At 60.8% G+C, this 57,671-nt stretch carries 46 protein-coding genes (2 of these 46 only partly in view); 18 read left to right on the forward strand and 28 right to left on the reverse strand.

Annotation, left to right across the window (positions count from 1 at the left end; all coding sequences use genetic code 11):
* Positions 1–211, reverse strand: the start of a protein-coding gene (locus JDW18_RS22085) for a KdsC family phosphatase (protein WP_218241717.1). The gene continues 350 nt to the left of window position 1, outside the view; 211 of the gene's 561 nt are visible here — the first part of the coding sequence; its start codon is at positions 209–211; its stop codon lies off the left edge, out of view.
* Entirely contained in the window at positions 211–1,212 is a 1,002-nt protein-coding gene (locus JDW18_RS22090) for a KpsF/GutQ family sugar-phosphate isomerase (RefSeq protein WP_218241718.1), read from the reverse strand. The genes JDW18_RS22085 and JDW18_RS22090 overlap by 1 nt, the downstream gene beginning before the upstream one ends.
* A 99-nt stretch (positions 1,213–1,311) precedes the next feature.
* On the opposite strand from JDW18_RS22090, the gene JDW18_RS22095 reads away from it, so the two are divergent.
* Positions 1,312–1,869, forward strand: coding sequence for an adenine phosphoribosyltransferase (locus tag JDW18_RS22095; RefSeq protein ID WP_218241719.1), 558 nt, complete (start codon positions 1,312–1,314; stop codon positions 1,867–1,869).
* Between the two features lie 38 nt (positions 1,870–1,907).
* On the opposite strand, the gene JDW18_RS22100 is transcribed toward JDW18_RS22095, so the two are convergent.
* The 8 genes from JDW18_RS22100 to def form a co-directional block, all read right to left on the reverse strand.
* The gene (locus JDW18_RS22100) at positions 1,908–2,591 is read right to left on the reverse strand and encodes a hypothetical protein (protein WP_218241720.1); all 684 of its coding nucleotides are present in this window, start codon (positions 2,589–2,591) and stop codon (positions 1,908–1,910) included.
* Positions 2,592–2,746: 155 nt separating this feature from the next.
* Positions 2,747–3,226 carry a Crp/Fnr family transcriptional regulator gene (locus JDW18_RS22105; protein ID WP_218241721.1) on the reverse strand — a complete coding sequence of 160 codons (480 nt, stop codon included), beginning with the start codon at positions 3,224–3,226 and terminating at the stop codon, positions 2,747–2,749.
* A gap of 228 nt (positions 3,227–3,454) precedes the next feature.
* Positions 3,455–4,648, reverse strand: coding sequence for a phosphoglycerate kinase (locus JDW18_RS22110; RefSeq protein ID WP_218241722.1), 1,194 nt, complete (start codon positions 4,646–4,648; stop codon positions 3,455–3,457).
* 220 nt (positions 4,649–4,868) lie between these two features.
* A complete protein-coding gene (locus JDW18_RS22115; protein WP_218241723.1) occupies positions 4,869–5,201 on the reverse strand; it encodes an AzlD domain-containing protein in 333 nt (110 codons plus the stop codon).
* Positions 5,198–5,968, reverse strand: a complete 771-nt coding sequence (locus tag JDW18_RS22120; RefSeq protein WP_218241724.1) for an AzlC family ABC transporter permease — start codon at positions 5,966–5,968, stop codon at positions 5,198–5,200. Before JDW18_RS22120 ends, JDW18_RS22115 begins: the two co-directional genes overlap by 4 nt.
* Entirely contained in the window at positions 5,965–6,930 is a 966-nt protein-coding gene (fmt, locus tag JDW18_RS22125; RefSeq protein WP_218241725.1) for a methionyl-tRNA formyltransferase, read from the reverse strand. Before fmt ends, JDW18_RS22120 begins: the two co-directional genes overlap by 4 nt.
* Positions 6,931–7,065: 135 nt before the next feature.
* Positions 7,066–7,560, reverse strand: a complete 495-nt coding sequence (locus JDW18_RS22130) for a hypothetical protein (RefSeq protein ID WP_218241726.1) — start codon at positions 7,558–7,560, stop codon at positions 7,066–7,068.
* 22 nt (positions 7,561–7,582) lie between these two features.
* Positions 7,583–8,095: a peptide deformylase gene (gene def, locus JDW18_RS22135; RefSeq protein WP_218241727.1), complete on the reverse strand. Its 513-nt coding sequence runs from the start codon at positions 8,093–8,095 to the stop codon at positions 7,583–7,585.
* A 203-nt stretch (positions 8,096–8,298) separates the two neighbouring features.
* Between def and JDW18_RS22140 the strand changes: the two genes are divergently transcribed.
* Together JDW18_RS22140 and dprA are read left to right on the forward strand one after the other, a co-directional pair.
* Positions 8,299–9,489 (forward strand): LysM peptidoglycan-binding domain-containing protein, encoded by a 1,191-nt coding sequence (locus tag JDW18_RS22140; protein ID WP_218241728.1) that lies wholly within the window; start codon positions 8,299–8,301, stop codon positions 9,487–9,489.
* Between the two features lie 21 nt (positions 9,490–9,510).
* The gene (gene dprA, locus JDW18_RS22145; protein ID WP_218241729.1) at positions 9,511–10,689 is read left to right on the forward strand and encodes a DNA-processing protein DprA; all 1,179 of its coding nucleotides are present in this window, start codon (positions 9,511–9,513) and stop codon (positions 10,687–10,689) included.
* A 122-nt stretch (positions 10,690–10,811) separates the two neighbouring features.
* Here the strand turns inward: dprA and JDW18_RS22150 are convergent, their stop codons facing one another.
* The 5 genes from JDW18_RS22150 to JDW18_RS22170 all read right to left on the reverse strand — a co-directional run bounded on the left by JDW18_RS22150 (position 10,812) and on the right by JDW18_RS22170 (position 20,494).
* On the reverse strand, positions 10,812–13,187 hold the full coding sequence (locus tag JDW18_RS22150) for a DUF1631 domain-containing protein (protein WP_218241730.1): 2,376 nt from the start codon (positions 13,185–13,187) through the stop codon (positions 10,812–10,814).
* Between the two features lie 56 nt (positions 13,188–13,243).
* Positions 13,244–14,200 (reverse strand): protein translocase subunit SecF, encoded by a 957-nt coding sequence (gene secF, locus JDW18_RS22155; RefSeq protein WP_218241731.1) that lies wholly within the window; start codon positions 14,198–14,200, stop codon positions 13,244–13,246.
* 11 nt (positions 14,201–14,211) lie between these two features.
* The gene (gene secD / locus JDW18_RS22160) at positions 14,212–16,113 is read right to left on the reverse strand and encodes a protein translocase subunit SecD (RefSeq protein WP_218241732.1); all 1,902 of its coding nucleotides are present in this window, start codon (positions 16,111–16,113) and stop codon (positions 14,212–14,214) included.
* 87 nt (positions 16,114–16,200) lie between these two features.
* Entirely contained in the window at positions 16,201–16,533 is a 333-nt protein-coding gene (yajC, locus tag JDW18_RS22165) for a preprotein translocase subunit YajC (RefSeq protein ID WP_218241733.1), read from the reverse strand.
* Between the two features lie 382 nt (positions 16,534–16,915).
* Entirely contained in the window at positions 16,916–20,494 is a 3,579-nt protein-coding gene (locus JDW18_RS22170) for an indolepyruvate ferredoxin oxidoreductase family protein (protein ID WP_218241734.1), read from the reverse strand.
* 196 nt (positions 20,495–20,690) lie between these two features.
* Here JDW18_RS22170 and JDW18_RS22175 point away from each other — a divergent pair, with 196 nt between their 5' ends.
* From JDW18_RS22175 to JDW18_RS22185, 3 genes are all read left to right on the forward strand, one after another.
* Positions 20,691–21,185, forward strand: a complete 495-nt coding sequence (locus JDW18_RS22175; protein WP_218241735.1) for an Lrp/AsnC family transcriptional regulator — start codon at positions 20,691–20,693, stop codon at positions 21,183–21,185.
* Between the two features lie 36 nt (positions 21,186–21,221).
* A complete protein-coding gene (locus JDW18_RS22180) occupies positions 21,222–21,710 on the forward strand; it encodes a DUF4124 domain-containing protein (RefSeq protein WP_218241736.1) in 489 nt (162 codons plus the stop codon).
* 221 nt (positions 21,711–21,931) lie between these two features.
* Complete coding sequence (locus tag JDW18_RS22185) at positions 21,932–23,638, forward strand: MFS transporter (protein WP_218241737.1); 1,707 nt, start codon at positions 21,932–21,934, stop codon at positions 23,636–23,638.
* A 113-nt stretch (positions 23,639–23,751) separates the two neighbouring features.
* On the opposite strand, the gene mltA is transcribed toward JDW18_RS22185, so the two are convergent.
* On the reverse strand, positions 23,752–24,927 hold the full coding sequence (mltA, locus tag JDW18_RS22190; protein WP_218241738.1) for a murein transglycosylase A: 1,176 nt from the start codon (positions 24,925–24,927) through the stop codon (positions 23,752–23,754).
* A 353-nt stretch (positions 24,928–25,280) separates the two neighbouring features.
* Between mltA and JDW18_RS22195 the strand changes: the two genes are divergently transcribed.
* The gene (locus tag JDW18_RS22195) at positions 25,281–25,949 is read left to right on the forward strand and encodes a YiaD family glycine zipper/OmpA-like lipoprotein (protein ID WP_218241739.1); all 669 of its coding nucleotides are present in this window, start codon (positions 25,281–25,283) and stop codon (positions 25,947–25,949) included.
* A 182-nt stretch (positions 25,950–26,131) separates the two neighbouring features.
* Here JDW18_RS22195 and JDW18_RS22200 read toward each other — a convergent pair whose 3' ends face one another.
* The 4 genes from JDW18_RS22200 to JDW18_RS22215 form a co-directional block, all read right to left on the reverse strand.
* Positions 26,132–26,761, reverse strand: a complete 630-nt coding sequence (locus JDW18_RS22200; protein WP_218241740.1) for a response regulator transcription factor — start codon at positions 26,759–26,761, stop codon at positions 26,132–26,134.
* Positions 26,762–26,767: 6 nt separating this feature from the next.
* Positions 26,768–28,717, reverse strand: a complete 1,950-nt coding sequence (locus JDW18_RS22205) for a two-component system sensor histidine kinase NtrB (protein WP_246610587.1) — start codon at positions 28,715–28,717, stop codon at positions 26,768–26,770.
* Positions 28,718–28,848: 131 nt separating this feature from the next.
* Complete coding sequence (locus JDW18_RS22210; protein WP_218241741.1) at positions 28,849–29,664, reverse strand: carbon-nitrogen hydrolase family protein; 816 nt, start codon at positions 29,662–29,664, stop codon at positions 28,849–28,851.
* Complete coding sequence (locus tag JDW18_RS22215) at positions 29,661–33,806, reverse strand: YhdP family protein (protein ID WP_218241742.1); 4,146 nt, start codon at positions 33,804–33,806, stop codon at positions 29,661–29,663. The genes JDW18_RS22210 and JDW18_RS22215 overlap by 4 nt, the downstream gene beginning before the upstream one ends.
* Positions 33,807–33,938: 132 nt before the next feature.
* On the opposite strand from JDW18_RS22215, the gene glnE reads away from it, so the two are divergent.
* On the forward strand, positions 33,939–36,716 hold the full coding sequence (gene glnE, locus JDW18_RS22220) for a bifunctional [glutamate--ammonia ligase]-adenylyl-L-tyrosine phosphorylase/[glutamate--ammonia-ligase] adenylyltransferase (protein ID WP_218241743.1): 2,778 nt from the start codon (positions 33,939–33,941) through the stop codon (positions 36,714–36,716).
* Positions 36,717–37,052: 336 nt separating this feature from the next.
* Here the strand turns inward: glnE and JDW18_RS22225 are convergent, their stop codons facing one another.
* Entirely contained in the window at positions 37,053–37,670 is a 618-nt protein-coding gene (locus JDW18_RS22225) for a glutathione S-transferase family protein (RefSeq protein ID WP_218241744.1), read from the reverse strand.
* Positions 37,671–37,840: 170 nt separating this feature from the next.
* Between JDW18_RS22225 and purB the strand changes: the two genes are divergently transcribed.
* The 3 genes from purB to JDW18_RS22240 all read left to right on the forward strand — a co-directional run bounded on the left by purB (position 37,841) and on the right by JDW18_RS22240 (position 43,386).
* On the forward strand, positions 37,841–39,220 hold the full coding sequence (gene purB / locus JDW18_RS22230) for an adenylosuccinate lyase (RefSeq protein ID WP_218241745.1): 1,380 nt from the start codon (positions 37,841–37,843) through the stop codon (positions 39,218–39,220).
* A 130-nt stretch (positions 39,221–39,350) separates the two neighbouring features.
* Positions 39,351–39,911 (forward strand): YaeQ family protein, encoded by a 561-nt coding sequence (locus tag JDW18_RS22235; protein ID WP_218241746.1) that lies wholly within the window; start codon positions 39,351–39,353, stop codon positions 39,909–39,911.
* 133 nt (positions 39,912–40,044) lie between these two features.
* On the forward strand, positions 40,045–43,386 hold the full coding sequence (locus JDW18_RS22240) for a hypothetical protein (RefSeq protein ID WP_218241747.1): 3,342 nt from the start codon (positions 40,045–40,047) through the stop codon (positions 43,384–43,386).
* A 105-nt stretch (positions 43,387–43,491) separates the two neighbouring features.
* On the opposite strand, the gene JDW18_RS22245 is transcribed toward JDW18_RS22240, so the two are convergent.
* The gene (locus tag JDW18_RS22245; protein WP_246610180.1) at positions 43,492–43,917 is read right to left on the reverse strand and encodes a DUF3717 domain-containing protein; all 426 of its coding nucleotides are present in this window, start codon (positions 43,915–43,917) and stop codon (positions 43,492–43,494) included.
* Here JDW18_RS22245 and JDW18_RS22250 point away from each other — a divergent pair.
* From JDW18_RS22250 to JDW18_RS22265, 4 genes are all read left to right on the forward strand, one after another.
* Positions 43,904–44,227, forward strand: coding sequence for a hypothetical protein (locus JDW18_RS22250; RefSeq protein WP_218244033.1), 324 nt, complete (start codon positions 43,904–43,906; stop codon positions 44,225–44,227). The two genes, JDW18_RS22245 and JDW18_RS22250, sit on opposite strands and share 14 nt — an antisense overlap.
* 159 nt (positions 44,228–44,386) lie before the next feature.
* A complete protein-coding gene (locus tag JDW18_RS22255; protein WP_218241749.1) occupies positions 44,387–45,142 on the forward strand; it encodes a TerC family protein in 756 nt (251 codons plus the stop codon).
* A gap of 148 nt (positions 45,143–45,290) precedes the next feature.
* Positions 45,291–45,740, forward strand: coding sequence for a hypothetical protein (locus JDW18_RS22260; protein WP_218241750.1), 450 nt, complete (start codon positions 45,291–45,293; stop codon positions 45,738–45,740).
* 117 nt (positions 45,741–45,857) lie between these two features.
* The gene (locus JDW18_RS22265) at positions 45,858–46,208 is read left to right on the forward strand and encodes a phage holin family protein (protein ID WP_218241751.1); all 351 of its coding nucleotides are present in this window, start codon (positions 45,858–45,860) and stop codon (positions 46,206–46,208) included.
* Here the strand turns inward: JDW18_RS22265 and JDW18_RS22270 are convergent.
* Positions 46,167–47,798, reverse strand: a complete 1,632-nt coding sequence (locus JDW18_RS22270; RefSeq protein ID WP_218241752.1) for a M48 family metalloprotease — start codon at positions 47,796–47,798, stop codon at positions 46,167–46,169. The genes JDW18_RS22265 and JDW18_RS22270 overlap by 42 nt on opposite strands.
* Before the next feature lie 212 nt (positions 47,799–48,010).
* Between JDW18_RS22270 and moaC the strand changes: the two genes are divergently transcribed.
* Complete coding sequence (gene moaC, locus JDW18_RS22275) at positions 48,011–48,481, forward strand: cyclic pyranopterin monophosphate synthase MoaC (RefSeq protein ID WP_218241753.1); 471 nt, start codon at positions 48,011–48,013, stop codon at positions 48,479–48,481.
* Here the strand turns inward: moaC and JDW18_RS22280 are convergent.
* The 5 genes from JDW18_RS22280 to JDW18_RS22300 form a co-directional block, all read right to left on the reverse strand.
* Positions 48,388–49,926: an O-antigen ligase family protein gene (locus JDW18_RS22280; RefSeq protein ID WP_218241754.1), complete on the reverse strand. Its 1,539-nt coding sequence runs from the start codon at positions 49,924–49,926 to the stop codon at positions 48,388–48,390. The two genes, moaC and JDW18_RS22280, sit on opposite strands and share 94 nt — an antisense overlap.
* 134 nt (positions 49,927–50,060) lie before the next feature.
* Positions 50,061–50,507 (reverse strand): pilin, encoded by a 447-nt coding sequence (locus JDW18_RS22765; protein ID WP_218241755.1) that lies wholly within the window; start codon positions 50,505–50,507, stop codon positions 50,061–50,063.
* Positions 50,508–50,701: 194 nt separating this feature from the next.
* Positions 50,702–51,415: an FHA domain-containing protein gene (locus JDW18_RS22290; protein WP_218241756.1), complete on the reverse strand. Its 714-nt coding sequence runs from the start codon at positions 51,413–51,415 to the stop codon at positions 50,702–50,704.
* 296 nt (positions 51,416–51,711) lie between these two features.
* On the reverse strand, positions 51,712–52,260 hold the full coding sequence (ssb, locus tag JDW18_RS22295) for a single-stranded DNA-binding protein (RefSeq protein ID WP_218241757.1): 549 nt from the start codon (positions 52,258–52,260) through the stop codon (positions 51,712–51,714).
* Positions 52,261–52,376: 116 nt separating this feature from the next.
* Positions 52,377–53,552 carry an MFS transporter gene (locus JDW18_RS22300; protein WP_218244031.1) on the reverse strand — a complete coding sequence of 392 codons (1,176 nt, stop codon included), beginning with the start codon at positions 53,550–53,552 and terminating at the stop codon, positions 52,377–52,379.
* Between the two features lie 226 nt (positions 53,553–53,778).
* Here JDW18_RS22300 and uvrA point away from each other — a divergent pair, with 226 nt between their 5' ends.
* Together uvrA and JDW18_RS22310 are read left to right on the forward strand one after the other, a co-directional pair.
* Positions 53,779–56,868 (forward strand): excinuclease ABC subunit UvrA, encoded by a 3,090-nt coding sequence (uvrA, locus tag JDW18_RS22305; RefSeq protein ID WP_218241758.1) that lies wholly within the window; start codon positions 53,779–53,781, stop codon positions 56,866–56,868.
* Positions 56,869–56,924: 56 nt separating this feature from the next.
* On the forward strand, positions 56,925–57,671 hold the 5' portion of the coding sequence (locus tag JDW18_RS22310; RefSeq protein ID WP_218241759.1) for an NAD(P)/FAD-dependent oxidoreductase. 426 nt of this gene lie beyond the right edge of the window; only the first 747 of its 1,173 coding nucleotides appear in the window; its start codon is at positions 56,925–56,927; its stop codon lies beyond the right edge, outside the window.

Consider the following 57,671-nt stretch of genomic DNA (forward strand, 5'->3'; position numbering starts at 1 on the left):
CTGCCGGGGTAATGCCCGCTTTTTGCAGCATCTTGAGCCCGTGACCATCCAGCGTGTGAAAGCGCTTGAGCGATTCACCTTCGGCCGAGAAGTACAGGCCGCCATCCGTGAGCACGCCATCCACATCCAGAAACACCACGCGCACGCCCTGCGCCTGAAGCAGCAGTTGCGCATCCCATTGCTGGCAAGGGGTCAAAGCAGGTCTTGGCATCAGATCACCTTGGCGCGCATCAGATCGCGGATATGCACCACGCCCTGCAGGCGCTGCTGTTCGTCGGTCACCAGAATGGCTGTCACGCCGCGCTCTTCCATCATGTGCGCAGCGGCAACGGCCAGCATATCGGCCTTGATGGTCAGAGGGTTGGCATGCATGACATCCTTGGCGTGGGCCTGGCGCAGGTCCATTCCGGCCTCCACGCAGCGGCGCAAGTCACCATCGGTGAAGATGCCCAGCAATTGCTGGTTCCCGTCAACGATGGCCGAGCAGCCCAGCCCCTTGGCGCTCATCTCGCGCATCAGGTCCACACAGCTCACGCCCTGCTCTACATGAGGCACATCGGCACCGCTGCGCATCACATCACGCACATGGGTCAGCAGGCGCCGACCCAGAGAGCCGCCGGGGTGAGAGCGCGCAAAGTCTTCCGCGCCAAAGCCTCGCGCATCCAGCAACGCTACGGCCAGCGCATCACCCATGGCCAGTTGCGCGGTGGTGCTGGCAGTAGGCGCCAGATTGAGCGGGCAGGCTTCCTTGGCCACATGGGTGTCCAGCACCCAGTCTGCATGCCTTGCCAGTGTGGACTGCAAGCCCCCTGTGACCGCCACCAGCGGCACGCCCATGCGCTTGATGGGAGACAAGACACCGGTCAGCTCATCGGTCTCGCCGCTATTGGACAAGGCCAGCACCAGATCGTCTGGCGTCAGCATGCCCAGATCACCATGGCTGGCTTCTGCAGGGTGTACAAAGAATGCCGGCGTGCCGGTGGAAGCCAGCGTGGCCGCCACTTTGCGCCCTACATGCCCGCTTTTGCCCATGCCCATGACGACCACGCGCCCCGGCAATTGCAGGATGCGCTGCACGACAGCGGTAAAGTCGCCATTGAGGCGCTCCGACATGGCGTAGAGGGCCTGCGCCTCAATATCCAGGGCTTCACGGGCCAGGTGCAAGGCGCGTGGCGCGTCGATCGAGGGCGAAGAGGCTGCATCAGAATTCATGCATTGATTTTAGCCAGCCATGGCCTGAACATCCCTTCCCGGCACATATGACAAGCGGGCTAATACACTGACAGCCCCATTCGAGACTCAGGCACCGCAATGCATACCTCCACCAGCGTCAACGACTATCTGCGCGACCATATCCGTACCGTGCCGGACTGGCCGGCTCCCGGCGTGCAGTTTCGCGACATCACCCCGCTGCTGCAGGATCCCAAGGTCTTTCGCGTGATGACCGATGCCTTTGTGCACCGCTATATGGACCGCAACCTGCGCCCTGATGTCGTTGCCGGGCTGGATGCACGCGGTTTCATTCTGGGTGCGGTGATCGCTCATGAACTCAACGTTGGCTTTGTACCCATCCGCAAAAAAGGCAAGCTGCCTTTCACCACAGTGGAAGAAACCTATGAGCTGGAGTACGGCAGCGCAACAGTGGAGCTGCACACCGATGCCGTAAAACCCGGCGACCGCGTGCTGCTGATTGACGACCTGATTGCCACAGGTGGCACCATGATGGCGGGCAAGAAGCTGCTGGAAAAGCTGGGCGCCACGGTGGTGGAAGGCGCAGCCATTGTGGATCTGCCAGAGCTGGGCGGCTCCAAACACCTCAGAGACAGCGGCCTGCCCTTGTTCACACTGGTGGACTTTGCCGGGCACTGACCCCAAAGTCAGCGTCACAAAACGGGGAAGAAAAGGGCTTAACGCAGCTCGCCGTACTGGGTCACACCCAGCGAACCCAGACCAGAGACGGCAAATTCCCCGCCCTCTTCGGAACCCGAGCCCGGGCCCAGCAGTGGCCCACGGGCTGCACGCAGCGGCGCAGGCCTGCTGGCCGGGCCAGAGGCGGCCACAGCCTGCTTGAAAGCATCCATTTCCAGCGCATCAATGGGATCGAACCCGCTGCCAGCAGGGGCTGCAGCAACCGGGCGTGATACATGCTGCGCCGCAGCCCACTCGGCAGGCGCACTGTGCTGCGGTGCCTGCGCTGGGGCAGCATGAATCTGGCCATTCACCCGCCAGTAAACCGCGTGAACGACAACACCCAGTCGCAAACGAGCCAGCTCGGCAATCAGGTTTTCAATATTTCTTTGCTGGGCGGCATCCGCTGCGTAAGCGGGCGCCAGATCGACCATGACGACAAAGCGCTGGCCACCGCTGTCCAGAGACAGTACCTTGAACTTGTAACCCGCAGAGAGGATGCCGACGCGCACCATGGCTTCGCGCACCATGCCATAGAGCTGCTCACGACGCACCGATCTTTCACTGCGGGGAGGGCGGCTGGCACCTGCCTCTAGCTCATGGCGCGCTCCACGCGGGGCGACCGGCACATCCGGGGCGCTGTCTTGGCGTGGTGAGCGAGAGAACCATCGAAACAGGGACATCAGAGAACTCTATTCATCAATATTACAAGATGACACATTCTGCACCCTGCACCTTGTCTTATCGCCGTTTTTGTCTCAAAACGAGCGTTTGTCCGACATACATCAAGCTCAAGCAAACACAATGGAGCTAGAAAAAACCATTCTGCAATACAAAATCAGGTGCTGGCCACGCGCCTGCGGCTATCGCTGGCACGGCGTGCCAGCACTTGGCCTGCCATGGTGACCAGCGCTAGTGCCAGCGCAGGCTGCCGATTGGCCAGTTCAGAGTAGCGCAGCGCCGTCAGGCACCAGAGCCGACTGGGCGCCGCCGCCTGCACCGTGGCGCGGCGCGGGCGGTGCGCAAAGAAAGCGCCTTCGCCAACCAGCGAGCCCGGCCCGACCAGTGCAAGGCGGATGCGCTCCTTGGAGTCCTGGTAGTGCACGCTGAGGGAACCCGCCTCCACCATGTAGAGGTTTCGGTCCAGCGTGCCTTCGGCAAACAGAATCTCGCTGCTGCTCAGATTGACTGGCACCAGATATGGCGCCAGCAACTCCCACTGGCTGGCAGTGAGCAAGTTTTGCGCGTTATCAGAGGCAACAGACGAGGTCATGGCCTGGATCAGCGCCGACAGATCCTGAGGTGTTGAGGCAGACATAAGCAGCAAAGAAGGCGGGCTCATGCCCGACATGAATAAACAAGAATCACCGTCCAGGCAAAAAATTGAGCCTGGCAACGCGCATGCTAAGCGACTCTGGCCCTCTCGCCAATGACCTGGGCCATACGCAACACACACCTCATCATGAAAAAAGGATCGCCCAGCGATCCTTTTTTCATAGCTTGAAGCGCTTTATCCATGAAGGGAAAGCACCAAATTTACTGCCAATCAGCCGTTGGCGCGCTTTTCCAGAATCTCGAACGCGGGCAGCTTCTTGCCTTCCAGCACTTCCAGGAACGCGCCGCCGCCGGTGGAGATGTAGCCCACGTCTTTTTCGATGCCGTACTTGGCAATGGCGGCCAGGGTGTCGCCACCGCCGGCAATGCTGAAAGCGGGGGATTCGGCAATCGCCTGGGCCACCACCTTGGTGCCGTTGGCAAACTGGTCGAACTCGAACACGCCCACGGGGCCGTTCCAGACGATGGTGCCGGCCTTCTTCAGCATCTCGGCCAGCTTGGCAGCAGTTTCTGGGCCAATGTCCAGAATCATGTCGTCATCTTCGACTTCAGTGGCCTTCTTGACGGTGGCCACGGCGTCGGCGGCAAAAGTCTTGGCGCAGACCACATCGGTGGGCACGGGCACGGCAGCGCCACGCGCGGCCATGGCGTCGATCACGGCCTTGGCTTCGGCCACCAGATCGGGCTCGGCCAGAGACTTACCGATCTTCAGGCCAGCAGCCAGCATGAAGGTGTTGGCAATGCCGCCGCCCACGATCAACTGGTCCACCTTGTCGGCCAGCGACTTGAGGATGGTCAGCTTGGTGGACACCTTGGAGCCGGCCACGATGGCGGCCAGCGGGCGTGCGGGGGCGGCCAACGCCTTGTTCAGTGCGTCAATTTCGGCCGACAGCAGCGGACCGGCGCAGGCAATGGGGGCGTATTCGGCAATGCCGTAGGTTGTGCCTTCGGCGCGGTGTGCGGTGCCAAACGCGTCGTTCACAAAGATGTCGCACAGCTTGGCCATCTTCTGGGCCAGCTCGGGCTTGTTCTTCTTCTCGCCCACGTTCACGCGGCAGTTTTCCAGCAGCACGACCTGGCCGGGAGCGACTTGCACGCCGTCCACCCAGTTGGCGACCAGGGGCACATCACGGCCCAGCAGCTCGGACAGGCGCTTGGCCACAGCGGCCAGCGAGTCTTCGGGCTTGAATTCACCTTCCGTGGGGCGGCCCAGGTGGCTGGTGACCATCACGGCGGCGCCGGCCTTCAGGGCCATTTCGATGGCGGGCACCGAGGCGCGCACGCGGGTGTCTTCGGTGATTTCACCGGCGTCGTTCAGGGGAACGTTCAGGTCGGCGCGGATGAAAACACGTTGGCCCTGGGCCTTGCCCTGAGCGCACAGATCGGAGAAGCGGATGATGTTCATGCAGCAAAAAGCGACTCCGAAAGTCGCCCATACAAAGGTTGGAAAACAAAAAATCTGCCTGCATTTTAGGGCGACAGCCCTTGCCAGGGGGGAGCTTTATGCGCTTACTCGACTCAAAAACAGGAGCATCACCCGCGCTCTGTAACTGGGTTTCAAGGTTGTTTCAGGCCACCCATATGAAAACAGGAGCACGCAGCTCCTGTTGCCTCTAGCGCTGGGGCTACCAGCCCAGACCGATGTGCAGCGGCAGATAAATCGCCATGCCCAAAGCAATGGTGCCAAGAATGCTGCGCTTGTAAAAAAAATACACCACAGCAGCGACCACGGCAGGCAGGCGGGCATCGGCCAAAGTGCTGATGAGCTGGCCATTGCTCATCACAATCTCGGGGGCGATCACCGCCGCCAAGGCGGCCAGCGGGGCGTATTTGAGCCCGCGCTTGAGCCAGCTGGGCAAAGGCAGCTCACGTTCGGGAATCAGGAAAAATGCGCGCGTCAGCAGTGTGATGACGGCCAGACCGAGGCAGACCACAATGACCCAGAAGCTGTTCATCATGATTGCTCATCCTTGCCGCCGATGCGGGGCAGCTGCTGGGCCTGCTTTTGCAGTTGTTCTGCCGTCAGGCCCACCGCCACAGCGGCCGCAATCGCCACCAGAATATTGAGCTTGAGCGGCAGCGCAAACGCAGCCACCGCCGCCGTGCAGGCCACGATGGATGCCGTCCAGGTGGCGCAATCCCTGAGCATGGACAGCAGCACGCCCACCAGCGCCAGCACGCCCGCAAAGCCCAGACCCCAGGACAGCGGAATCTGGTCGGCCAGAAAAATGCCCAGCGTGGACGGAATCTGCCAGGCCAGCCAGTTCGTCAGCGCCGCGCCCCAGAAGTAGGGCAGTTGCTCGGCCTGCGGCCTGGCGTCCGGGTAGCGGCGCATGAAATTGACAAAGATCACGTCACCACTGAAGTAAGCCACGCCCAGACGGTGGCGCAGGCTCAGCCGCTCGAAATAGCTGCGCCACATGCTGGACAGAATCACAAAGCGCAGATTCACGCAGATGGCGGTGAACCAGATCACCCACAGCGGTGCGCCCACCGTCATCAGGGGCAGCACCGCCAGTTGTGCGCTGCCGGCATAGACCGTGAAGCCCATGAACAGCGCCAGAGGCACGGACAGGCCACTTTTGACCATGGCCACGCCTGTTACCAGCCCCCAGGCGGCAATGCCTAAAGCCGTGCCGCCCATCTCTTTGGAACCAACCCAGAAAAACGGATCCCAGACTATCGATTTCGCACGCTGCCCCAGCGTGAGCACCATATCCGTCATACCTCGCCGGCACCCTCTCCCAGCAAGGCCCCCGAGGGTATTTCAAAACCACGCAGAAAGTCGCCAGCCGCCAGGCGCTTGCCACCTGCACGCTGCAGCAGCGTCAGGTTAAGCACGCCACTGCCGCAAGCCACGCGCACGCCCTGCGCATCGGCTGACAGCACCGTACCGGGTACGCCGGAACCAGCCTCAGCACTGGCCTCCCAGATCTTGATGGCTTCGCTGCCCAGGTGGGTTGCACCACCGGGAAAGGGGTTGAAGGCGCGCAGGCGGCGGGCAATGACCTCGGCGCTTTCGCGCCAGTCAATGGTGCTTTCGGCCTTCTCAATTTTGTGAGCATAGGTCACACCATCGGCGGGCTGTGGCGTGCGATTGAGGCCACCGCAGGCCGCCATTTCCAGCGCTTCCACAATCATGCGACCGCCCAGCACAGCCAGCTTGTCGTGCAGGCTGGCCGTGGTGTCATCGGCGGCAATCGGCAGACGCTCGATCACGCACATATCGCCAGTGTCCAGACCCGCATCCATCTGCATGATGGTGACGCCGGTTTCGGCATCACCCGCCTCAATGGCGCGATGAATAGGCGCCGCACCGCGCCAACGTGGCAGCAGCGAGGCGTGGATGTTCAGGCAGCCCAGACGCGGCGTATCCAGCACCCACTGCGGCAGGATCAGGCCGTAGGCAGCCACCACCATCACGTCTGCCTGCGCCGCATCAATGGCGGCCTTGGCGGCAGCAGCTTCCTCGGGGTACTTGCCGTCCAGGCGCAGACTCATGGGCTGGGCCACGGCAATGCCATGCTCCAGCGCACATTGCTTGACGGGAGAGGCCTGCAGCTTCATGCCACGGCCCGCAGGGCGGTCCGGCTGGGTCAGCACCAGCGGAACTTCAAAGCCCGCAGCCAGCAAGCGCTCCAAAGCCACACGCGCAAATTCGGGCGTGCCCGCAAAAATAACTTTCATGCTTTCTATCTCAATGATTTCGCGCAAGACAGGAAACCGGCGCGATTCAAGTCAGTGACGCCGAGCAAGAGCCGCCTCGCGGCGAGGGCGTCGTCCCCCTTCTAGGGGGAGGCCGCGCAGCGGCTCAGGGGGTATTCACCGCCTCGGCTCGCGCAAATACATGCTCTCGTCGGTGAACATCACCTTCTGCACAATGCCTTGCGGGTCGATGTGCACATGGGCACGCCGGGCAAAAGTATTGTCCATGAACCGGTAGGTCCAGATGTCGCCTTTGAAGCTGTAAACCCCCTCGACTTTCGCAGGCGGGCCAAACAGGCGGTAAACATCGTCGCGGGTGTCTATGCCATTGCGCAGCGCAAAGAAGTGGGCACTATCCAGCACCTGTTCCACACGGGTCAGCTTGTGCTGGGCATCAAAGTCCATGTGATAGACCTGCTGGCCTGCGGGCTGCTGGCTGTAGACGAGACGTGTTCCGCCATCCGGCAATGGCACCACCACCGTGGGCTTGCCCATGCCTTTTTCCACCTCGGCCTGAGGCATGCCCGGCTTTTGCCACTGGGGCACCATGCATCCTGTCAGGGCAAGAGCCAGCACACTGGCGGCAATGCTTGTGGACAGGAGTCTAGGCATGGTGAGTTCCTTGGGAGGCTTGTCAGCCCTTGGCCGCAGCCTTCTGAGCCTTGACCATCTTGGTCTTGATGCGGTTGCGCTTGAGTGGCGAGAGGTATTCAACGAAGACCTTGCCCATCAGGTGGTCCATCTCATGCTGCATGCAGATGGCCAGCAGGCCCTCGCCTTCGATCTCACGGCTGTTGCCGTTCTCGTCCAGCGCCTTGACCTTGACCGAGGTGGAGCGTTCCACGCCGTCATAGATACCGGGCACGGACAGGCAGCCTTCGTCGCCAATCTGCTTTTCTTCGCTGGCCCAGGTGATCTCGGGGTTGATGAGAACCAGAGGCTCGTTACGCTCTTCCGATACGTCGATCACGATCACACGCTCATGCGCATCCACCTGTGTGGCGGCCAGGCCAATGCCTTGCGCGTCATACATGGTTTCGAACATGTTTTTCACCAGCGTCTGGATGCGCTCATCCACCTTCGCCACGGGCTGGGCGACTTTGTGAAGACGGGGATCGGGATAGCAGAGAATGGGAAGAATGGCCATGGCTTATCGGTAAATCTGTCGCTATTGTCCCCACTTTTGTCCGAAATCGCTTTGTACAAGACCAATAAGCGTTGATCTATCAAGGCCTTGCATCGAGAATTTGCGCAATTTGTAAGACTTGTGCGGCCGCTTATGCCAAGATCAGGTGCAGAGCAGCGACTAGAGGGACGCTGCAGCAAACGAATCCCGCCAGAAGGAATTTCATGACCGCATTTGCCACAGCACGTGCCTGGAGTCTCGGGGCCACGCTGGTCGCCGCTCTGACCTCTGTCTACGCCCAGAATTACCCCGTCACGTCCACCCAGCGCTCCACCGCTCAGCAGGTGGCGCAGCAGGGCATTCCGGAGGACCAGCTCTCGCCCAATGCGCCGGCTCAGTACACCGTCAAGCGCGGCGACACGCTGTGGGGCATCTCTGGCATGTACCTGCGCCAGCCCTGGCGCTGGCCAGAACTGTGGGGCATGAACCTCTCCAGCATCGCCAACCCCCACCTGATCTACCCCGGTCAAGTGCTGTATCTGGTGCGCAGCAATGGCTATGCCCGCCTGTCCACCACAGCGCCGGGCGGCGAGCCAGGTGTGGTGCGTCTGTCGCCGCACACCCGCGAGTCGTCGCTGTCTGATCTGGCGCTGCCCACACTGCCGCCGCACCTGATCGAGCCCTTCCTGGCCGAGCCGCTGGTGGTCGATGCCCAGACCCTGAACCTGGCCCCCCGCATCATTGCCACCACGGACAAGCGCGTTCTCATGGCCAGTGGCGACCGCGCCTATGTGCGCAGCTCTGGCGGCCCGTTGCTGACCACCGGCCCCGGCAAGCCCTTGAGCTATCGCCTCTTCCGCGACGCCATCCCGCTCAAGGACCCTGTCACCGGTGAAATCCTGGGCTACGAAGCCAAATATCTGGGCAGCGCCAATGTTGCCCAGGGCGAAACGCAGGTGCTCAATGCCGAAGGTCAGGTCGTGCAGGCCTCGCCTGCCACCATTGACATCGTCAAGTCCAAGAACGAGATTCGTGCAGGCGACCACCTGCTGCCCTCGCCTGCACCGCAGTATCTGAATTACGCCCCTCATGCACCAGGCAAGCCTGTGGATGGCGCCGTGGTCTCCATCTATGGCGACGCGGCTGTGAGCTATGCCGCCGTCAATCAGGTCATCGCCATCAACAAGGGCGCGCAGGACGGCATGGAAATCGGCACCGTGCTGGAGCTGATCAGCAAAGGCGCCACCATTGTGGACAAAACCAGCGCCAAGCGTGACACAGTGAAACTGCCCGACGAGTTCAACGGCTACGCCATGGTCTTCAAGACCTTTGATCGCGTCTCCTACGTGCTCATCACCGCTGCCGCCCGCGGCGTTCAGGTGGGTGACCGCCTGCAGGCCCCTCAGCCGCGCTAGCCTTCCTCAAGGACTCGCATCATGGTGACCTCTTCAGCGCTGAACGCTCACCATGATGCAGAGGGCGCCGCCTGGCTCCGGCTGCTGATGACTCCCGGCCTCAGTCGCAGCGCAGCAAGGCGCTTGCTGGCAAAGGCCGGCAGCGCCCAGCAAGTCTGGCTGCTGTCAGACACCGATCTCCGCGAATGCGTCACGCAGGTGCAGGCTCAGGCATTTGCCGCCCTGCCGCCGAAATGGCCAGAGCCTGTGGAACGCCTGCAGCAATGGCTGAGCACGCCTGCGGCCGACTGCTTTCACGCCATGGTGCCGCTGGGGCACGCGCAATACCCCGAAGCCCTACTGCAGACCGAAGACCCACCGCTGCTGCTGTTTGTGCAGGGGCCGCTGTCGCTGCAGCAGTCTGGCCAGCCCTGGTTCCCCTACCCGCAATCGCTGGCCATGGTGGGCAGCCGCAACCCCTCCGCGCAGGGCATCGTCAACGCCCGTGAAATGGCACAGGCACTGGCCCAGCAAGGGCTGTGCATCGTCTCCGGCCTCGCACTGGGCATTGATGCTGCCGCCCATGAAGGGGCGCTGAAAGCCTCGTACAGCGGCACAGCACCGCTGACCATTGCCGTGGTGGGCACAGGGCTGGACCAGGTCTACCCACGCGCCCATCAGGCGCTGGCCGGGCAGATTGCACGAAATGGCCTGGTCATCAGCGAATACCCACTGGGCAGCGAGCCCCGGCCCCACCATTTTCCGCAGCGCAACCGCATCATCTCGGGCCTGTCGCAAGGCACGCTGGTGGTGGAGGCAACTTTGAAATCCGGCTCGCTCATCACTGCCCGCCTGGCCAGCGAACAGGGCCGCGAAGTCTTTGCCATCCCCGGCTCCATACACGCGCCGCAGGCCAAGGGCTGCCACGCACTGCTGCGCCAGGGAGCCAAACTGGTAGAAACAGCAGCCGACATTCTGGAAGAGCTTCAAGGCATAAAACAGCCTGTAGCACCGACCCACAAAGCGCAAGCAGCTATAAATACAGAAGCTAAAAATCCATTAATCCAAGCCCTGGGCCACGACCCCATGACCCTGGAAACCTTGAGCGAACGCACCGGATGGGACGCTGCGCAATTGCAAGCACAGCTAATGGAGCTAGAGCTGGATGGCCTAGTCGCCCGCCTGCCCGGCGGCTTCTACCAGCACATCACCCGCAGCTAAAAACTGGCGCACCCCAAAACCAGAGACGCCAAGCAAGAGCCGCCTCGCGGCGATGGCGTCGTCCCCCTTCCATAGCGCGCAGCGCGTAGAGAAAGGGGGAAGCGGCGCAGCCGCTCAGGGGGTTAGGCGAGCCTTTCCGGGTTCGCTTGAATCTTCTGCAGCGCATCGCGCGTAGCACGCACCGTCAGCGCTTCCTCGTCATGCACAGCCAGCAGGCCCGACTGCAGATAGACAGCCATGCGCTGCAACTGCAGCAGGTGGCAGTGGCCATCCAGCGAGGCAAACAGATGCAGCTGTTTGCGGCGACTGCGCCAAACATATTGCACCTGCGTGCGCTGGCCGTTGTGGTCCAGCGTGAACCAACGCCCGGTCTCCAGCGCCTGCGCCCATTCCAGCATGGCGGGTTCGGCCACGGCTTCGGTATTGGGAATCACATGCAGGCCTTCGGTATCCACACCCAGCATCATTTCAATGCTTTCGGTGGACAAAGGCATATCGTCCAGCGAACCATCGTCGCTGATGTAATTTTCCAGCTCCGACAGGCGTTTGGCCATGCCTTCGATGCGGGCAGGCGCAATGGCCGCCGTCTTGGAGACAAAGGCCTCGGCCAGCGTATCCGTCAGCTTCTTGATCTGGGCCGATTGCTCATCGCCCGTTACGCTGATCAGTTCCAGCCCCTGACGCAGCGTCTGCAGCAGCGCAGGCAGCCCCTGAATGACGCGGGCGCGCTCCTGGCGGGAAGGCTTGGCACTGGCAGACCAGACCAACTCGCTGGCGGCCTGCTTGAAACGCATGGCCTGCGCATCCTTGGCGCCATAGCGCACCGTCGCCATGGCCAGCACATCGGCCCAGGACTTGAACAAAAAGTCCCGCACCTCTTCGCGCACCGGCATGTCTGCCAGCATATTGCGCAGCTCGATGGTGTACTGAATCGCCAGCGTTTCCTTTTGCTCCACCTGCTGAGCCACGCTGGTGATCTTGGCCGTGGACTGGCTCTGCGCCAGGTTCTTGGTGAGGAAGTCCTCGAACTCTTTCAGCACCAGCGCAAAGACCTTCTGGCCCGTCTCTGGGTACTGCTCAATCACCTGCACCACACGGCGGATTTCCACCTCCAGCGCGTTGCCGCTGATGCTGCTGGCATCAAAACCCATGACGCAGGAACCCATGCGGTCGATCAGCTTGCGTGCCGGATGGTTGAGATCGCTGAAAAACTGCGGCTCTGCCAGCGCCACGCGCAGCACAGGAACCTGCAGGCGCGCAAACCAGACACGAATCGATGGCGGCAGTCTGTCCTCCGACAGAATGCTCTGGAACATCAGGGCGACCACCTCGATCGTGGCTTTTTCGCCCTTGGTTTCGGCCTTTTGCTTCCACTCGGCCGAGCGTTCACTGAGCAAATTGGCCAGTTGCCCCAGCGCTGCAGGGCTGTAATCCATCACAGGCATGCCCATGACAGTGCCTGCAGCCATTGTGTACTGCGTCTGCAGCTGCGTGACTGACAGCTGCTGCTCCTGCAGGGCCTGAGCCAGTGCAGCAGAAGCCGGAGGCATGGGAACTGCCGCAGCACCGGGCATCAGCCCCTGCAGGCCAATGGAGGGCTGGCTCAGCAACTGACGCAGCTGATTCATGGCATCCATCGCACGATGGCGCGCACGCGCCAGCATGCTCACGCCCATCTGCGCAACCGCCTGAGAAGGCACACCCATGCCTGCACCATGCACCATGGGCAGTTGCGCCCCTGTGACCATGCCCTGCGGGTGGTAGCCGGTAAAGCCCGTAAAGCCGCTGAGCCCGCCCTGGTCCAGATTCATCGAGGCCGATGGCGCCGCGCTTTCTGTGCGGCGCACGCGCAGCGGTGCATCCTCGGCCTTGCTCACGCCCTTGGCATCGAGCAGCTTGTGCAGAATGTCAAACTCCGCAAGCATCAGCGGTGACAGGGCGTTCTGTAGCGGCTCCAGAGCACGCAGCAAGTGGCTGCGCTGCAAGCCGCAGCTCAGCCACTGTTCAACCAGATGCAGGCAGATGGTTTCGGCGCGAAACATGTCCCTGGAGGGCAGCTCTTGCCCCTCCAGTTGCTGAATGCGCCGGCGCATGGATTCAAAGCTGGGCTGCAGCGTCTCGCCCATGGCCAGCGCCATGCGAGAGGACAGAATCTTGTTCTCCACCACCTCATCGTCCACCAGCTCGAAAGTCAGTGGCGCCGCCGCAGAGCTGCGCCCTTCAGCCAGCGGAGGTTTGCGCGCCGCCTGCTGCAAGACCTGCACGCAGGCCTTCACCCAGGCTTCGCGGTGTTGCTGAAAGCTGGCCCAGGCCTCGCGGCATTCCTGCATATCACCCTGGGCTGTCACGGATGTGGTCTGACTGGTGAAAAACTGGTCAAGCTGCTCAGCCACGGCAGGCAGACCCTGGCAAATGCCATGGGTCCAACGCAAACGCGCCTGCCAACCCAGTTGTTGCTGGGTGACAGGCGCGTTGGAGGAAGACTGCGGAGGAGTCATTCCGCTAGTGTAAAGCGGCAATGGGCTTCACAGACATTGCCGCACCACGATATGGATCAGACGACCGCTCCGGCGTTGGGATCGTTGGGGTCTTGCGACGAAGACTTGGAAGGTCCCTTGACCAGATCTTCACGCTTGACGCCCAGCCACATGGCAATGGCTGCCGCCACGAACACGGACGAGTAGATACCGAACAAGATACCAATCGTCAGGGCCAGCGCAAAGTAGTGCAGGCTGGGGCCGCCAAAGAAGAACATGGACAGCACCATGGCTTCGGTCGAAGCGTGGGTGATGATGGTACGGCTCATGGTCGAGGTGATGGCGTGGTCGATCACCTCATGCGTGTTGAGCTTGCGGAACTTGCGGAAAGCTTCGCGGATCCGGTCAAAAATCACCACCGACTCGTTGACCGAGTAACCCAGCACGGCCAGCACGCCCGCCAGCACGGAGAGCGAGAACTCCCACTGGAAGAAGGCGAAGAAGCCCAGAATGATGATCACGTCGTGCAAGTTGGCAATGATGGCCGCCACACCGAACTTCCACTCGAAGCGGAAGGCCAGATAGATGATGATGCCCAGCACCACCATGCCCAGGGCCATCAGGCCGTTGTGCATCAGCTCGTCACCCACCTGCGGGCCGACAAACTCGGTACGGCGCAGCGTCACCTCGGCGTCCTGCGTCTTCAATGCAGAAAGTACTTGCTCACTTTGCTGCGCAGAAGTCACGCCTTTTTGCACGGGCAAGCGAATCATCACATCCTTGGATGTGCCGAAGTTCTGCACGATCACATCCTGGTAGCCCAGTTTGGAGACCGTATCCCGCACCTTGCCGATATCAGCTGGCTGGGTGTAGGCCACTTCCATGACCGTACCGCCCGTGAACTCCACAGACAGATGCAGGCCGCGAGAGAACAGGAAGAAGACGGCCAGAGCAAAGGTGATGAAGGAGATCGCGTTGAAAACCAACGCGTACTTCATGAACGGGATGTCTTTTTTGATGCGGAAGAATTCCATGATCTTCCCCCTTAGTTGTTGCTGCCGCGGTTAGCCACGGAGCGGTGACCATCACCTTCGGCAGGCTTCCAGACCTGACCGATGGAAAGCGACTTGAGCTTCTTCTTGCCGCCGTACCAGAGGTTGACCAGACCGCGCGAGAAGAACACGGCCGAGAACATGCTGGTCAGAATACCGATGCAGTGCACCACGGCAAAACCGCGCACCACGCCCGAGCCAAAGGCCAGCAGGGCCAGACCGGCGATCAGCGTGGTCACGTTCGAGTCCAGAATCGTGTGCCAGGCGTTTTCGTAACCCGCATGGATAGCCGCCTGAGGCGAAGCACCTGCACGCAGCTCTTCACGAATACGCTCATTGATCAGCACGTTCGAGTCAATGGCCACACCCAGCGCCAGCGCCATGGCGGCAATACCGGGCAGAGTCAGCGTGGCCTGCAGCATGGACAAGATGGCCAGCAGCAGCAGCACGTTCACCGACAGCGCAATCGTGGAGAACACGCCAAACAGCATGTAGTACACGCACATGAAAGCTGCAATCGCCACCATGCCCCAGACCACGGAATGAATACCGCGGCTGATATTGTCTGCACCCAGGCTTGGGCCAATGGTGTATTCCTCAATGATTTCCATGGGTGCCGCCAGCGAACCGGCACGCAGCAGCAGCGAGGTGTCGTTGGCTTCCTGGGTCGTCATACGGCCCGAGATCTGCACACGGCCACCGCCGATTTCGCCACGAATCACAGGCGCCGTCACCACCTCACCCTTGCCCTTTTCGAACAGGATGATGGCCATGCGCTTGCCCACGTTCTCGCGGGTCACTTCCTTGAAGATGCGTGCGCCCTTGGCGTCCAACGTCAGATTGACGGTGGGCTCCTGGGTCTGACCATCAAAGCCAGGCTGGGCGTCCGTCAGGTTTTCACCGGTCAGCGTCACCTGCTTTTGCACAATCACGGGCTGGCTGTTGCGGTCCAGATACTTTTCAGAGCCAAAAGGCACAGGGCCTGTGCCCAGTTCGGCAGAGCGCGCTTCAGCAGACTCGTCCACCATGCGCACTTCCAGCGTGGCGGTACGGCCCAGAATGTCCTTGGCCTTAGCCGTGTCCTGCACGCCGGGCAGTTGCACCACGATGCGGTCCAGACCCTGCTGCTGAATCACCGGCTCGGCCACGCCCAGCTCGTTGATACGGTTGTGCAGCGTCACGATGTTCTGCTTGAGGGCCTGCTCCTGCACCTTGCGCAGCGCTTCGGGCTTGATGGCAGCCACCAGCTTGAAGCCCGTGCCATCCGGCTGGGAAGTGCTGGTCAGATCAGGGAACTGGTCTGTAATCAGGTTACGCGCAGCAGTCTGCGTGGCTTCATCACGCACGCGAATGGTGATGTTGTTGCCATCGCGGCTGATGCCGCCGTGGCGAATATTCTTGTCGCGCATGGTAGTGCGCAGGTCGCTGGCGTAGCTTTCAGCCTTCTTGGTCAGGGCCGCAGCCATGTCCACCTGCAGCATGAAGTGCACACCGCCGCGCAGGTCCAGACCCAGATACATGGGCTTGGCGCCGATGGAGGTCAGCCAGTCAGGCGAGCGCGACACCAGATTCAGCGCCACGATGTAAGCAGGGTCAGAGGGGTCTGTCACCAGCGCCTTCTGAATCACGTCCTTGGCTTTGAGCTGCTCGTCAGGCGTGTTGAAGCGGGCGCGCACCGAGGTGCCTTCCAGCGACAGAGAGTCCGGCTTGAGGCTTGCCGCGCTCAAGGCGGATTCCACCTTTTGCAGCACAGCGTTATCCACCTTGATAGTGGACTTGCCCGAAGACACCTGCACAGCAGGCGCTTCACCGAAGAAATTGGGCAGGGTGTAGAGCACCCCCACCAACAGCGCGATCACCAGGATCGCGTACTTCCAGACCGGGTAACGGTTCATGATCGCGCTCTTTGTATTACAGCAACGCACAACAGGGCACGAGCGCCGTCATCCAGCGCGCGTGCCCTTCGCAAAACATCAGTCCAATTACTTGGCTGTGCCCTTGGGCAGCACTTGCACCACGGCAGAGCGCTGGATCTGGACTTCAACACCAGAAGCGATTTCGATGAACAGGAACTGCTCAGCCATGCGAGTCACGGTGCCGATGATGCCGCCAGCAGTTGCCACCTCGTCGCCCTTGGCCAGCGCGTCGATCATGGAGCGGTGTTCCTTCTGGCGCTTCATCTGGGGACGAATCATCACGAAGTACAGCACCACGAACATCAGCACCAAAGGCAGCATGCCGGTGAGCTGCCCCATGAAGCCGCCTTCAGCAGCGGCGGCAGGAGCGGTCTGGGCGAAAGCAGAAGAAATAAACACGAAAAAGACTCCGAAAGAGTGAATTTGTCAGAACCGGGCTGGGTCGGCATGCAAGGCTTGCGGGCCGTCCAGGTCAGCGGGACATTGTATTCGGCTGAGTCGTTCCCAACCCTGGCAGGGGAAGTCACAGCGCACAGGCATTCCCTGATGTCTGCCCAATTCAGGATATGAATACCTGCAGAGCGCTGCCACGAATCCACAAATTCATAGCTGCCATCGCTTGATACGTCTTGATTTTTCGATGTTTTATTTATGAATATCAGCGATGGATTGCGCAAGCCGCTATCAAAACCAGAACGCCCCGATAGCCCTACACCCACAGCGCCATGCCCAATACAAAGGCCGGGTTACCCCGGCCTTTGTCTGATGCAGCTGCCTGTAATTAGTTCACTGCCGCAGGCTGTGCGGCTGCGGGCGCTGCCACTTGCGGAGCATTCCAGCGCTGCATCAGGCCCTGCCACTTGGTGCGGGCCGCTGCCAGATTGCGCTCCTTCACATGGCCATAGCCGCGAATATCTTCAGGGATGGAGGCGATTTCCACCGCCAGCGCCAGCTTGTCGGCACTCAAGTCCTTGAGCAGTATCTCGATGCACTGACGGTATTCGCCAATCAGCGCACGTTCTGTCTTACGCTCTTCAGTACGACCAAACGGGTCCAGTGCCGTGCCGCGCAGGCCCTTCATGCTCGCCAGCACGCCCATGGCCTTGCGCATCCAGGGGCCGTAGGACTTCTTGGTCAGATGGCCCTTGTCGTCCTTCTTGGCCGTGGCGGGTGGCGCCAGATGGTGAACGATCTTGAAGTCACCCTCAAACATCTCGCTGATCTTGCTGGTGAACGCCGCATCGGTGTGCAGACGGGCCACTTCGTACTCGTCCTTATAGGCCATCAGCTTGAACAGATAGCGCGCCACAGCCTGCGACAGACGGGTGCCCTGGCCCAGAGGCTCCTCCACCGCACGCACCTTGGCCACAAAGTCCTGGTACTGCTGGGCGTAGGCGGCGTTCTGGTAGCCGGTCAAAAACTCCACGCGCTTGGCCAGCATCTCTTGCAGCGATGGCTTTTTGACGATCTGAATGACTTGCGAGGCCTGGTACAGCGCCCGCACTGCTGCCAGGTCATGGGCGCAGCGGCGGCCCCATTCAAACGCGGCCTTGTTGTTGTCAATCTGCACGCCATTGAGCTCCATGGCCCGCATCAGCGCGGCATAGCTCAGCGGCACGCGGCCTTTTTGCCAGGCGTAGCCCAGCATCATGGGGTTGGCGTAAATGCTGTCGCCCAGCAGCGCGGTTGCGGCTTTTTCGGCATCAAAGCTGCCAATGCCGTCCACGCCCACGGCATCGGCCAGAGACTGCACGCAGCGTGCATCAGGCGATTGCCAGTCGGGGTTGCCCACAAAAGCTGCCGTGGGCGATGCGTGGGTATTGAGCGCGATAAAGGTGCGCCCGGGCTGCATCACCGCCATGGTGGTGGGCGTGGCCGCCACGATGGGGTCGCAGCCAATGACCAGATCAGCCTTGGCCATGTCCACCTTGGTGGTGTAGATGGCATCGGCACGGTTGGCAATCTGAATATGGCTCCAGGTGGAGCCGCCCTTTTGCGCCAGCCCGGCGGCATCCTGCGTAATCACGCCCTTGCCTTCCAGGTGCGCTGCCATACCCAGCAGCGAACCGATGGTGATGACGCCCGTGCCGCCCACGCCCGCCACCACAATGCCCCAGGCCTGCTCAGCCACGGGCAGCACGGGGTCGGGAATGCTGGGCAGGGAGTCCAGATTGCCCTTTTTCTCTTTCTTGGGCTTCTTCAGTGCACCGCCTTCCACCGTCACAAAGCTGGGGCAGAAGCCGTTGACGCAGGAGTAATCCTTATTGCAGCTGTTCTGGTTGATGCGGCGCTTGCGGCCAAATTCGGTCTCGACCGGCTCCACCGACAGGCAGTTGGACTTGACCGAGCAGTCACCGCAGCCCTCGCACACCAGTTCGTTGATGACGACGGTCTTGTCCGGTGTGCTCATGGTGCCGCGCTTGCGGCGGCGGCGCTTTTCAGTGGCGCAGGTCTGGTCGTAGATGATGGCGGTGCAGCCCTTGAGCTCGCGGAACTGGCGCTGAATCGCGTCCAGTTCATCGCGGTGGTGCACGGTTACGCCGTCGCCCAGCTTCACGCCGTCATACTTCTGTGGCTCATCGGTGACGATGACCAGTTTCTTGACGCCTTCAGAAAGCAGGCTGCTCATGATCTGCAGCACCGAATGGCCTTCGGGGCGCTCACCCACGCGCTGGCCACCCGTCATGGCTACGGCATCGTTGTACAGCACCTTGTAGGTGATGTTGGTACCGGCCGCAATGCTCTGGCGAATGGCCAGCAAGCCGCTATGGAAGTAGGTGCCATCGCCCAGGTTGGCAAAGACATGCGGCTCTTTGGTGAACGGTGCCTGCCCCACCCAGGTCACGCCCTCGCCGCCCATTTGCGTGAAGGTGCTGGTGTTGCGGTCGGGCATCCAGGTCGTCATGTAGTGGCAACCAATGCCGGCCACGGCGCGGCTGCCTTCGGGCACGCGGGTACTGGTGTTGTGCGGGCAGCCGCTGCAGAACCAGGGCGTGCGGTCGCCGGTTGAGGCTTCCTTGGCCGCCTTCAGCGCGGCTTCGCGGGCATCCAGCACCACCAGGCGCTGCTGCATGCGCTCTTCGATATGCGCGGGCACACCCAGCTTTTTCAGGCGCTGGGCAATGGCGCGGGCGATCAGCGCGGGCGTCAGATCGGCCGTGGGGCGCAGCAGCCAGTCGGTAGACGGGTTGGGCAGCGACCATTCGCCACCGTGTTCGTCACCAAACTTGCCCACTACATTGGGGCGAGCGTCTTCGCGCCAGTTGTACAGCTCTTCCTTGATCTGATATTCAATGACCTGGCGCTTTTCTTCGACCACCAGAATCTCTTGCAAGCCACGTGCAAAGTCGCGGGTAATGGTCGCTTCCAGCGGCCAGACCACGTTGACCTTGTGCAGGCGAATACCCAGCTGGCGGCAGGTGTCGTTGTCCAGCCCCAGATCGGCCAGTGCCTGGCGCGTGTCGTTATAGGCCTTGCCGCTGGAGATGATGCCGAAGCGGTCGTTCGGCCCTTCAATCACGTTGTGGTTGAGCTTGTTGGCCCGCACATAGGCCAGGGCCGCGTACCACTTGTAGTTCATCAGCCGCGCTTCCTGCTCCAGTGGCGGGTCGGGCCAGCGGATGTGCAGGCCGCCGGACGGCATGACAAAGTCTTCAGGAATGATGATGTTGACGCGATCGGGATCGACTTCCACGGAGGCAGACGACTCCACCACCTCCTGAATCGTCTTCATGCCCGACCACAGGCCCGAAAAGCGGCTCATGGCAAAGGCGTGCAAGCCCATATCCAGAATGTCCTGCACATTGCTGGGAAAGAACACCGGCGTGCCGCAGGCCTTGAAGATGTGATCGCTCTGGTGCGCTGCGGTGCTGGATTTGCTGATGTGGTCATCGCCCGCAATCGCAATCACGCCGCCGTGCCTGGAGGTACCGGCCATATTGGCGTGCTTGAACACGTCAGAGCAGCGGTCCACACCCGGCCCCTTGCCGTACCAGATGCCGAAAACGCCATCGAACTTCTTGGTTTCGGGGTACAGATCCAGCTGCTGCGTGCCCCAGACCGCTGTAGCCCCCAGCTCCTCATTCACGCCGGGCTGGAAGACGATGTTGTTCGCCTCCATGTACTTCTTGGCCGCCCACAGCGACTGGTCATACGTGCCCAGTGGCGAGCCACGGTAGCCGCTGATAAAGCCTGCGGTGTTCAGCCCCGCCTGCGCATCGCGCAAGCGCTGCAGCATGGGCAGCCGGACCAGCGCCTGCACGCCACTCATAAAGGCGCGGCCGTGATCCAGCGAATATTTGTCGTCCAGAGTCACAGACTCCAGGGCGCGACGGACTTCATCGGGCAAAGGGGCATTCATGGCTTGTCTCCATGTGGGTTGCATCTCTGGCAGCTAGTGGCGGCCAGAGCAGCTATTGCTTTGGGCATTGCTGCGCCATTTGCAGCAAACACCCGTTGTTTTGCCAAAGTTTACGGAAAACCGTCTGAATAGAGCTTTCTTTTTATTGCCGGGATTTACCTAGTTTTTGAAAGAATCTTGCTGTAAATTCATCAATATGAATCAGCTTGATAGATTTGACTGGGCAATCCTGAATGAGCTGCAAAACAATGCACGCCTCACCAATGCCGAACTGGCCCAGCGCGTAGGCCTGTCTGCCGCACCCTGCTGGCGGCGCGTGCGGGCGCTGGAAGAATCTGGCTACATCACCGGCTACCACGCCACGCTGGATCGCCACAAGCTGGGCCTGGGCGTGCTGGCCTTTGTCCGCGTGGATGCGGCGCAGAACACGGCCGACATCACCGAGCGCATGGAAGAAGCCATACGCCTGCTGCCCGAAGTCACCTCCTGCCACTACATCAGCGGCGCGGGCACGTTTGAATTGCAGGTGGTGACCAGCGACCTGGAGAGCTTTTCCACCTTTGTGCGCAACGTGCTGCTGCGGCTGCCCAACGTCAAGGATGTGCACACGATTTTTTCGCTGGGCGAAGTCAAATCCAGCAGCTCCCTGCCCTTGCCCCATACACTGACCGGCACAAAAAACAACGCATAAGCCAGTCGCACGCGGCATTCAAAAGAGAGGGAGACAATGAGTTCAGATCAAAAACGCCTGATGCCTATATCCATCAAGCGCAGCAAGCTATTGTTTTTGATGAGTCTGGCTGGTGCATCCATGCTGCTCAGCACGCAGTCGCATTCGGCCACCATCTACCAGTGCAAGCAGCCCAACGGGCAAGTGGCATTCCAGCAGGTTCCCTGTGCGCACAGCGATGCACAAACCCAGCTTCGCCAGGCACCGAGCACGCCTTCTGCACAGCCATCCACACCCGCCAAGCCTGCTGCAAAAGAAGCCGTACCCACGCCCAGCAAAGCGGAAATCAAAGTACCCGGCGGCAGCGACCGCCAGTCCTGTAACGATGCAGGCGTGGCCGTGCTGGAGCGCAAGCTCAACCACCCGCAAGCCGTGTACCAGGCCTGCAAAAAAGAGCTACCCAGCCGCCAGACCGATCAGGCCTGCATGGAAGCCTGCATTCACACCTGGCTGCGTGGCTACGAGAAGAGCTTGAAAAGCCAGTAAGCGTGGCGCCAGTGCTGCGACCTGGACTGCTTCAAAAAACAAAGCATATCCCGCATGTTTTCAAACAGTTTCAGGACCAATCAGCACCGAAACCTTGATATGACATACACCCGCAGCTCATGACTTGATAGTGCACTCCGCAGCACCACAGGGCCAGCGCCCCGCCCCGCCAGCGGAACTACGTATTTGTCAGATCAAGTTCCTCCGCCAGAATGGGCCTTATGGCCCATGAAGACCCCCCAGATCGCGCAGCCCCCTCTCCTGTTTCAGAGCCGGGTTTCGCCCCTGAGGGCAAGCTGCTGGAAGACCCCTCCGGTATGAGCAGCGGCGGGCCGCAGCCCGCATCGGCCACGCCCGGCGTCTGGACGCCGCTGGCCACACCCACTTTCCGCATGCTGTGGCTGATCTGGATGGCGGCCAATATCTGCATGTGGATGAACGATGTGGCAGCCGCCTGGCTGATGACATCGCTGACCACATCGCCCGTGCTGGTGGCGCTGGTGCAGTCGGCCTCCACCATGCCGGTCATGCTGCTGGCCCTGCCCAGCGGAGCGCTGGCCGATATTCTGGATCGTCGCCGCTATTTCATCGTCACCCAGTTCTGGGTGGCTGCCGTGGCGCTGCTGCTGTGCCTGGCGGTGCTGTCGGGCCAACTCACACCCTATCTGCTGCTGGCCCTGGTGTTTGCCAACGGCATCGGTCTGGCCATGCGCTGGCCGGTGTTTTCGGCGCTGATTCCCGAGCTGGTGCCCAAGCACCATCTGCCCTTTGCCATGGCGCTCAACGGCGTGGCCATGAATGCCTCGCGCATCATCGGCCCGCTGGTAGCGGGCGCCATCATTGCCAGCCTGGGCAGCGCCTGGGTGTTTGTGCTGAATGCGGCGCTGTCCATCATCTCGGGCTTTGTGCTGCTGCGCTGGAAGCGCCAGCAACCCGACAACCCGCTGGGCCGCGAGCGCCTGGGCTCGGCCATGCGCGTGGGCCTGCAATTCATCAAAGAGTCGCCGCGCATGCATGCCGTGCTGCTGCGCACCATCTGCTACTTTCTGCAGGCCGCCTCCATCATGGCGCTGCTGCCACTCACAGCCCAGCGCCTGGACCATGGCACAGCCGCCAGCGGCAGTGCAGGCACCTTCACAGTGCTGCTGGCATCCATGGGCGCAGGTGCGATTCTGGGCGCCATGCTGATGCCGCGCATACGCCAGATGCTGTCGGGCGAGCGCACGGTGCTGGCCGGCGTCGCCGCGCAAAGCCTGGCCACGCTCACTGTGGCCTTCGCCCCCCATATTGCCGTTGCCGTACTGGGCATGATGCTGTCTGGCGTGGCCCTGCTGGCCACGGCCAACACGCTGGGCGTGGCCGCGCAGATGGCGCTGCCCAACTGGGTGCGGGCACGCGGCATGTCGATTTATCAGATGTCCATCATGGGCAGCACGGCCATTGGCGCAGCCATCTGGGGCAAGCTGGCCAGCCTTGCCACGGTGCAGATTAGCATGGCCGTGGCCGCCATCAGCGGGCTGACCGCGCTGGTTATCGTGCAGCGTCTGAACCCTGACCGCGATATTGAAGAAGACCTGAGCCCCTCACGCGCCTTCCCGCCGCCTGCGCACAGCCAGCCCGAACAGGGCAGGGTGGTGGTAACCATCGAGTACGAAATCGACCCGGCCCGGGCCGATGCATTCCGCGAGCTGATGCAGCTGAGCCGGCGCAGCCGCCTGCGCCAAGGCGCGCTGTCCTGGAAGCTGCTGCACAGCATGAGCCACCCTGAGCGCTTTGTGGAGCAGATTACCGATGAGTCCTGGACCGAGCACCTGCGCCGCTTTGAGCGAGTGACCGCCGACGACGTGGCCCTGCGCGACCGCAAGCTGGCCTTTCACAAGGGCAAGGAGCCGCCCGCAGTGCAGCGCTTTTTTACGGATGCGGTCTGAAATAGAAGGAGCCGCTTGCGCTTGTCAGCTAACGGTTTCAGGCATGAATCACCTTGAAACCTTTGAACAACAAGTGCTAGCAGCTCCTGTTTTTGCAGTTCGATGAGCGCAAATTAGCGCAGATGCGGTGCCGACCCCGCCAGAGCCTTGGGCCAGAAAGCCCAGAGCTTGAGCGGCTGCTTGACGCGGCCCGCCACATCACCGGCCTCGGGGCCCCAGCCCATGAAATAGTCAGCGCGCACCGCGCCCAGAATGGCGCTGCCCGTGTCCTGCGCAAACACCAGGCGGTTCAGCGCAATCGTCGGGCCTGGGGTGGACAGCCAGACAGGCGTGCCGTAGGGAATGCTGTTGCGGTCCACGGCGATGGAGCGACCGGGCGTCAGCGCCACGCCCTGCGCGCCCTTGGGGCCGAACTGTGCGTCGAACTCGTTGAGTTCCTCTTCCTTGAAGAACACATAGCGCGGGTTGCTCCACAGCATCTCGTTCACACGGCCAGGGTTGGCCGCAATCCAGGCGCTGATGCCGGGCCAGGTCGCGTCGCGCACCAGGTTCTGGTCCAGCAGCCACTTGCCCACGCTCTTGTAAGGCTGGTCATTGGTGCCTGCAAAGGCCACACGAATCATGCGCTGCGTGCCATTGGCCTCAGTCAGCATCAGGCGGCCCGAGCCCTGAATGTGCAGCACCAGCATGTCCACCGGGTCACGCAGCCAGGCAATCACGCGGCCAGACAGCGCGGCCTGCGCGTCGGCATTGGTGTCGATCTGCTGGCGCGTGTACCAGGGCTTGCGTTTGCCAAAGCCCATGGGGGTCTGATAAATCGGCACATTGAAGCCATTGCCCTGCACGCGGCGCGCCTCGTACATGGGTTCGTAGTACGAGGTCAGCATGCCGTCCGGGCTGCCCGTGGTCGCCTCGATGCGGTAGGGCTGCAACTGGCTCATCATCCAGCTGCGCTGCTCATCCTCGCCCGCAATGCTCAGGCGACGCACATCGCTGCACAGGCTGGCAAATACGGTGCTGGGGCGCTCGCAGTTCTTGATCCAGGCGTTCCAGGCTTCGTTGAGCGAATCGGTGGAGACACCGGGTAAATCCCCCCAGTCCACCGGCACCCAGCGACTCTTTGTGGGTACATTGGCAGTGAACGGAGGTTTCTGGACAACGGCCCCGCCGCCATGGGGCTTGAGCTCCGGCACGGAAGAAGGATCGTTTTGCTGCTTGGTGGTGGTGCAAGCCACCAGGGTTCCGACAATCAGCGCCAGCGAAGCGCGGCGCAGGAGATGGACATTCATGGGTCTGATTTTGCTTGAAGCATTGCTGGCATTGGCAATTCTGGTCGCTATTGTGTGGTGGACCATGTTCTCAGGCCGTCAAAAGGGTGAGATCCCTTCCAACGCAAGGGCTCACTCCACAGACGAAAACACAGATTGACATCGCCTCTGTTGCCATTGCGCCAATCGATCCCTCCCTACAAGCCAGTTCGCTCTTGGCTGTAGTGACAAACTTTTGCATCCGCAATAGGCTGTACGAGTGCGTCCTACGTTTTTTACCCTTCCAGACGCAGTACGCTCACTGCCTTGCTGCTTTGACATCAAAGCGCGGCTATCAGACCCCAAGATTGGGGCAATCATCTAAGGAGTTTTCTATGCGCAAGCAAATGGCTGTGACGGCCGCTCTGGCCTCTGCCCTGTTGATCACTGGCTGTGCCACAACCGATGGCATGTCCGACACCACCCGTCGCACTGCCACCGGTGCAGGCATTGGTGCCCTTGGCGGTGCAGCCATCGGCGCCATCGCTGGCGGTCACGCAGGCTCTGGCGCCCTGATCGGCGCTGGCGTGGGCGCCCTGGGCTCCTACATCTGGTCCCAGAACCTGGAAAAGCAAAAGCGTGAAATGGAGGCCGCTACCCAGGGTACCGGCGTGGGCGTGAGCCAGACTGCCGACAACCAGCTGAAGCTGGACATCCCCAGCGACGTGTCCTTCGCGACCGGCAAGGCTGACATTCAGTCCAACTTCGCTCCTATCCTGGACCGTTTCGCTGAAGGCCTGCGCAACAACCCCAACGCAGAAGTGCGCGTCATCGGTCACACCGACAGCACGGGCTCTGACGCCATCAACGACCCCCTGTCGCTGCGCCGCGCTGAAGCCACCCGCAACTACCTGACAGCCCGTGGCGTCAACGGTGCCCGCGTGCAAGTTCAGGGCATGGGCTCGCGCCAGCCCGTGGCCTCCAACGACACCAACGAAGGCCGCGCCCGCAACCGCCGCGTGGAAATCTTCGTGGGCGAGCGCGCTCCCCAGCAAGCTCGTTAATCAGGTCTGACCTGAACAAAAAGCCTCGCATCGCGAGGCTTTTTTGCGTCTGAAACTGGCACACCCCATCGCCGCGATGGATACAACAGCTCCATGCACCGTCTCTTCCGCCAGAGACGCCAAGCAAGAGCCGCCTCGCGGCGAGGGCGTCGTCCCCCCTTGGGGGAAGGCGCGACAGCGCCTCAGGGGGTACGTAAAAGATTCGCCAGCTCCACCGCCGACTTGACCTGCATCTTGTCAAACACACGGGCACGGTGCACTTCCACCGTGCGCACGCTGATGTCGAGCTGATCGGCAATGAGCTTGTTGGGCACGCCCTCCACCACAAGCCGCATCACGTCTTTCTCACGGTCGGTCAGCTCATCCAGTCGTCCGCGCACGGCTTCGCGGGCACGGTCGCTGGCCAGATGCTGCGCTGATTTTTCCAGCGCCTGCTCGATGCGGTCCACCAGCACATTGTCCGAAAACGGTTTCTCGCAGAAGTCGAAAGCACCGCGCTTGACCGTGTCCACCGCCGTGGGAACGTCGGCATGGCCCGTCAAAAAGATCACGGGAATGGCATCGATTTCGCCGCGCTCCAGCATGCGGTTGAACAGCGACAGGCCGCTCATGCCCGTCATGCGCATGTCCAGCAACAGGCAGCTGGGGCGTCGCACCACTGGCGGCGTCTTGAGGACTGCGGCTTCGAAATCTTCTGCGCTGCTATAGCACTCACTCAGCAATCTGCGTGAACGCAGCAGCCATGCCAAGGCCTCTCGGACATCGGCATCGTCGTCCACGATATAGACGGTAGCGTCGGTTACGGGTTCCATGAAAACTCAGTTCTCCCTCGATTCCCTGTGGGCAGGCAATGTGAATAGGAATTGCGTGCCCGAAGGGCGGTGCGGGCGATAGTCGAGGTGACCACCATGTTGCTCCACCACGGTGCGGCACAGACTCAGGCCCAGGCCCATGCCTTCTGCGCGCGTGGTGAAAAAAGGAGTGAACAGCTGCAAGGCCACTTCCTCGGAAATGCCTGCTCCACAGTCCATGACGGAAAATTCTACCCAACGCTGGCCGCTCAGATCCTGTTGCCCTCGCTGAACGCTCAGGGTTAATACACGCTCTTTGATATCGGGCTGGTCCATGGCCTGCATTCCGTTGCGCGCCAGATTGAGCAGCACCTGCTCCACCATGGTCGGGTCGCACAGAACGCCGGGCAGGTCTTGTGCGACTTCTACCTGCACCTTGACGCGCAGCTTGTGCGCCTGCAATTGCACCAGTGGCATCACGGCATCAACCAGCTCGGCCGGAGCCACCACTTCGCGTGATTTGTCGCGCCTGCGCACAAAGTCGCGCACGCTTTTGATGACTCTGCCCGCCCTCTCGGCCTGATCGCCAATGCGCGTCATGGCCATGCTCAGGTCCTTGAGCTGGCGCTCTGCGCTGCCAGCACCCGCATCATGCTTGAGCATATTGAGCGAGCCCGTGGCGTAGCTGGAAATGGCCACCAGCGGCTGCGTCAGCTCATGGCTGAGCATGGAGGCCATCTCGCCCACCGTTGCAAGGCGCGCTGTGGCCTGCAGGCGCTCCTGCGAAGCGCGGGAGACTTCTTCCATGCGGCGCTGCTCGCTGATGTCGATGAACGCGCTCATCCAGCCGGTGTGCATGCCCTGGGCATTGATCAGCGGGGCTTCGAAAATCAGCACCGGGAAACGTGAGCCATCCTTGCGCATGAAGACGCTCTCATGCCCTTGCCGGGGCGGTGGCGATGCGCCAGACAGGCGGCTGTCACGGCGCTGGGTGTATTCCTCCGCCAGCTCCGGCGGCCAGTAAGGCGCCACGTTCAGCCCCAGAAGCTCGTCGGCGGAAAAACCCACCATATTGCAAAACGCCGGGTTCACATAGGTGATGCGGCCCTGCAGATCACGCGCGCGCATGCCGGTGACCAGAGAATCCTCCATGGCTTTGCGAAACGCCAGTGCATCGCCCAGATCGCGCTCGGCGCTCAGGCGGCGGCGGTTATCGCGCACCAGCACCACCAGCACCGACATCAGCGCAATCGACATGGCCGTTACCAGCGCAGTCATCACATTGGGGAAGACGCTGGGCGCGTGGTGCCAGCTGTCCATGCGCAGCACCAGCGTATTGCCCGGCAAGTCCAGCAACTGCTGGGCGGTGAACATACGCGAGCCACGCCAGGCTGCGCCCACCAGCGCAAGGCGCGTGCCATCAGGCTCGGTAAACGAGACCTCCTGCGTGCGCGGCAACGCCTTGCCCACGTGGTTGACCAGAATGCCGTGCAGGCTGTAAGTGCCCAGCAGATAGCCGGTGACATGGCCGTTTTCCGTCAGCGGCATGCACACCAGCATGGTCTCGGTGCCCAGCCCGTCGCCCAGCAGCTGAAAGCGGCTGGGCGAATAGCTGGGGCCGTTGACGCGGCGCGCCTGGGTACAGGTCAGCACCTCGGCCGAATGCAGATCCGTGCCGTTTTTTTCATCCTCCCAGGGAACGGTGCGATAAGGCGTTTCCGCATGTGCCTTCAAGCGCATATCCATGCCGCGCCACTCAACGCGCATCAGTTCGCGGCGCTGCTGCAGCAGCTCTGCAGCGTGCTGGCGCCAGACGCCAGCGCCATCGCCCTGCGCCTGCAGCGCCAGCAAATCCTGCAGATTGCGGCTCAGCGCCGCACGCACATCCCCCACGGCATTGGCCGTGTCTCGCTCCAGCTTTTCCTGAACCTGCGAAGCCTCATAGCGGCCTGCCAGCCACACCATGGTGACCAGCATGCTGACGACCAGCGCCACCAGCACCGTCCATAGCGACCAGCGCCGCCAAGCCAGACGCCAGCGGCGCCAGGGCCAGCGGGCGGGATGTCGCTCAAGCAGGTCTGAGGAAGAATGGGTTTCGGAAGAGGGGTTCACAGCACGCGATGAGTCAGAGCAGGCAATTGTTGCCGCACTTGATACATCCGTTCACGATTGAGGTCTCCCAGCACCACACCCATGCCGCTGGCCTGCAGCGCCAGCACCTCTCCCCAGGGGTCTATCAGCAGGCTATGGCCCCAGGTTCTGCGGCCATTTTCATGAACACCGCCCTGCCCGGGGGCAAGCACATAAGCCTGGTTTTCAATGGCCCGCGCCCGCAGTAGCACCTCCCAGTGCGCCTGCCCCGTGGTGTAGGTAAAGGCGCTGGGCACCAAAAGCAGATCCGCCCCCTTGGCGCTGAGCTGCCGGTACAGCTCGGGAAAGCGAAGGTCATAGCAGACACTCAAGCCCAGACGCCAGGTTTCGCCATTTTGGGCCTGTACATCGCAGACCACGGGCTGCGTGCCTGCCTGCACCACATCCGACTCTGCGTAATGCTCGCGCCCGTTGTCGAAGCAAAACAGATGAATCTTGTCGTAGCGCGCCACGCACTCGCCCTGCGGGGAATAGACCAGACTGGTGTTGAGCACATGCTGCGCATCATCAGCCTGCAGCGGCAAGGTGCCAGCCACCACCCATAGCTGCAGTTCTCTGGCGGCTTGGCGCATGAAATCCTGAATGGGGCCGCTGCCATAGGCCTCGCGATAGGCGATCTTGTCGGTGTCTCTGGCGCCCATGGCGCAGAAATATTCGGGCAGCACCACCAGTTCGGCCCCCAGACGGGCGGCCTGCTCCATCAGTTGACGGGCCTGGGCCAGATTGGCCTCGGGCTGCAAACCCGAAACCATTTGCAGGGCAGCAATCTTCATGGTGTTTCCTCCTTGGGGGCGGCCGGTGCAGGAGTCGCAGCAGGCTCAGCAGCGGCAGGTCCATCCCCTGCGGCCTTGCCGCTGCTGGCGTCCTTCGGCGTTTTGCGGCGCGGCAGCTCGGTAACCTGCGGGTCTTCCCAGCTGCCATGCAGATGAAATTCCTTGGTGGTGGCAGCAATCAGCGGGCCACGCAGCAGCACCTGGGCCAGAAAGCTGCTCAAACCCACCAGCGGGTTGATGGCCGTGGCCACCAGCGAGGCCGACAGCGCATTGATCTCGGGCACCACCACCACATGCAGGTCCTGGGTTTCCTTGTCGATGTCGGCAGAGCCCTCCATCAGCACGGCGGCATTCACGCCCTTCATCTGCATATTGTTGGTCCGGGCAACGCCCCGGCTGATGGCCACGTCCCCCCGCATGAAGTCAAACGAGAAGCCGTTGCTGAACACATCGCGGAAGTCCAGCGTCAGACGTCTGGGCAGCGACTGCAGGCTGAGCACGCCCAGCAGCTTGGCCAGACCCGGCTCTGCCTTCAGAAACTGGCCTTTTTGCACATCCAGATGCAATGCGCCGCTCAGCGTCTTGAAATCCGGCGTCACCGGCGAGCCTGTCCAGCTGATGTCACCCTGCATGCTGCCCCGGCCATTGGCCACGACGCCAGGCATCTCGAAACGGTCCAGCAGCTTGCCCACATCACGCAGATTCAGCTGAAACTGCAGCTGTGTCTGGCCTGGGTGCTTGTGGTCGGCAGAGCTGATGCTCCACGCGCCCTTGGCTGTGAGCACGGCCTCAGGCGTGGTGATATTGAAGCGAGACAGCTCCCACTCACGCAGACCCGGCCCGGCCGTCAGCCAGCGGTTGCGCGCCTGCACATCCACACTGCCCAGAGAGCGCTTGCCCAGCTGGAAGTTCTCCACGCTGATCTGCAGCGCGGGCAGCTCCCGCACCGAGCTGTCCGGGGAAGCCGTGGCGTTGTCCAGGCCGTTGTCGGGGCCATCGGGCACGGTCAGCCGTGAAAGCTTGGCAACCACCAAGCCGCCAGGCTCTTGAGGCGATGCTTCGTGATAGTCAATACGGCCCGCCAGCTCACGCGCCTGCAGCTGGTTTGTCCAGACCTTGCCCGCCCGGTTGAGCTGCATGCTCACATCGTGCAGGGTTCGGCCATGGCGCTTGACCTCGGCTGCCTTCAACGTCAGCTGCTGAGGCAGCCATTCGGTCCATGACGAGCTGGCCGCAGCATTGCCGCTGGCCGCTGGTTCAGGCTCCGGGCCATCCGGCAGCAAGCTGGCCCATGCATCCAGATCCAGCACCGGCAGTTGCACACGGGCCTGCAGCCCCGATGCGGGCAAGACAGGGGCTGCCCCCACATCGCCCACATGAATCTGGCCGCGCAGCAGGCGCGCGCTGGCGCCGCTGATATCACGCTCCAGCAAGGCTGTGGCCGCGCCACCTAACTGAAAATTGATAGCATCAATCTGTGGCTTGGCGCCTGTAGCCACGGTGCGACTGATACGCAGAGGCAGTGCCACATCCGCCGCTTTGCCCAGCGGGGCTGGAAGCTGCACGCTCATGCCCTGCAGGTCGGATTGCAGATGAATCTCTGGCACATCGTGCTGCACCTTGATCTGCAGCCCATAGCGCGCCTGGCCCTGCAGGTGCTGGGCCAGCAGGGGCAGACCCTCCAGCTCTCTGGCATCACGCAGGCCCTGGGCGGTGGCCACACCGTCAACACGAATCAACACAGGGTCGGGGCCCGCCTTCATGCCACCCTCTACGCGAATATCGCCGCCCAGCGCCCTGGCCTGCACGTTCTGCAGCTGAAAACCGCCTTCGGAAAAATGCACGCTGCCACGCGCGTTGCTCAGCAGCGGCACTTCGGGCATGAGCTGCAGGCTGTTGCCCGCCAGCGTGACTTCACCCTGCACCTTGCTGCGATCCATGTGCAGCGTGGGCAGATGCAGATGAAGCTTGAGCCGAGCCTCGCCCGTGGCTTTACTGCTATCCAAAACATGAGCAGTCAGCGCAGACAGGGCGGAGGTTTGCACCACTTTCAGTATTTCGTTGAGAGGGCCATGGGCCTGGGCGGAAACTTCCACATTGGTCTGATTCCAGTCGGCCACGCCTGCCTGCGCCTCTTCCACCACGATGGGGGTATGACCCAGAAAGCCCTTGGCCTTGCGCACCGTCATGGAGTTGCGGTCAAACACCAGCTCGCCAGACAGGCGCGTCAAGGGCGGCCAGGGCTTTTCACCGGCGCTGAGCAGGTAGTCAGGCACAAACTGGTAGTTCACATCGTGCACCTGCGCGCTAATGTGGAATTCGCCCTGTCCGGGCTTTTCAAACGGTACGTGGTCCAGCTCGCCCTTGACGCGGAAGTTCACCGCACTGGCCTGCCCCGAGGTGATGGACTCGCGCACATAGCGCAGCGCATCCGGCCCCAGGTCCTTGGCCAGATAACGGTGAATGCGCGCGCCATTGGCACGGCTGAGCTGGCCCTGCAAATCCAGCAGCCCCGGAAAATGGGGCTGCGCCGCTGTGCCAGCACCCGTCTGCCAGCTGGCCTGCGCCTGGCCTGCCGTGTCCTCGTTGGCAAAGCGCAGTCTGGGCACCTGCACCTTGATGCTCTGGCCTTTTTTCTCCACCTGCCAGCGCACATTGGCGTCCAGCAGGTCCAGCGGCACATCCGGCTCCTCGAACACGCCGGGGAAGCTCATCATGGCGCGCTGCACCTCAGCGGCCTTGATCAACGTGGCCTCTCCCTTGTCCTGATCCAGCTTGAAACTGCCGCTCAGCCCCTGAACCCCTGGCACGCCTATGCTGTGCGGCCCCTCTTCCGACGGCTGGGAGCGCAGGCTCAGCTGCTGCAGCTGGCCCGATGCCTTGTAGCTCTCCAGCTGCTCCAGCGGCCCACGCCAGGAGAACCTGACCTGCTTGAGCTGGCCACCGGGCTGCAGCGCCTGCAGCTGTTTCAGCACGGGCGGCGGCAAAGGCAGGCGCTGCGCCAGCTGGGCGGCAATGCCCAGGTCCAGCCCATCGGCCTGCAGTTCACCATGCTCGCCGCTGCGGCCCTGTTCCTGCGCGCCAGTGGGGAAATAGCTCAGGCGAAAATCCCCTCGCGGCCAGTGCAGGCCGTCGCTGGCGGTGAATTCCAGCCCCTGCACGGAAAACGCATAGCCATCGCGCCGGCTGCCGCGCAGCCGCCCTTTCAGCTCCTGCAGCGCCAGCGGCTCAGGCCGGTCCTTCCACTGCATGGCAAATGCCTGCACCGCCACATCGGCCACCGCGCTTACAGGCTGGCCACGCTCCACATCTACCCAGGCGCGCACAGCCCCCTTGCCCTGCTGCAGCTTCCAGCTTTGCGGGGGCAGGTATTGGGTCAGCTGGGACAGGTCAACATGCGTAAAGTCAAAAAAGGCCCGGCCACTCCAGCGGTCCACCCGTCCTGCGTGCACCGACAGCAGCGGCTGTTTGAAATGGCCCATCACCGTAAAGCGCTGCCCCCAGTCCTGGGGCGGTGTGGCATCCAGCCGCAGCGAATGCGACCAGCCCTTTTTGCGCAGCACCAGATCCACCTCGTTCAAGGCCAGGGGCGGCGCGGCCAGCATTTCGTCCACCCATTGCAGGCGACCGTGCCGGATGGCAATTTCAGGCTGTGAAAAAACCCAGTCGGCATTGCCGTCTGAGCCGTCGTCAGGCTTATCCGTCAAGGCAATGCCCGCCACAGAGACCACGCCCTCGGCATTGCGACGCAGGGTCAGCTCCGGGGATTCGATATATATCTGCTCCACCCCCAGGGTCATCAGCGAACGTGCGGAGACTGCCACCACCACCTTGGGCAGATGCAGGGCGGGGCTCTGGCTGTCAGGATCGTGCAGCACCACATCACCGAGCTCGAAAGACGGCATCAGGCCATCCTTGTGCGCAGCCAGCGCACCAATGGTGACGGGTATACCCAGACTGCGTGAGGCCAGGGATTCCAGCTCGGGGCGCCACTCGTTGATTCGCGGCACAATCCAGAACTGGAGCACCCCCCAGATGAGGGCCAATATCAGCCACAGGCCCAGCACCAGTCTCAGCGACCACCGTGCCAGGCTGGCCAGCCGGTGGATTTGGCGAGATGGGAGAGGTTTCGGTTCGATCATCAGCGGCCTAGCAATGGCAGGAATTATGACCGGCGCCCTGAAGCGCGTGGAGGTAACCATACGTTGCCGAACTGGTTTCCTGCCTGCTGGACACCATTTTTAACGGTCCGTATGCAGTCCCCAGAGCAAGCAATGGCAGAACAAGCCCTCAACGAGTCGTCCCCGGCCCAGTATTCGCGCTTTGTGCAGCGTCTTCACCGCCGCTACGAAAACTGGTTTGATGCCTTGCCGCCCGGCCCTCCCGACCGCGCTTTGATGGAGCAGGCGCTGAACACGCTGCAGCAGCGTGGCCTGGACCTTTCCGCCGCGCTGCGCGTGCTGCGCCAGCTGGTGATGGAGCGCTGCATTGTTCTGGACTGCGAGCAAAGTGCTCCTCTTTCCATAGTCGTCAAGGCAGTCACAGAGCTGGCTGAGCTGGCTCTGGACCGTGCAAGTGCCCAGGTTCGCACCGAACTCGATGCCCGCCACGGCGCGCCACGGGGCCCGGACGGCCAGCCCGTGCAGCTGTGGGTCATAGGCATGGGCAAGCTGGGCGCGCGCGAGCTCAATGTCTCCAGCGACATCGACCTCATCTACGTCTATGAGCACGATGGCGAGACCGCTGGCCAGGCCGACGGCCGCGGCATCATCTCCAACCACGAGTACTTTGGCCGCGCTGTCAAAGGCATTTATGCGCTGGTGGGCGACACCACCGAACACGGCTTTGTCTTTCGCGTCGATCTGGCCCTGCGGCCCAATGGCAACTCGGGCGCACCCGCCGTATCGCTGGCCTCACTGGAGGAATACCTGCAGATCCACGGCCGCGAATGGGAACGCTTTGCATGGCTCAAGAGCCGCATCGTCGCCCCGCTGGCCGACATTCAGACGCCCAATGTGCAGGCCCTGCGCGGTGTGGTGCTGCCCTTTGTGTTCCGCCGCTATCTGGACTATGCGGTGTTCGACTCGCTGCGCAGCCTGCACCGCCAGATTCGCGAGCACGCCGCCAAGCGCAGCGCCGGCCATCCCGAGCGCGCCAACGACGTCAAGCTCTCACGCGGTGGTATCCGCGAGATCGAATTCATCGTGCAGCTGCTGCAAGTGGTGCGCGGCGGCCAGTTCCCCGAGCTGCGCTGCCGCCCCACACTCGAAGCCCTGCAGCGCCTGGTGCGCGCCAACCTGATGAGCGCCGAGATTGCCGACGCCCTGAGCCGCGCCTACACCTTCCTGCGCCAGGTCGAGCACCGTATTCAATACCTGGATGACCAGCAGACCCATGTGCTGCCCACCCGCGACGATGACCTGCTGTGGATTGCCCGCACCATGGGCTTTGCCGACAGCCGCGCCTTCCTGCACCAGCTCGACGAACACCGCGAGCTGGTAGCGCAGGAGTTCGACACCCTGCTTGGCGGCGACGAACAATGCAGCAACGGCAAGTGCAGCACCGCCAAAGGCGCCAGCAACACGCCATCGCCGCAGGAAATTGAAGACATGATCGAGCTGCTGCCACCGGTTCTGGCCGGTCAGGTGGCCGACTGGCGCAACAACTCCCGCATCACCGGCCTGCGCGACGAAGCCCGCGCACGCCTGTTCCGCCTGGTCGAGCGCACGGCGCAATGGGTGGAAAGCGGCCAGGCCACCGAGGAAGCCGCCAAGCGCTTTCTGAACTGGCTGGAGCCGCTGCTGCGCCGCGAAAGCTATCTGGCTTTGCTGCTGGAGCGCCCGGCGGTACACGAAAGACTGCTACACCTTTTGGGTGCCGCCCGCTGGCCCGCCCGTTACCTGCAGCAGCACCCCGGCGTGATTGATGAGCTGGCCAGTGACGCCATCTTCAAGGAACGCTTTGTTGCGGCGGACTTCGAGCATGAGCTGGCCCTGCGCCTGGCCGCGCTGCAGTCCACAGGTGAAGACGACGACGAAACCCTGCTCAACCTACTGCGCCGTGCTCACCATGCCGAGGTCTTCCGCACCCTGGCGCGTGACATTGAAGGCCGCATCACCGTGGAGCAGGTGGCCGATGACTTGAGCGCCCTGGCCGAGAGCGTGCTGCGCATCACCGCCCAGTGGTGCTGGAGCCGCCTGAAAAACCGCCATCGCGACAGCCCCCGCTTTGGCATCGTGGGCTACGGCAAGCTGGGCGGCAAGGAACTCGGCTACGGCAGCGATCTGGACATCGTCTTTGTCTTCGATGACGACGACGACCGCGCCGCCGAAGTCTATGCCGCCTATGTGCGCAAGCTCATCAACTGGCTCACCGTAAAGACAGGCGAAGGCGACCTGTTCGAGATCGACACGGCCCTGCGCCCCAACGGCAACTCCGGCCTGCTGGTGACCAGTTTCGAGTCCTATGCCAACTACCAGCAGCAGCGCGGCAGCAATACGGCCTGGACCTGGGAACACCAGGCCATGACCCGCGCCCGCTTTGTGCTGGGCAGCCGTGACTTTGCCACCACCACTGGCGAGCCGGTCACCGACCTGCACCTGCACCAGCGCTTTGATGATGTGCGCGAGGCCGTCATCACCGCCCCGCGTGACGCCGCCGCCCTGCGCAGCGAAATCAAGACCATGCGCGAACGCGTGCGCAGCGCCCATCCGGTGCGCGGTGGCCTGTTTGACGTCAAGCACAGCTCCGGCGGCATGGTGGACGTGGAGTTTGCCGTGCAGTACCTGGTGCTGGCCCATTCGGGCGAACACCGCGAGCTGATTGCCAACGTCGGCAACATTGCCCTGCTGCAGCGCGCCGAAGATGCGGGCCTGCTGCCCAAAGGCGTGGGCTATGCCGCCGCCAAGGCCTACCGCGAACTGCGCCGCCTGCAGCACGTAGCGCGGCTCGATGAGCAATCGGGCCAGATGGAGCAGGACCAGACCCGCGTGCAACGCGATGCGGTGCTGGCCCTGTGGCAGTCCGTATTCGATAGCGCACCCGCCGCATGAAGCGCCAAATCCTGCCTGTTTTTTCAGCACCGGCAGGATTCATCAAAAAATGCTTACATGAGCGAGTGGGTCAGCAGCGAACTGTTACAAAATTGCTACCCCTCAGGGCTGGAACTTCTGCAACAGTGTCTCATCTGATAGACAGGTGCAGCGAATTAGAGAGAACTGCTCCCCCACATTTCATGTTGCGAAGCCCTTGGGTCATCCATTGAAGAAACCCCGGAGCGCTTCTCCTCCCTCCCTCTCTTAATTCGTTTCGGGATGCTTCGCAACTTTTTTACGCCAGCAAAAAGGCCACCGCAAGGTGGCCTTTTTCATGCTGTCAAGCGTTTCGCGCTAATGAGGAACCGTATTGACAAAGCTCGGCCGCTGGCTGAGTTTCTTCAGCAAAACGTCAAGATTGGCATGGTCCGCGCGCCAGTCCAGCTCGGGAAAGCGGAAATCCAGCCAGGCCAGTGCGCAGCACACGCTGATATCGGCCAGCGTCAGATGAATGCCACCGCAGCAAAACGGCTTTTCACCCAGGCCCTGAGACATCACTTGCAGCGCCGCCTTCACTTTGCCCATCTGGCGATCTATCCAGGCCTGGCTGCGCTGCACATCGCTGCGCCCGGCCCAGCTCGCCTCCAGGCGCGCCAGCCCCCCAGCATCCAGCAGACCGTCAGCCAGGGCTTCCCAGGTTTTGACTTCGGCGCGTTCACGCCCGGTGCCGGGAATCAGCTTGCCCACGGGCGAGAGTGTGTCCAGATATTCCACGATGACGCGGGAATCGAACATGGCCTCCGTGCCCTCCATGACCAGGCGCGGCACTTTGCCCAGAGGATTACCGGTACCGGGCTGCTGCTCGGCCTCCCAGGGGTTCTCCTCGATAAATTGATAGTCAAGCTTCTTTTCCGCCAGCACAACGCGCACTTTGCGAACGTAGGCACTGGTAGTGGAGCCGATCAGTTTCATAGCTGCTGTTCCATGCACGAATCACCGGCGACAGGCCGGCTCAACTGATTCTATGCGCAGCCTGCCGCCGCGCTTGCGCGGTGCTGGCCTGTTACCAACACCCCGGTCACAGCAGCCAAGCAACCCAGCGCGGCATGCGACTGATGCGGCGCACCTACAATTGCGCCACCATGAACCTGTCCTCCCTCACCGCCATTTCTCCCTTGGACGGCCGCTACGCCGCCAAGCTGTCTGCCCTGCGCCCCATCATGAGCGAATACGGCTATATGCATCGCCGTGTTCAGGTCGAGGTGACCTGGTTCATCGCCCTGTCGGACGCTGGCTTTGCCGAATTCCCCGCGCTGTCGGCCGAATCGCGCGACTATCTGCACGCTTTGGTCGCCAACTTCTCCGAAGCGGATGCAGACGCCATCAAGGCCATCGAGAAGACCACCAACCACGACGTGAAGGCCGTGGAGTACTGGATCAAGGCCAAGTTCGATGGCCGCGCCGAGCTGCAGGCCGCTGCCGAATTCGTGCACTTTGCCTGCACCAGCGAAGACATCAACAACACCAGCCACGCCCTGCAGATCCGCGTCGGTCGTGACACCGTGCTGCTGCCCGCCGTGGAAGGCATCATCGCCAAGCTGCGCGAAATGGCCCACCTGTACGCAGAAGTGCCCATGCTGAGCCGCACGCACGGCCAGACCGCATCCCCCACCACCGTGGGCAAGGAAATCGCCAACGTGGTCGTGCGCCTGCAAAAGGCCTACGCCAACATCGCCGGCGTAAAGATTCTGGGCAAGATGAACGGCGCCGTGGGCAACTACAACGCCCACCTGTCGGCCTGGCCTGAATTTGACTGGGAAGCCTTCAGCAAGAACGTGGTGGAATCCGCCGAGCCCAAGGGCCTGGGCATCAACTTCCAGCCCTATTCCATCCAGATCGAGCCCCATGACTACATGGCCGAGCTGTTCGATGCCATGGCGCGCACCAACACCATCCTGATCGACCTGTCGCGCGACATCTGGGGCTATGTCTCCCTGGGCTTCTTCAAGCAGCGCCTGAAGGCTGGCGAAATCGGTTCGTCCACCATGCCCCACAAGGTCAATCCCATCGACTTCGAGAACTGCGAAGGCAATCTGGGCATGGCCAACGCCATGCTCAAGCACCTGGCCGAAAAGCTGCCGATCAGCCGCTGGCAGCGTGACCTGACCGACTCCACCGTGCTGCGCAACATCGGCGTGGCCTTTGGCTACACGACGCTGGCCTACGCCTCGCTGATGACTGGCCTGAACAAGCTGGAACTCAACGAAGAGCGCCTGCAGGACGACCTGAACCACGCCTGGGAAGTGCTGGCCGAGCCTATCCAGACCGTGATGCGCCGCTATGGCGTGCAGGGCGCTTATGAAAAGCTCAAGGAAGTCACACGCGGCAAGACCGTGCTGGCCGAAGACCTGCACCGCCTGATCAACGGCCTGGAAATTCCTCAGGCCGACAAGGACCGCCTGCTGGCCATGACCCCCGCCAGCTACATCGGCAAAGCTGCCGAACTCGCTAAACGCGTTTAAAAAAGATAGCTGCTAGTGCTTGATGTACAAGCGCTTCAGCATCAAAGAGCTGCCAAAGCCAATATTAATTGGCGCTGGCAGCTCTTGTTTTTGATAGTTTTCAAAAGGACTGCCTGCGGGCAGCACCGCCATGGCCATCAAGTCCACCATCTTCAAAGCCAATCTGTCGATTGCCGACATCGACCACAACTACTACGCCGACCACAATCTGACGCTGGCCCGCCACCCCAGCGAGACAGACGACCGCATGATGGTGCGCCTGGTCGCCCTGGCGCTGAACGCGTGGAAGCTGCAGGACCTGTGCAACGGCGACGGCACGCTGGGCTTTGGCATTGGATTGAGCGACCCGGACGATCCGGACGTGCACATCACCGATTACACCGGCCAGAAGCGCCTGTGGATCGAAGTGGGCCAGCCCGACGAAAAGCCCATTACCAAGGCCTGCAACAAGTCCGACCACATGCTGGTCTACCCCTTCAATCACGCCGCCCACATCTGGTGGAAGGGCCTGGAAGGCAAGCTGGCCCGCCAGAGCAAGCTGGAAGTGCACTACATCGACTCCGAAGTCGCCCAGCAGTTGGGCAGCCTGGCCGAGCGCAGCATGCAGCTGCAGGCCACGATTCAGGAAGGCCAGCTGACGCTGTCCAGCAATCTGGGCACGGTGTTTGTGGAGCCTGTGCGCTGGAAATAATGCACTCCATCGCTGAAATTAACTGATTTCAGTGATTCCCCTGCCCTTGCGCCCTCTATACAGTTTCAGTCTGTAACAAAGAAAAGTTGGCGGAACTCGCGTCTGCCAACCCATAGCAAGAGGTAGAGGGCAGATGAGATTTCCGTTCCAAAAGTACTGGCTGATCCCAGCCTTCACACTACTTTTGCAGGCTTGTGGCGGTGGCGATGGAAGCGATGGCTGGACGCCTTCCTCCAGCAACCGCCCGGCAGCAGCAACCGTGGTTTCACTGCTGCCCGGTGCTGCGCAGCATGACCTGCTGACCGTGCAGGCGGTGGACTTTCCAGACCGTGACCTGCCAGAAGCGTCCTTCTCGGGTGCCGTCGCCACGCTGCAACTGCCCGATGATCTCGCCGATCAGCTGCTGACTCTGCGCATTGGCAAGGTCAATGAAAGCGCACGGCTGGCCGCCCAGCAAGAGGGCACCACGGTCGATACCCCGCAGGGCAGCCCAGCCACACACTATGGCCACTTGCTGCTGACGGGACGGCAACTTCAGCAGTTCGGCGTCATTGCCAACCCATTGAGCGATTACATCAGCCGTCGCACTGACGACTATGTGGAGCTGCAGACCAACGAGCGCATTCGCCACTATCAGGATGATATGGCCGCACAGTTCATCCGATCGGACCTGACCGGAGACGGCATGGTCAACTTTGATGACGCTCTGGCCTTCAACCCCCAGTTGCAGCCCCACCTGCAGCGCATCACGTTCGACTATCTCAGCGCCATCCGCAGCCCCCTGTCCAGCGGCCTGACGCTGGAACAAACCTATACCCAGGCCCCCGATCAGCTGGATGCCGCCCTGCAAGAGGCTTTTGAGGCTTACGAAAGCGTCTCGCCCCCTAGCCAGGATCAGAACACCCTGGGCAGCCTGAGTATCGATACGGACGCCGGCGGCAGCATCCACATTGCCGAGCAGCCTCAAGTCACGCTCGATGCCAGCAACCCGCGCATGATCTATCGCTACGACCGCAGCGCCAGCCCGCCTGCAACGCTGACGCTGCGCGCCACGCCCGATGAGGGCTGGAAATTCGTGCGCTGGGCCGGCTGCCCCGAAACCCTGTCTGACGGCGGCTGCCGCGTCATCGCCAACCAGGATGAGCATGTGTCGGCACAGTTCGGCCTGACCGAAAACACGCTGCTGGAGAACATCACCGGCCTCATTGAACTGGACAGCCACAACGCCAGCTATGACGCGCTGTACACCGGCGATGTGGTGCAGATCAGCCAGGTCAGCAACCCGGCACTGGTGCAGGCGCTGAACAATGCCAGCGTGAACACCGTGCTGGCCCGATTCAGCGCGGAATACGCCTTGCAGCGCATCACCGCAGTGCTGCCCGCCAGTACCCCCAGCAGCTGGCGCTTTCAGGTACAAGATGTAGAGCCCGGCGAGGTTTACAGCGCTGTCTCGGCCTTCGACTCGGGCGAAGTCGCCATGTTTGATGAAGTCGCGCAGGTCAAGATCACGCTGAATGGCGAGGAAGACCCCCAGTTGCAAAAACTGCAGCAACAGACTCAGAAGCTACGCAGCACATCGACAGCCAGCACTGGCCAGAGCAGCCAGCTCAATGCCGCGCGCGATCTGACGGTGTGGATTCCCGGCTATGGCCGGGCGATTCCCGCAGGCCATGGCTATTACCTGGTCGATGGCGGCAATGGTGGCTTTCAGCTGCTGCGCAGTGAATCCACTGTGCAGCTCAGCAGCGGTCAGGCGGCTGTGCGCAGCGTTGCCAGTGCCTGTGCCACCAACCCCTCCGCGCCAGACTGCACGCTGCTGAGCGTCAGCTCCAGCAGCCATGCCAAAACACTGGCGGCAAGATCGGCCAAGGCCGCTGCCAGCCCCGCCAAGTGCACCATGCTGGTTGATCTGCTGCCTGACCAGAACCTGGGCTGTAACGTCAGCCTGCTGGAGATCAAGTTCCAGCAGGGCATCCTGCTGGGCAAGTTCAAGCTTGAAGGCAATCTTGCCGTCACGCCCTACGGCAGCATGTCGCTGCGCTGGATGCCACTGCCCGTCTTCCCCTTTGCTGCGGTGGATTTCTCGGCCAATGGCCGTGGCGTGATTGACCTGACCGTAGGTGCAGAAGCCCTCGCTGGCGTGGGCAACAGCAGCCAGGCCTTTGGCGCAGTCGGCGTGAAAGACGATAAGGGCAACACGCAATGGAACAATCTGACGTTCCCCGCCAACCAGAGCGCAGACAGCATGAGTGCCATGGCAAGCGGTGCGGGTGGCACAGCGCCAAACACCGGTGTGGACGAGGCTGCGGCAAAGCTGCCCGCTGGCCAGACATCCTCGCCCGCCGAACTCAAGCGCGTGAAAACAGTGAGCGACACCAAGACCCTGCTGGGCATTGAGCTGCTGCTCAACCGTGCCAGCCCTTCAGGCGTAGTGTTTCCGGTCAAGCTCAAGGCGGGCATCACCGCCACCACCGAGGGTGCTATCGGACTGCAGGTCAAAATGGCCAAACAGGTGCGCATGTTCTATGACATGGATGTGGACATTGGTGCACGCTGCAAGAAGGTGCTGAAGGTCACCCTCTGCTATGGCATCAAGATTCCACAACGCGCCAGCGGCAACTTCAAGGTCAAGACCTATTCCAAGATGAGCATGGGCGTGGTGGCCAATGGCGAGTTCTCGCCCGGCGTGCAACTGGCCGTGACCGCTGGCCCGCGCGGTGTGGCCGAGAGCCTGCTGGAAGGCAGTGCAGGCGCCTCCCTGCCCCTGGCACTGGTGGGCCAGATTGGCGGCATGCAAGCCAGCAATTTCCCGCAGGATGCGGTCAAACAGTTGCCGCCTACCTGCGGCGTGACTGGCAAATCGCTGGCTTTTGGCATGGATCTGAAGCTGGCTGCTGCCGCCAAGCTCAAACCAGGCATCGAGGTCAAGCTGGGCGGCAAAGAGGTCAAGATCACCCTGCTGCCGGAAATCAAGATCTTCAGCCTGGAGCACCGCATTCCGCTCATCGCAGCAAAGCTCTACAGCTTTCCCCCAGCACCGGGGGGTGCTGGTTCCGAGCAGTGCCTGCCCATCGATCAGCGCTCCGCAGCAGCCGTGCCCGCCGAAGTCACATGGCGTGTGGGCGAGTTGAACTGGGATCAACTCAACCAGGTCGTGACCAAAACGCACCAGCTTATCCGCGAAGACAACGGCAACCTCGTGCTTTATGCGCTCAAGCGCGCTGGGGGCACAGGTGGTGTGACGGGCAAGTCCAAGGTATGGGAAAGCGGGTTTACCGATCATCCCGGCGGGCGCGTTGCCTTTGACCGCACCGCCGGCCGCCTGATCGCCTATGACTTGCGTGAGAAAGTGCTCAAAAAATGGCCTGACGACAAAACGGCGAAAAGGCAGGTCGGCAGCACACTGGTGCTGACCAGTGCGGGCAAGCTGGAAATCCGCAACGCAAGCAATGCTCGGTTATGGACCGTCAACTGAGCATCGCGTAAACGCTGATAGCGATGGCGGCGGCTTTGATGGCCGCTGCCGCCGTTCCCCTGACACCGGCAGCAAACACTTTCGGAGTTTCGAAACGGCAGTCCGTTAAAAGCTCTGCCCGCGCCGCTCTGCCGCACGCTCTGCATAGCGGTTGAAGCGCCAGGAGTCGCCCTCCACCGTAATGCGCCGCCACACCGCACGCTTTTCAAAGGGCTCCATAGCCGTCCAGTGCTGCACCTCGTCAAAACTGCGGCCACAGCCCTTGCATTTCTCATCGCCCTGGCTGGTAGAGCAGATGGCAATGCAAGGCGTGTCGGGCATGGTGTCAAACCAGACCAGCCAGGCCGCCATGGCGTGTGAAGGAAAGCCTGCCACCGCGACTTCTGACTCCTTCGCATGAATCATCAGCGCATAGACCTCGGCCAGTGCCCGTACCTCTGGCGCCAGCAGCACGCCATCGGGCGACGGGGCGCGATTTCTCCAGTAGTTGATGGCGGCTTCGAGGTCGGTGATGTGAATGGCAGCAGTCATGGGCAGTGAGGTTCCGCTGGCCATCATAAGCCGCATGCAGCAACGCAGTGGCTGCAAGGTTGCTCTTCAAATAGTAGCTGCAACCGCAATCGAGACAAGCGCTTCAGGGCAGTTCTTATTTATTAAACCTGTCAATCTTCTGGGTTTTAAGACTTGCCTTGATCCGCTTGCTGTGATGAAATCCGCCGCTTCGAAGGGGAGTAGCTCCCAGCTGGCTCAGCGCCAGCAGCGGTCAGGTCGTCAATACGAAGCCTATGGCTTCCGGCCTGCCGGATTGCAGTCACACACCGCAATCGAGCGAGACCTTTGATGGACCCGATGATGGTCGATCAAAGTGTTCCCCCTCGAGCATGGTTTTCCTCGCCCGAGTCAGCGCTTCGACTTACGTCACATCGGTCATCTACTACTGGCAGCACATGCAAAAGATTTGCAGACTGCTGGCGGCAGCATTCGACAACGAGGAAATAACATGGATCTGGACTTTCTGACCCACACGCCCTTCTGGATTGCGCTGGGCCAAATCATCATCATCGACATTCTGCTGGGTGGCGACAACGCGGTTGTGATCGCGCTGGCCTGCCGCAAGCTGCCGCCTGAGCAACGCCGCAAGGGCATCATCTATGGCACGGCTGGTGCCATCGTCCTGCGCATCATCCTGATCGCGTTTGCCATGGTGCTGCTGCAGCTGCCGTTCCTGAAGGTCGTGGGTGCCATCCTGCTGATCTGGATTGGTATCAAGCTGATCGCTCCAGATGAAGAAGGTCACGACAACATCGAAGGCAGCGACAAGCTGTTTGCCGCCATCAAGACCATCATCGTGGCCGACCTGGTGATGTCTGTGGACAACGTGATTGCCATCGCTGGCGCCGCACAAAGCTCTGGCGACCACCAGATGCTGCTGATCGTGCTGGGTCTGCTGATCTCGGTGCCCATCATCGTCTGGGGCTCGCAGCTGGTCATCAAGCTGATGGAGCGCTTCCCCATGATCATCGTGGCGGGCGGCATGCTACTGGGCTGGATTGCCGGCGGCATGTTTGTGACCGACCCCGTGTTCGTGAACACCGAAAAGTGGCTGTGGATGCCCAAGCTGGGCACGACAGATGCTCAAGGTCTGGCCGACATCTCCAAGACGCTGTACTGGACGGCCCACATCGGTGGCGCGCTGCTGGTGCTGGCTCTGGGCAAGTGGATTGCCAGCCGCCGCCCCGCTCCTGCTGCGCACTAAGCCTGTGACGCACTCTGGGTGAAAAACCCAGGAATTCGTGAAGGTTTGCGGAACTGCCCGCGCCTTCACGACTCACAATAGAAGCAAGTCAGCGTCTTCCTACAGGTTCGCTGCATTCCTCAACCCCTTCTGCCCGCAAGGACACACTTTGAACCCCGTCATTGTTTACGTAGATGATGCCGCTTACGCCCAGCCCATGCTGGAGGCGCTGGCCGGATCCAGCCAGTCGGCATCTTCCCACTGGCTGCTGGTGGCCTGCGCACCGCGCATGACGCACCGCGTGAGCAAATGGGTCAGCCACCGTGCCCGTGAAAACTGGCGTGGCAAGTGGGCGGACAAGCTGTTTACCTCTCTGATGCCTGTGATGGCCGCCTCTGGCGCCAAAGTCACGCCCGTGCTGGCCAAAGGCCCGCTGAATGAGCTGATTGCCGAGCTGCAGCAAGAGCACGGTACCGCGCAGATCATTGATGCACGCCGCCCCAAACAGGAAGCGATGCAGACGGCCCCCACCACCGCCCAGCGCTGGAACCTTCCCGGTACCGTGGCGGCTGTTGCAGCCATGATGGGTTTTGTGATCGAGGATTCGCTCTCGTTTTAAGAGCATCTATCGCTGATTCAGCAAGCCTTGTGCGGCAAAGGCCTCACAAGGCTTTTTTCATGCCTGAGCGCGATATGGCGCAAACCACCGCCACAGTCAGCTGCTATGCTGAGCAGCATGAAAATCCTCGTCAAATGGCTTCTTTGCGCGGCGGCTCTTCTCGGGGTCGCGTATATCTACAGCGGTGTTCAGGTGCAGAGCTTTGGCTCCGCCATGATTGCCGCGCTGGTGATTGGCCTGCTCAACACCATCATCCGGCCCATCCTGGTGGTGCTGACCCTGCCGGTGACCATCATCACCGTGGGCCTGTTCCTGTTCGTGGTCAACGGCCTGATGTTCTGGATGGCTTCTGGCATGCTGGGCGGCTTTCACGTCACCGGCTTCTGGGCCGCCATGCTGGGCGCGCTGATTTACTCGGTGCTGGGCCTACTTATTGATCGACTTGTCGCTCAGCTGTTCCCGGAGTAATTCCTCCACCGCGCGCAAACGCGTGTCGATGATGGAAGCCTCAAAGTAATCCGCCTTGGCCCCAGCCTTGCGGGCCAGGTCTTGCGCGGCCTTGAAGCGATCTACGGCCGCCGCATAGTCATAGTGGGCCACCTGGGCCTCCGCCTCGGCGCGCAGCGCTCGCATTTCCTGGCCCTGACTGCGCCACACGCGCGCCAGCGTCTGCCAGGCAGATCCATCGCGTGGATGGTCCGTCACCCAGGTCTGCAAGGGGCTGACCACAGGAGCCGCCTGATTGAGCTTGAGCAGAATCTCGGCGCGCAGCATCAGCTCTGGCCTGCGCGGGGCAACATGCTCCACCACATTGATGGTGGCCAGACTTGGCCCGGCCAGGTTTCCGCTGGCCGTCACCTTGGGCGCAGGCTGCGGCGCATTGCTGGACTGCAGTGGCAAGGCAGCCAGCGCGGCCTGCGGGTTGTCAGCCTTCAATTCCAGCTCGGCATTCAGCCATTTGGCTTGAATACTGGCCTGTGCGTTCCCCGCTGTAGCCGTCAGCAAGCGCTGCACCATCTCCCGCGCCAGCGCCCAGTCACGCAGATACATGGCGCTGAGCGTGGCGGCATACAACTGCCCCACCTGCTCGGCCTGACTCACAGACCCAAAACTACCCGATCGCGGCAGCACTGCCCACTGGCGGCGTACATCCACGCCCGCATTGGAGATCACGCGCGCGCGGGCCGCCATCATCACATGCTCCAGCGTAGGCACAGGGTCCGCAGAACGCTTGCCCGGCGGCACACGCGAATCCATATCGGCAATGCGCTGCGTGGTCAGCGGGTGGCTGCGCAGATAGGGCCAGCTGCCGTTGTCATTGAGCCTGCTGGCCTGCTGCAGCTTGCCAAACATGCCCACAAAACCTTGTGGTGCAAAACCGGCGGGAGCCATCAGGCTGTACCCCATGCGGTCGGCCTCGCTCTCCATCGCGCGCGAGAAATTCAGCTGGTTCTGCATCACCGCCGCCGGCCCGCCCATCATGATGGCCATGGCCGCATCGGGGCTGCGCGTGGCTGCCAGCGCCCCCAGCAGCATGGAAGCCAGCATCAGCGGCGTCTGCTTGCCCTGCTGGGCCAGCATGCGCGCAATGTGGCGCTGCGTGATGTGGCTGGTTTCGTGGGCAATCACCGAAGCCAGCTCGTCGCCGCTGCTGACCACACTGATCAATCCCAGATACACGCCCATATAGCCACCGGGCAGCGCAAACGCGTTGACCTGGCGGTCCTTGCCCAGAATCAGCGTCCAGGCAAAGCGGTCTTCCAGCTCCTGCGAAAGCTCACCATTCTTGCGCGCCGCATCCTGCAAATGCAGCCAGATGCCCTCTACATACTCCTGCAGCACCGGGTCATCCAGATAATCCGGGTCACGGTACAGCTCCTTGACGATGGAGTCGCCCAGACGCCGCTCATCGCCCGTGGTCAGCGAGGACGCACCATCGCCCAGTGTGGGCAGGCCCGCAGCCTGAACGGGGGACATCAAAGGAGAAACACACTGAACAGCTATCAAAATGGAAGCTGCAAGCGCTTTCAGTGCATGGGCTTTAGGCAGTTTTTGCATCAAAAGTGGCATGACAATCACGACATTGCCAGCATTCAGGGGCCTGAACTGCCAGCCGTTCAACACCCCACTATGATGCCCTGATTGATTCGCACTGCAGCATGACCGCCTGTTACGACAGGGTAAAGACCCATGCTGTAGCGTATGCCCCCGATATTTGCGCTGCCGATGACCCATCTCAGAGGGCTGGCAGGCACCCGCAGAAAGCAAACATGTCCGAACTCACCCACTTCGACGCCCAAGGTCAGGCCCATATGGTCGACGTAGGCGGCAAAGCCGCCACCCACCGTGTAGCCGTCGCCGAAGGCCGCATCACCATGCAGCCAGAGACCCTGGCCATCGTGCAAAACGGCACCGCCAAAAAAGGCGACGTGCTGGGCATCGCCCGTATCGCCGCCATCATGGCCGCCAAAAAGACCAGCGACCTCATCCCCCTGTGCCACCCCCTGGCACTGACCCGCGTAGCCGTGGAGTTTGAGCTGGAGCCCGAATCCAGCGCCATCCGCTGCACCGCCACCGTAGAACTAACAGGCCAGACCGGCGTAGAAATGGAAGCCCTGACCGCTGTGCAGATCGGCTTATTGACTATCTACGATATGTGCAAGGCTGTGGATAAGGGGATGGTGATGGGTGGGATTAGGGTGCTGGAGAAGCGGGGGGGAAAATCTGATTTATTCAAATAACACGATTGAATATAATTTAGCTGCTCTTTATTAAAAAGAGCATTAGCTTTTTTATTAATCAAAACGAGTTCTTCATTCAAGTTATTACTTGAAATATAATTAAAAAACAAACAGAAATTTTTCTCTACAGGCTCTATTTTTATAATTCTTTTCAGGGAGTGAAATTCTTCATCATTATTAATGGAATTAGAAGCAAATAAATTATATTGCCCATATATATCATTAAGAAATATTGATTCTATTTTTTCCGGTTCTTTCGATTTAAGGAAATTCGCATTGAAATATCTTAGCTCCCTATATTTTGATGAAAATAGTAAGTACTCCTTTGTTATGCAAAAAAACAGAACCAATGGCACTATTGATACGATAAACATTGGTATTTTTGTTTCTTTTATATCTTTTATACCGATGGTCATCAATGCCAAATAAGCAAATAAGAAATTTGCATTGAAAAGTGGGTACTCAAGCATTGAGTGCACCATTATGGGCAAAGGAAGCAAGAGTAAAGAAAAATTTTTCTTATTTTTTTTAAAAAATGAGAAATGAATCCATCCCCAAAAAATTACCAGAACAAACCCTAAAGGTATCCCAAACCAAACAAAGAAGTCCAAAAATAAATTGTGTGCACTACCGATCATCACACCGTGCTGCACGAAATGATTCTCAACAACCTCAAAGTGTGCTGCACGTGTGTTGAGCACACCATATCCCACCAATGGATGCCTAAAAATTGCATCCACAATAGTGCCCCACAACTCAAAGCGTCCTGTAGATAAATCACCTTCAGCAAGAATATTTCTTGTTTCAAAAATATTTTTGCTTATAAATATCACCAGCCCAGAAAAAATAATAACAAACGTTTCAAACCAGCTCTTAAAGCAAATACACAAAACCAATATCAAAAATAAAGATAAAAATGACGTCTTAGAAGAAGCAAAAGCCAATGCACTTGACATCAAGAAAAAAACAGAAATTACTGTTATTTTCCCAATTATTGATTTTCTGTAAAAATAAATAATGCAGCACATCCCAGTCAAAATCAAGCTTGCAGCTAAATTAGGTTGCCCAAAATTGGCATACGGCCTTCCACGAGAGCTATCGTACCCAGCTTTCCAGATATCTAAGAATTCATATATTTCAAAAAATTGGCACAAAATTATTACAGAACTAAATACAGAAGAAAATATCAATACTATAAGAAAATTTCTCCCAATATCATTTTTAAAATTTGCAAAAGAACTAACAAATAAAATACCAAAAATAGAAAATAAAAATGCCATCCAGAAATTTTCTGAATATATTTCTTCACCATAAAACAATCTTACCAATGAAATTAGTATAAAAATAATAAAAAATATAGAGATATTATTTATTTTTAATTTTTCACCAACAAAGCAATCTCTAACGACAATAGTAACAACAGCCAAGAATGCAAAAAACTCCATGGAAGAATTTCTCCATGGAGGCTCATATGTTGTTACCACGAATGAAAGAAAAACGAATAAAATAAATAATAATTCAGATACTTTTTTTATCATAAAAAAAGCCCCTCGAAAGGGGCTCCTATTACAAGGATAAATTACTTGCAGCTAGCAGGCAGATACTTTGCAGGCATAGTTCCCGCAGCACATGTCCACTTAACTGTGCCAGTATCAGTGTCCCCCACACCAGTCAAAGTCAAAGTTGTTCCATTTGCAGTACCACCTAAAGCACTAGTACCAGTCACAGTGATCTGCGCTTGTGCACCAGAATTCGAGTCTTGGTAAGCAACGCTGGCAACATACTTCGAGGAAGCATTGGTAATGTAATCGGCAGCAGATGCAGCTGCAGGGAATGCACTCTTGGCAGCATAAGCTTCAGACAACGAAGTACGACCAGCAGACGCAGCCAGAACCATTTCAGAAACCTTAGCACGTGTGGTGTAATCCTGATAAGCAGGCAGAGCCACGGCAGCCAGAATACCGATGATCGCCACAACGATCATCAGTTCGATCAGGGTAAAACCCTTTTGAATGGAACGCTTCATGAAAAACTCCCTTGGTTGATGAAGTAACGCTTCTATCAAGCAAATGGCGTGCCAACTGCAATCAATGCGCTAGGCCCACATAGATTGACACTTTTGCTTGCAGGATCCTCAACAGCTGCAACATTTTTGGCTACCCTAACAGTCAGGCTGACAAATTTGTCAGAGTGCTTGACGGGAATCAAGCACCCTCAGTGTCACTCCACGACAAAACGCATGGTGCTTCCTGCCAGTTCCATGGTGTCGCCATTGAGCAGGGGCACGGACAGGGGGCCAACGACCTGACCATTGAGCTTGAGCGCTTCGCTTTCGCCTTCCAGCTGGGTCAGCACAAAGCCATGGGGCTTTTGCGTGATGGAGGCGATGGCTACGCCTGGCTTGCCCAGGGTGGTAACGACCTTATAGAGCGAGACTTCTTTGCCAGCCATGCTGCCAGTCATCATGCGAATGACAGCATGACGTTCGGGCAGCGATGAGACCGTGCCCTGGATGGTTGAAGCAAAGCTGGAGATTTCACCAAAGCCGGATGGGCTGGACAGCTTTGCATAGTCGCTGTCTGGCTCTTCAGAGATATGGGCTAGTGTTTTGCTGACGGATGGCACTGGCGCGTCGCTGTCCATCAGCACATTGCCAAGGAAGCGGATTTTGTAGCGGCCAATGTCCAGCAGGTCGCCGTGCAGCAGTTCATGCTTTTGAATGGCACGACCGTTGACGAAGGTGCCGTTGGTGCTGCGCAGGTCTTCGATGGTGACCTTGCCATCCTTCATGGTCAGCACGGCATGCTCACCGCTGACGGCGAGGTTTTCGATCACGATGTCGTTGTATGGACGACGGCCCAGCGTTGTGCGCTCTTTGACGAGAGTCACTTCCTTGATGACGGCGCCGTCAATCGAGATGACCAAATTCGGCATGCTGGGTGCTCCTAAGGCAAGGGCGAAGTTGCGAGTTTCACAGAACCACAGTTCAGCCCTCTTCAAAATGAACAGGGCAGGCTTCGAAGCGTAACTTTATGAAACAAATCGAATGCTCTACTGTATTTTACAAAGACGATGAGCTTTGCAAAGTTCATTAATTTTTCATGAATTAGTCAGGTTCTGTCGTCACAAAGGTTCAAATTCCTGAAATCTCGCAAAAAGTCACTCACAGAAACAACACAGCCCGCTCTCTTGCGAGAAGCGGGCTGCTGCATCAGTGGGTCAGCTTGTGCTTAGAACGGGATGTCGTCGTCCATGTCGTCAAAGCCCGAAGCGGCGCGCTGGGGTGGGGGCGACATGGGGGCCGGTGCAGGACGGGCCGCAGGCGCTGCTGGGCGCTGTTGCTGCATGGGGGCAGGAGCGGGAGCACGGCGGGGCGCTTCGTAGCTGCTTTCGCCGTAGCCGTCATCGCTGCCGTAGCCACCTTGCTGCTGACCACCGCCCTGGCGGCTGCCCAGCATTTGCATGGTGTCGGCGCGGATTTCTGTGGCGTAGCGCTCCTGGCCGGTGGCTTGATCAGTCCACTTGCGGGTGCGCAGGCTGCCTTCCACATAGACCTGGCTGCCCTTGCGCAGGTACTGGCCCACGATTTCGGCCAGTTTGCCGTTGAAGACGACGCGGTGCCATTCGGTGGCTTCGCGGTTTTCGCCAGAATTCTTGTCGCGCCAGCGGTCCGTGGTGGCGATGGTCACGTTGGCCACTTGGTCGCCGCTGGGGAAGGTGCGCATTTCCGGGTCACGACCCAGATTGCCGACGATGATGACTTTGTTGACGGATGCCATAGGTTTACCTTTTCAAAAAGTGGCCCGGGTATTGACGATTCGTCCCGAACCAATGGAGTGCGCATTTTGCCCCAAGCAGAATGACCTGCTTGCGGGATTACCCTTGATTTACGGACTCAGCCATGACGTCCTACAGGGCGCAGCGGCCAAGTCACCAGCAGCCACAGTGCGGTCAGCACAGCGGTCATCACAAAGAGACCCGGCACGCCCACAAACTTGGCAACCGCACCGCCGATAGCGCCACCGGCAAACAAGCCCAGCGATTGCAGCGTGTTGTAAGCGCCCAGCGCCGCACCGCGCAACGGCGCCGGGGCCATGCGCGATACCAGACTGGGCTGGGTTGCCTCCAGCGCGTTGAAGCCGCAGAAGAACAGGAACATCAGCAGCGCCATGCACCAGACCGTGGGAATGGTGCCGCTGGCGGCCAGCATGCCCAGACCGATCTGCACCACCAGCACCAAGCCTATGGCGCCCAGCAGGGCCTTGCGCAGCTTGCCCTTGCGCTCCATGGAAAACAGCATGCCCATGGCCAGAAAGGACAGCAATACAGCTGGCAAGTAGATATGCCAGTGCTGCTCTTTGACCAGCCCCGCCTGCACCAGCATGGCGGGCACGGCTACCCACATGGACATTTGCACGGTGTGCAGGATGAAAACGCCAAAGTTCAGGCGCAGCAAATCCTTCTGGCCCAGCAGATCGCTGAACTTGCCCTTGGGCGCATTCGCATGCTGCTGCGGCTCAGGCGGCACCACCCACAGCACCACGGCGATACCAGCCATGGCCAGTGCGCAGGTCAGGCCAAAGATGCCAGACAGGCCAATCCAGGCGTTGAGCAGCGGGGCCAGCACCAGCGCCAGCGCAAACATCAGGCCGATGCTGCCGCCCACCATGGCCATGGCCTTGGTGCGCACGCCGTCACGCGTCAGGTCGGCCAGCAGGGCGGTCACGGCTGCAGATACTGCGCCTGCGCCCTGAATGGCGCGGCCCACCATCAGGCCGGTCAGCGAATCGGCCATGGCAGCAATCAAGCTGCCAGCGGCAAACACCAGCAGACCGGCGACGATGATGCGCTTGCGGCCCAAGCGGTCAGACGCCAGGCCGATGGGCAGCTGGAACACGGCCTGCGTCAGGCCATACATACCCATGGCCAGACCGATCATGGCGGGGTCGTCACCGCCGGGGTATTTGCGCGCTTCCAGCATGAAGACGGGCAGCACCAGGAACAGGCCCAGCATGCGCAGCGCAAAAATCAGCGCCAGCGCACCACTGGAGCGGCGCTCCTGAGACGTCATGGTGGTGGAAGATTTGTCGCCGCCCTGCGTGCCCGCACTAGGGGATGTATTGATTTTTTTCACGCTCAAATTTTGCCAAGAGTCGAAGTCTTATGCCCACGTTAAATAAATCACCAGCGGGCAAAAGAGAGGAAATAAAACCGTAGATTGTCCGTGAACCTGAATCATCTAGTCAGAAGCAAGCCCGTCTGACTATCATGGAGAGTTTTCCCCGTCTGGAGCGCCCGTGTCCCTGAAGTCTGATTCGCCCTCTGAAATCCACGATGACAGCCTGTATCTGGGCCGCTCACTCGCGCAGACGCGGATTGCCATTCGCGGCGCACGCACGCACAACCTCAAGAATATCGACCTCGATATTCCGCGCAACCAACTGGTGGTGATTACCGGCCTGTCGGGCTCGGGCAAGTCCAGCCTGGCCTTCGATACCTTGTATGCAGAAGGCCAGCGTCGCTATGTGGAAAGCCTCTCGGCCTATGCACGCCAGTTTCTGGGGCGGCTGGACAAGCCCGATGTCGATCTGATCGAAGGCCTGTCGCCCGCCATCTCCATCGAGCAAAAGGCCACCAGCCACAACCCGCGCTCCACCGTGGGCACCGTCACCGAGATCAACGACTACCTGCGCCTGCTCTACGCCCGCGCCGGCACGCCGTTCTGCCCTGACCACAACCTGCCGCTGCAATCCCAGACCATCAGCCAGATGGTGGACAGCGTGCTGCAACTGCCCGAAGACACCAAGCTGATGATCCTCGGCCCGCTGGCGCGGGAAAAAAAGGGCGAATTTGCCGAGCTGTTTGTGCAGCTGCAAGCCCAGGGTTATGTGCGCTTTCGCGTGGATGGGCAGATTTACGACGCCCAGTCCCTGCCCAAGCTGGAAAAGAACGAGCGCCACAACATCGACGTGGTGATTGACCGCGTCAAAGTGCGTGAAGACATCAAGCAGCGCCTGGCCGAAAGCTTTGAGGCCGCCCTGCGTGCCGGGGGCGCCGACGCCGGTGGCCGCGTGCTGGCCCTGGAGATGGATAGCGGCAAGGAGCACTTGTTCAGCGCCAAGTTCGCCTGCCCTATGTGCGACTACTCCCTGCCCGAGCTGGAGCCGCGCATCTTCTCCTTCAACTCGCCCATGGGCGCGTGCCAGGCCTGCGACGGTCTGGGCAACAGCGAAGACTTCGACCCCGACCGCGTCGTGCCCTTCCCCACGCTGAGCCTGGCCAGCGGCGCCATCAAGGGCTGGGACAAGCGCAACAACTACTACTTCTCCATGCTGGAGAGCGTAGCCAAGCACTACGGCGTCAGCACCGATACGCCGTTTGAAGAGCTGCCCGAGAACGTGCGCAACGTCGTCCTCTGGGGCTCTGGCGATGAAGCCATGCCCTTCAACTATGTTTTTGAGAGCGGCGCACGCAAGGGCGAAGCCTTCGTCAAGTCGCATCCCTTCGAAGGCATCATCCCCAACATCAAGCGCCGTTTTCGCGAAACCGAATCCACCGTGGTGCGCGACGATCTGGCCAAGATGCGCACCATTCGCAAATGCCCGGAATGCGAAGGCACACGCTTGCGCCGCGAGGCCCGCTTTGTGCGCGTGGGTGAAGGCGAGCAGGCCCGCGCCATCTATGAAGTCAGCCACGCCACGCTGAGCGATGCGCTGCACTGGTTCAAGCACCTGAACATGGCCGGGGCCAAGGCCGAAATTGCCGACAAAATCGTGCGCGAAATTGCCTCGCGCCTGCTGTTCCTCAACGACGTGGGCCTGTCGTACCTGAGCCTGGACCGCAGCGCCGATACACTCTCGGGCGGCGAGGCCCAGCGCATTCGCCTGGCCTCGCAAATCGGCTCGGGCCTGACGGGCGTGATGTATGTGCTGGACGAGCCCTCCATCGGCCTGCACCAGCGCGACAACGACAAGCTGATTTCCACGCTGGAGCATCTGCGCAACATCGGCAACAGCGTGATCGTGGTGGAGCACGACGAAGACATGATGCGCGCCGCCGACCAGATCATCGACATGGGCCCTGGCGCGGGCGTGCATGGCGGGCGCATCATGGCCCAGGGCACGTATGAGGACATCAAGGCCAACCCCGATTCGCCCACGGGCCGCTATCTGAACGGCACGCAGAGCATTCCCGTGCCCAAGCACCGCACGCCGTGGCTGCCGAAATTGAACTCCCCCCTGAGCGGCGATGCCGCTTCCCCCCAGAGGGGGGACAATGCCTTCGCTACGGGGCGGCCCTTGCTCGGCATCTCTGGTGGGGGCAGTAGCGACCTACAGACCTTACGCGTAGAAGGCGCCAGCGGTCACAACCTGAAAAAAGTCACGGTGGACTTTCCCGTGGGCCTGTTCACCTGCGTGACGGGTGTTTCGGGCTCTGGCAAATCCACGCTGGTCAACGACACGCTGTATGCCGAAGTCGCCCGTCAGGTGCACCGTGCGGGCACCGAGCCTGCGGCGCATGAGGACATCATCGGCATCGATTACTTCGACAAGGTCATCAACGTCGATCAATCGCCCATCGGCCGCACGCCGCGCAGCAACCCCGCGACCTATACCGGCCTGTTCACGCCCATTCGTGATCTGATGGCCGAAACCAATACGGCACGCGAGCGTGGCTATGGCCCCGGGCGCTTCTCGTTCAACGTTTCGGGCGGGCGCTGCGAGGCCTGCCAGGGCGACGGCGTGGTGAAGGTGGAGATGCACTTTCTGCCCGATGTGTACGTGCCCTGCGACATCTGCCACGGCCAGCGCTACAACCGCGAAACGCTGGAAGTGCTGTGGAAGGGCAAGAACATCTCGCAGATTCTGGAGATGACCGTGGAAGACGCCCATGCCTTCTTCAAGGACGTGCCCAGCATCGCCCGCAAGCTGCAGACGCTGCTGGATGTGGGCCTGAGCTACATTCGCCTGGGCCAGAGCGCCACCACGCTGTCGGGCGGCGAGGCCCAGCGCGTCAAGCTGGCGCAGGAGCTGAGCAAGCGCGACACCGGCCGCACCCTCTACATCCTGGATGAGCCCACCACCGGCCTGCACTTTGCGGACATTGCTCTGCTTTTGAAAGTGCTGCACCAGCTGCGCGATGCGGGCAACACCATCGTCGTGATCGAGCACAACCTGGACGTGATCAAGACCGCTGACTGGCTGATCGACATGGGCCCCGAAGGCGGCTCGGGCGGCGGCCAGGTCGTGGCCGTGGGCACGCCTGAAGACATTGCCGCCAACCCGGCCAGCGTGACGGGGCGCTACCTCAAGCCCTATCTGGACAAAGCACCCGCCAAGGTCAAAACCAAAGCCAAATCGACTGAAAAGGCCACAAGCCAAGACTGATAAAGCGCCAGCAGCTATGCAAACCATAGCTGCGCGGCGCCCATGGAAAGATGAAGATGCAAAAAGACGTGTGGGATTTTGTGATTGTGGGCGCAGGCATGGCCGGTGCATCCACCGCCTGGCAACTGGCCCAGAGCGGTGGTGACACCCCGCCCTCCGTGCTGGTGCTGGAGCGCGAATCCCAGCCTGGCTATCACACCACCGGCCGCTCGGCGGCGCTGTTTGAAGAGCACTATGGCCCCGCCCAGGTGCAAGCCCTGACCCGCGCCAGCCGCGCCTTCTACGAAGCGCCGCCCGCAGGCTTTGCCGAAGCCCCCATCCTCACGCCGCGCGGTGTGCTCTATGTGGGCACGGCCGAGCAAAAGGCGCTGGTGGACGCAGCCTATGCCGAGGCCATCATTCACTCGCCCCAAGCCCAGCGCCTGAACGCAGCCCAGTTGCAGGCCCTGGTGCCCTGCCTCAAGGCCGATGTGCTGGTGGACGGTTTTCTGGATCATGGCGCACGCGATATCGACGTGCACGGCCTGCACCAGGGCTATATCCGCGGCCTGCGCCAGCGCGGCGGCGACCTGTGGTGCAACGCCGGGGTGGAAGGCATTACCCGCGTCAACGACCTCTGGCACATCGCCCTGCCCAAAGGCCAGAGCATCCGCACCAAAGTCATCGTCAATGCCGCCGGTGCCTGGGCCGATACCGTCGCCACCATGGCGGGCGCAGCGCCCATAGGCATCACGCCCAAACGCCGCAGCGCCTTCACCTTTGCCGCGCCCGAGGGCATGGACGCCACGCACTGGCCCGCCATC

Source organism: Comamonas fluminis (assembly GCF_019186805.1).
Classification (GTDB): Bacteria; Pseudomonadota; Gammaproteobacteria; order Burkholderiales; family Burkholderiaceae_C; genus Comamonas; species Comamonas fluminis.

Excerpts from the sequence above, each read along its gene's own strand:
- JDW18_RS22200 (WP_218241740.1), bottom strand. The coding sequence starts at position 26,761 with ATGGAACCCGTAACCGACGCTACCGTCTATATCGTGGACGACGATGCC.
- JDW18_RS22120 (WP_218241724.1), bottom strand. The coding sequence starts at position 5,968 with ATGACGGATATGGTGCTCACGCTGGGGCAGCGTGCGAAATCGATAGTC.
- JDW18_RS22240 (WP_218241747.1), top strand. The coding sequence starts at position 40,045 with ATGAGATTTCCGTTCCAAAAGTACTGGCTGATCCCAGCCTTCACACTA.
- JDW18_RS22255 (WP_218241749.1), top strand. The coding sequence starts at position 44,387 with ATGGATCTGGACTTTCTGACCCACACGCCCTTCTGGATTGCGCTGGGC.
- JDW18_RS22205 (WP_246610587.1), bottom strand. The coding sequence starts at position 28,717 with ATGCTGGTCACCATGGTGTGGCTGGCAGGCCGCTATGAGGCTTCGCAG.
- JDW18_RS22270 (WP_218241752.1), bottom strand. The coding sequence starts at position 47,798 with ATGCAAAAACTGCCTAAAGCCCATGCACTGAAAGCGCTTGCAGCTTCC.
- JDW18_RS22180 (WP_218241736.1), top strand. The coding sequence starts at position 21,222 with ATGAGTTCAGATCAAAAACGCCTGATGCCTATATCCATCAAGCGCAGC.
- dprA (WP_218241729.1), top strand. The coding sequence starts at position 9,511 with ATGGTGACCTCTTCAGCGCTGAACGCTCACCATGATGCAGAGGGCGCC.
- JDW18_RS22195 (WP_218241739.1), top strand. The coding sequence starts at position 25,281 with ATGCGCAAGCAAATGGCTGTGACGGCCGCTCTGGCCTCTGCCCTGTTG.
- JDW18_RS22250 (WP_218244033.1), top strand. The coding sequence starts at position 43,904 with ATGGCAGCAGTCATGGGCAGTGAGGTTCCGCTGGCCATCATAAGCCGC.
- secF (WP_218241731.1), bottom strand. The coding sequence starts at position 14,200 with ATGGAATTCTTCCGCATCAAAAAAGACATCCCGTTCATGAAGTACGCG.
- mltA (WP_218241738.1), bottom strand. The coding sequence starts at position 24,927 with ATGAATGTCCATCTCCTGCGCCGCGCTTCGCTGGCGCTGATTGTCGGA.
- JDW18_RS22215 (WP_218241742.1), bottom strand. The coding sequence starts at position 33,806 with ATGATCGAACCGAAACCTCTCCCATCTCGCCAAATCCACCGGCTGGCC.
- JDW18_RS22115 (WP_218241723.1), bottom strand. The coding sequence starts at position 5,201 with ATGATGAACAGCTTCTGGGTCATTGTGGTCTGCCTCGGTCTGGCCGTC.
- JDW18_RS22290 (WP_218241756.1), bottom strand. The coding sequence starts at position 51,415 with ATGCCGAATTTGGTCATCTCGATTGACGGCGCCGTCATCAAGGAAGTG.
- JDW18_RS22300 (WP_218244031.1), bottom strand. The coding sequence starts at position 53,552 with ATGACGTCTCAGGAGCGCCGCTCCAGTGGTGCGCTGGCGCTGATTTTT.
- JDW18_RS22185 (WP_218241737.1), top strand. The coding sequence starts at position 21,932 with ATGGCCCATGAAGACCCCCCAGATCGCGCAGCCCCCTCTCCTGTTTCA.
- fmt (WP_218241725.1), bottom strand. The coding sequence starts at position 6,930 with ATGAAAGTTATTTTTGCGGGCACGCCCGAATTTGCGCGTGTGGCTTTG.
- JDW18_RS22245 (WP_246610180.1), bottom strand. The coding sequence starts at position 43,917 with ATGACTGCTGCCATTCACATCACCGACCTCGAAGCCGCCATCAACTAC.
- moaC (WP_218241753.1), top strand. The coding sequence starts at position 48,011 with ATGTCCGAACTCACCCACTTCGACGCCCAAGGTCAGGCCCATATGGTC.
- JDW18_RS22765 (WP_218241755.1), bottom strand. The coding sequence starts at position 50,507 with ATGAAGCGTTCCATTCAAAAGGGTTTTACCCTGATCGAACTGATGATC.
- JDW18_RS22150 (WP_218241730.1), bottom strand. The coding sequence starts at position 13,187 with ATGACTCCTCCGCAGTCTTCCTCCAACGCGCCTGTCACCCAGCAACAA.
- secD (WP_218241732.1), bottom strand. The coding sequence starts at position 16,113 with ATGAACCGTTACCCGGTCTGGAAGTACGCGATCCTGGTGATCGCGCTG.
- JDW18_RS22225 (WP_218241744.1), bottom strand. The coding sequence starts at position 37,670 with ATGAAACTGATCGGCTCCACTACCAGTGCCTACGTTCGCAAAGTGCGC.
- JDW18_RS22110 (WP_218241722.1), bottom strand. The coding sequence starts at position 4,648 with ATGAACATCATCCGCTTCTCCGATCTGTGCGCTCAGGGCAAGGCCCAG.
- JDW18_RS22210 (WP_218241741.1), bottom strand. The coding sequence starts at position 29,664 with ATGAAGATTGCTGCCCTGCAAATGGTTTCGGGTTTGCAGCCCGAGGCC.
- JDW18_RS22170 (WP_218241734.1), bottom strand. The coding sequence starts at position 20,494 with ATGAATGCCCCTTTGCCCGATGAAGTCCGTCGCGCCCTGGAGTCTGTG.
- JDW18_RS22140 (WP_218241728.1), top strand. The coding sequence starts at position 8,299 with ATGACCGCATTTGCCACAGCACGTGCCTGGAGTCTCGGGGCCACGCTG.
- ssb (WP_218241757.1), bottom strand. The coding sequence starts at position 52,260 with ATGGCATCCGTCAACAAAGTCATCATCGTCGGCAATCTGGGTCGTGAC.
- JDW18_RS22280 (WP_218241754.1), bottom strand. The coding sequence starts at position 49,926 with ATGGAGTTTTTTGCATTCTTGGCTGTTGTTACTATTGTCGTTAGAGAT.
- purB (WP_218241745.1), top strand. The coding sequence starts at position 37,841 with ATGAACCTGTCCTCCCTCACCGCCATTTCTCCCTTGGACGGCCGCTAC.
- JDW18_RS22105 (WP_218241721.1), bottom strand. The coding sequence starts at position 3,226 with ATGTCTGCCTCAACACCTCAGGATCTGTCGGCGCTGATCCAGGCCATG.
- JDW18_RS22130 (WP_218241726.1), bottom strand. The coding sequence starts at position 7,560 with ATGCCTAGACTCCTGTCCACAAGCATTGCCGCCAGTGTGCTGGCTCTT.
- JDW18_RS22235 (WP_218241746.1), top strand. The coding sequence starts at position 39,351 with ATGGCCATCAAGTCCACCATCTTCAAAGCCAATCTGTCGATTGCCGAC.
- JDW18_RS22175 (WP_218241735.1), top strand. The coding sequence starts at position 20,691 with ATGAATCAGCTTGATAGATTTGACTGGGCAATCCTGAATGAGCTGCAA.
- JDW18_RS22265 (WP_218241751.1), top strand. The coding sequence starts at position 45,858 with ATGAAAATCCTCGTCAAATGGCTTCTTTGCGCGGCGGCTCTTCTCGGG.
- JDW18_RS22100 (WP_218241720.1), bottom strand. The coding sequence starts at position 2,591 with ATGTCCCTGTTTCGATGGTTCTCTCGCTCACCACGCCAAGACAGCGCC.
- glnE (WP_218241743.1), top strand. The coding sequence starts at position 33,939 with ATGGCAGAACAAGCCCTCAACGAGTCGTCCCCGGCCCAGTATTCGCGC.
- JDW18_RS22090 (WP_218241718.1), bottom strand. The coding sequence starts at position 1,212 with ATGAATTCTGATGCAGCCTCTTCGCCCTCGATCGACGCGCCACGCGCC.
- JDW18_RS22095 (WP_218241719.1), top strand. The coding sequence starts at position 1,312 with ATGCATACCTCCACCAGCGTCAACGACTATCTGCGCGACCATATCCGT.
- def (WP_218241727.1), bottom strand. The coding sequence starts at position 8,095 with ATGGCCATTCTTCCCATTCTCTGCTATCCCGATCCCCGTCTTCACAAA.